52 protein-coding genes (1 of these 52 cut by a window edge) are annotated in these 57,448 nt (G+C 69.0%); 20 read left to right on the forward strand and 32 right to left on the reverse strand.

Features of this window, described 5'->3' with window-relative positions; all coding sequences use genetic code 11:
- Positions 1-91: 91 nt before the first annotated feature.
- Complete coding sequence (locus MVA01S_RS02490) at positions 92-904, reverse strand: ComEA family DNA-binding protein (protein WP_040539758.1); 813 nt, start codon at positions 902-904, stop codon at positions 92-94.
- 110 nt (positions 905-1,014) lie between these two features.
- Here MVA01S_RS02490 and MVA01S_RS02495 point away from each other — a divergent pair, with 110 nt between their 5' ends.
- From MVA01S_RS02495 to MVA01S_RS02505, 3 genes are read left to right on the forward strand one after another with little or no spacing between them, the layout of a single operon-like run.
- Complete coding sequence (locus tag MVA01S_RS02495; protein WP_003928453.1) at positions 1,015-1,668, forward strand: hypothetical protein; 654 nt, start codon at positions 1,015-1,017, stop codon at positions 1,666-1,668.
- A complete protein-coding gene (locus MVA01S_RS02500) occupies positions 1,668-2,813 on the forward strand; it encodes an acyl-CoA dehydrogenase family protein (protein WP_003928452.1) in 1,146 nt (381 codons plus the stop codon). Before MVA01S_RS02495 ends, MVA01S_RS02500 begins: the two co-directional genes overlap by 1 nt.
- Positions 2,810-3,802 carry an acyl-CoA dehydrogenase family protein gene (locus MVA01S_RS02505; RefSeq protein ID WP_003928451.1) on the forward strand — a complete coding sequence of 331 codons (993 nt, stop codon included), beginning with the start codon at positions 2,810-2,812 and terminating at the stop codon, positions 3,800-3,802. Before MVA01S_RS02500 ends, MVA01S_RS02505 begins: the two co-directional genes overlap by 4 nt.
- 4 nt (positions 3,803-3,806) lie before the next feature.
- Here the strand turns inward: MVA01S_RS02505 and MVA01S_RS02510 are convergent, their stop codons facing one another.
- Positions 3,807-4,613, reverse strand: a complete 807-nt coding sequence (locus MVA01S_RS02510; RefSeq protein ID WP_003928450.1) for an SDR family NAD(P)-dependent oxidoreductase — start codon at positions 4,611-4,613, stop codon at positions 3,807-3,809.
- A gap of 43 nt (positions 4,614-4,656) precedes the next feature.
- Here MVA01S_RS02510 and MVA01S_RS02515 point away from each other — a divergent pair, with 43 nt between their 5' ends.
- A complete protein-coding gene (locus tag MVA01S_RS02515; protein ID WP_003928449.1) occupies positions 4,657-5,712 on the forward strand; it encodes an NAD(P)H-dependent amine dehydrogenase family protein in 1,056 nt (351 codons plus the stop codon).
- 90 nt (positions 5,713-5,802) lie between these two features.
- Here MVA01S_RS02515 and MVA01S_RS02520 read toward each other — a convergent pair whose 3' ends face one another.
- The 6 genes from MVA01S_RS02520 to MVA01S_RS02545 are packed head-to-tail and all read right to left on the reverse strand — an operon-like array spanning position 5,803 to position 9,851.
- Entirely contained in the window at positions 5,803-6,636 is an 834-nt protein-coding gene (locus MVA01S_RS02520) for a DegV family protein (RefSeq protein WP_040539754.1), read from the reverse strand.
- A 6-nt stretch (positions 6,637-6,642) separates the two neighbouring features.
- Entirely contained in the window at positions 6,643-7,389 is a 747-nt protein-coding gene (gene octT / locus MVA01S_RS02525) for a diglucosylglycerate octanoyltransferase (protein ID WP_003928447.1), read from the reverse strand.
- Entirely contained in the window at positions 7,379-8,056 is a 678-nt protein-coding gene (gene gpgP, locus MVA01S_RS02530) for a glucosyl-3-phosphoglycerate phosphatase (protein WP_003928446.1), read from the reverse strand. Before gpgP ends, octT begins: the two co-directional genes overlap by 11 nt.
- The gene (gene rsfS / locus MVA01S_RS02535; protein ID WP_040539752.1) at positions 8,053-8,445 is read right to left on the reverse strand and encodes a ribosome silencing factor; all 393 of its coding nucleotides are present in this window, start codon (positions 8,443-8,445) and stop codon (positions 8,053-8,055) included. Before rsfS ends, gpgP begins: the two co-directional genes overlap by 4 nt.
- Positions 8,442-9,095, reverse strand: a complete 654-nt coding sequence (nadD, locus tag MVA01S_RS02540) for a nicotinate-nucleotide adenylyltransferase (RefSeq protein ID WP_081528947.1) — start codon at positions 9,093-9,095, stop codon at positions 8,442-8,444. Before nadD ends, rsfS begins: the two co-directional genes overlap by 4 nt.
- 27 nt (positions 9,096-9,122) lie before the next feature.
- Positions 9,123-9,851 (reverse strand): GntR family transcriptional regulator, encoded by a 729-nt coding sequence (locus tag MVA01S_RS02545; RefSeq protein WP_040539750.1) that lies wholly within the window; start codon positions 9,849-9,851, stop codon positions 9,123-9,125.
- 145 nt (positions 9,852-9,996) lie between these two features.
- On the opposite strand from MVA01S_RS02545, the gene MVA01S_RS02550 reads away from it, so the two are divergent.
- From MVA01S_RS02550 to MVA01S_RS02565, 4 genes are read left to right on the forward strand one after another with little or no spacing between them, the layout of a single operon-like run.
- Positions 9,997-11,478 carry an amino acid permease gene (locus MVA01S_RS02550; RefSeq protein WP_003928442.1) on the forward strand — a complete coding sequence of 494 codons (1,482 nt, stop codon included), beginning with the start codon at positions 9,997-9,999 and terminating at the stop codon, positions 11,476-11,478.
- An 11-nt stretch (positions 11,479-11,489) separates the two neighbouring features.
- Entirely contained in the window at positions 11,490-12,950 is a 1,461-nt protein-coding gene (locus tag MVA01S_RS02555; protein WP_003928441.1) for an FGGY family carbohydrate kinase, read from the forward strand.
- Positions 12,947-14,332, forward strand: coding sequence for an NAD(P)/FAD-dependent oxidoreductase (locus MVA01S_RS02560; RefSeq protein ID WP_003928440.1), 1,386 nt, complete (start codon positions 12,947-12,949; stop codon positions 14,330-14,332). The genes MVA01S_RS02555 and MVA01S_RS02560 overlap by 4 nt, the downstream gene beginning before the upstream one ends.
- Complete coding sequence (locus MVA01S_RS02565) at positions 14,329-15,573, forward strand: NAD(P)/FAD-dependent oxidoreductase (RefSeq protein WP_003928439.1); 1,245 nt, start codon at positions 14,329-14,331, stop codon at positions 15,571-15,573. Before MVA01S_RS02560 ends, MVA01S_RS02565 begins: the two co-directional genes overlap by 4 nt.
- A 66-nt stretch (positions 15,574-15,639) precedes the next feature.
- On the opposite strand, the gene MVA01S_RS02570 is transcribed toward MVA01S_RS02565, so the two are convergent.
- From MVA01S_RS02570 to MVA01S_RS02580, 3 genes are read right to left on the reverse strand one after another with little or no spacing between them, the layout of a single operon-like run.
- A complete protein-coding gene (locus MVA01S_RS02570) occupies positions 15,640-17,094 on the reverse strand; it encodes a vWA domain-containing protein (protein ID WP_003928438.1) in 1,455 nt (484 codons plus the stop codon).
- A complete protein-coding gene (locus MVA01S_RS02575) occupies positions 17,094-17,990 on the reverse strand; it encodes an AAA family ATPase (protein WP_003928437.1) in 897 nt (298 codons plus the stop codon). The genes MVA01S_RS02570 and MVA01S_RS02575 overlap by 1 nt, the downstream gene beginning before the upstream one ends.
- A gap of 21 nt (positions 17,991-18,011) precedes the next feature.
- Positions 18,012-19,259 carry a glutamate-5-semialdehyde dehydrogenase gene (locus MVA01S_RS02580; RefSeq protein ID WP_003928436.1) on the reverse strand — a complete coding sequence of 416 codons (1,248 nt, stop codon included), beginning with the start codon at positions 19,257-19,259 and terminating at the stop codon, positions 18,012-18,014.
- Positions 19,260-19,330: 71 nt separating this feature from the next.
- Here MVA01S_RS02580 and MVA01S_RS02585 point away from each other — a divergent pair, with 71 nt between their 5' ends.
- Positions 19,331-20,191, forward strand: a complete 861-nt coding sequence (locus MVA01S_RS02585; RefSeq protein WP_040539749.1) for a PfkB family carbohydrate kinase — start codon at positions 19,331-19,333, stop codon at positions 20,189-20,191.
- Between the two features lie 23 nt (positions 20,192-20,214).
- On the forward strand, positions 20,215-21,030 hold the full coding sequence (locus MVA01S_RS02590) for an enoyl-CoA hydratase/isomerase family protein (protein WP_003928434.1): 816 nt from the start codon (positions 20,215-20,217) through the stop codon (positions 21,028-21,030).
- An 18-nt stretch (positions 21,031-21,048) separates the two neighbouring features.
- Here the strand turns inward: MVA01S_RS02590 and MVA01S_RS02595 are convergent, their stop codons facing one another.
- Entirely contained in the window at positions 21,049-23,091 is a 2,043-nt protein-coding gene (locus tag MVA01S_RS02595) for an NAD(+) synthase (RefSeq protein WP_003928433.1), read from the reverse strand.
- 102 nt (positions 23,092-23,193) lie between these two features.
- Here MVA01S_RS02595 and MVA01S_RS02600 point away from each other — a divergent pair, with 102 nt between their 5' ends.
- Positions 23,194-24,033 (forward strand): NAD-dependent protein deacetylase, encoded by an 840-nt coding sequence (locus MVA01S_RS02600; protein WP_040539904.1) that lies wholly within the window; start codon positions 23,194-23,196, stop codon positions 24,031-24,033.
- On the opposite strand, the gene MVA01S_RS02605 is transcribed toward MVA01S_RS02600, so the two are convergent.
- Positions 24,023-25,300: a cytochrome P450 gene (locus MVA01S_RS02605; RefSeq protein WP_003928431.1), complete on the reverse strand. Its 1,278-nt coding sequence runs from the start codon at positions 25,298-25,300 to the stop codon at positions 24,023-24,025. The genes MVA01S_RS02600 and MVA01S_RS02605 overlap by 11 nt on opposite strands.
- A 66-nt stretch (positions 25,301-25,366) precedes the next feature.
- Between MVA01S_RS02605 and MVA01S_RS02610 the strand changes: the two genes are divergently transcribed.
- Positions 25,367-26,002 carry a TetR/AcrR family transcriptional regulator gene (locus MVA01S_RS02610; RefSeq protein WP_003928430.1) on the forward strand — a complete coding sequence of 212 codons (636 nt, stop codon included), beginning with the start codon at positions 25,367-25,369 and terminating at the stop codon, positions 26,000-26,002.
- Here MVA01S_RS02610 and proB read toward each other — a convergent pair.
- The 11 genes from proB to MVA01S_RS02665 form a co-directional block, all read right to left on the reverse strand.
- The gene (gene proB, locus MVA01S_RS02615) at positions 25,999-27,111 is read right to left on the reverse strand and encodes a glutamate 5-kinase (RefSeq protein ID WP_003928429.1); all 1,113 of its coding nucleotides are present in this window, start codon (positions 27,109-27,111) and stop codon (positions 25,999-26,001) included. The two genes, MVA01S_RS02610 and proB, sit on opposite strands and share 4 nt — an antisense overlap.
- A complete protein-coding gene (gene obgE, locus MVA01S_RS02620) occupies positions 27,108-28,553 on the reverse strand; it encodes a GTPase ObgE (RefSeq protein ID WP_003928428.1) in 1,446 nt (481 codons plus the stop codon). The genes proB and obgE overlap by 4 nt, the downstream gene beginning before the upstream one ends.
- 80 nt (positions 28,554-28,633) lie before the next feature.
- Positions 28,634-28,930, reverse strand: coding sequence for a 50S ribosomal protein L27 (gene rpmA / locus MVA01S_RS02625; protein ID WP_003928427.1), 297 nt, complete (start codon positions 28,928-28,930; stop codon positions 28,634-28,636).
- A gap of 17 nt (positions 28,931-28,947) precedes the next feature.
- Complete coding sequence (rplU, locus tag MVA01S_RS02630) at positions 28,948-29,271, reverse strand: 50S ribosomal protein L21 (RefSeq protein ID WP_003928426.1); 324 nt, start codon at positions 29,269-29,271, stop codon at positions 28,948-28,950.
- Between the two features lie 154 nt (positions 29,272-29,425).
- A complete protein-coding gene (gene rne, locus MVA01S_RS02635) occupies positions 29,426-32,488 on the reverse strand; it encodes a ribonuclease E (protein ID WP_040539747.1) in 3,063 nt (1,020 codons plus the stop codon).
- Between the two features lie 310 nt (positions 32,489-32,798).
- The gene (gene ndk / locus MVA01S_RS02640; RefSeq protein ID WP_003928424.1) at positions 32,799-33,209 is read right to left on the reverse strand and encodes a nucleoside-diphosphate kinase; all 411 of its coding nucleotides are present in this window, start codon (positions 33,207-33,209) and stop codon (positions 32,799-32,801) included.
- A gap of 10 nt (positions 33,210-33,219) precedes the next feature.
- Positions 33,220-33,603, reverse strand: coding sequence for a DUF4233 domain-containing protein (locus MVA01S_RS02645; protein ID WP_003928423.1), 384 nt, complete (start codon positions 33,601-33,603; stop codon positions 33,220-33,222).
- Complete coding sequence (folC, locus tag MVA01S_RS02650) at positions 33,600-35,030, reverse strand: bifunctional tetrahydrofolate synthase/dihydrofolate synthase (protein WP_003928422.1); 1,431 nt, start codon at positions 35,028-35,030, stop codon at positions 33,600-33,602. Before folC ends, MVA01S_RS02645 begins: the two co-directional genes overlap by 4 nt.
- 25 nt (positions 35,031-35,055) lie before the next feature.
- On the reverse strand, positions 35,056-37,773 hold the full coding sequence (locus MVA01S_RS02655; RefSeq protein WP_003928421.1) for a valine--tRNA ligase: 2,718 nt from the start codon (positions 37,771-37,773) through the stop codon (positions 35,056-35,058).
- A gap of 80 nt (positions 37,774-37,853) precedes the next feature.
- Positions 37,854-39,116: a saccharopine dehydrogenase family protein gene (locus MVA01S_RS02660; RefSeq protein WP_003928420.1), complete on the reverse strand. Its 1,263-nt coding sequence runs from the start codon at positions 39,114-39,116 to the stop codon at positions 37,854-37,856.
- A 95-nt stretch (positions 39,117-39,211) separates the two neighbouring features.
- Entirely contained in the window at positions 39,212-40,450 is a 1,239-nt protein-coding gene (locus tag MVA01S_RS02665; RefSeq protein WP_003928419.1) for a cytochrome P450 family protein, read from the reverse strand.
- Between the two features lie 272 nt (positions 40,451-40,722).
- Here MVA01S_RS02665 and MVA01S_RS02670 point away from each other — a divergent pair, with 272 nt between their 5' ends.
- Positions 40,723-42,051, forward strand: coding sequence for an ammonium transporter (locus tag MVA01S_RS02670; RefSeq protein WP_040539745.1), 1,329 nt, complete (start codon positions 40,723-40,725; stop codon positions 42,049-42,051).
- The gene (locus MVA01S_RS02675; protein ID WP_003928417.1) at positions 42,052-42,270 is read left to right on the forward strand and encodes a hypothetical protein; all 219 of its coding nucleotides are present in this window, start codon (positions 42,052-42,054) and stop codon (positions 42,268-42,270) included.
- A gap of 56 nt (positions 42,271-42,326) precedes the next feature.
- Here MVA01S_RS02675 and MVA01S_RS02680 read toward each other — a convergent pair whose 3' ends face one another.
- The 3 genes from MVA01S_RS02680 to MVA01S_RS02690 are packed head-to-tail and all read right to left on the reverse strand — an operon-like array spanning position 42,327 to position 44,793.
- The gene (locus MVA01S_RS02680) at positions 42,327-43,304 is read right to left on the reverse strand and encodes a heme-dependent oxidative N-demethylase family protein (RefSeq protein WP_003928416.1); all 978 of its coding nucleotides are present in this window, start codon (positions 43,302-43,304) and stop codon (positions 42,327-42,329) included.
- Positions 43,301-44,251 (reverse strand): PDR/VanB family oxidoreductase, encoded by a 951-nt coding sequence (locus MVA01S_RS02685; protein ID WP_003928415.1) that lies wholly within the window; start codon positions 44,249-44,251, stop codon positions 43,301-43,303. The genes MVA01S_RS02680 and MVA01S_RS02685 overlap by 4 nt, the downstream gene beginning before the upstream one ends.
- Positions 44,251-44,793 carry a dimethylamine monooxygenase subunit DmmA family protein gene (locus MVA01S_RS02690; RefSeq protein ID WP_003928414.1) on the reverse strand — a complete coding sequence of 181 codons (543 nt, stop codon included), beginning with the start codon at positions 44,791-44,793 and terminating at the stop codon, positions 44,251-44,253. Before MVA01S_RS02690 ends, MVA01S_RS02685 begins: the two co-directional genes overlap by 1 nt.
- Positions 44,794-44,910: 117 nt before the next feature.
- On the opposite strand from MVA01S_RS02690, the gene MVA01S_RS02695 reads away from it, so the two are divergent.
- A complete protein-coding gene (locus MVA01S_RS02695; RefSeq protein WP_003928413.1) occupies positions 44,911-46,077 on the forward strand; it encodes an FAD-dependent oxidoreductase in 1,167 nt (388 codons plus the stop codon).
- A gap of 6 nt (positions 46,078-46,083) precedes the next feature.
- Here the strand turns inward: MVA01S_RS02695 and MVA01S_RS02700 are convergent, their stop codons facing one another.
- The 5 genes from MVA01S_RS02700 to MVA01S_RS02720 form a co-directional block, all read right to left on the reverse strand.
- Positions 46,084-46,590: a transglycosylase family protein gene (locus tag MVA01S_RS02700; RefSeq protein ID WP_003928412.1), complete on the reverse strand. Its 507-nt coding sequence runs from the start codon at positions 46,588-46,590 to the stop codon at positions 46,084-46,086.
- A 254-nt stretch (positions 46,591-46,844) separates the two neighbouring features.
- Positions 46,845-47,168, reverse strand: coding sequence for a transglycosylase family protein (locus MVA01S_RS02705; protein ID WP_040539897.1), 324 nt, complete (start codon positions 47,166-47,168; stop codon positions 46,845-46,847).
- Between the two features lie 1,000 nt (positions 47,169-48,168).
- A complete protein-coding gene (gene mobA / locus MVA01S_RS02710; RefSeq protein WP_003928410.1) occupies positions 48,169-48,771 on the reverse strand; it encodes a molybdenum cofactor guanylyltransferase in 603 nt (200 codons plus the stop codon).
- A 55-nt stretch (positions 48,772-48,826) separates the two neighbouring features.
- Complete coding sequence (locus MVA01S_RS02715; RefSeq protein ID WP_040539740.1) at positions 48,827-49,909, reverse strand: 2-oxoacid:ferredoxin oxidoreductase subunit beta; 1,083 nt, start codon at positions 49,907-49,909, stop codon at positions 48,827-48,829.
- Complete coding sequence (locus MVA01S_RS02720) at positions 49,906-51,837, reverse strand: 2-oxoacid:acceptor oxidoreductase subunit alpha (RefSeq protein WP_003928408.1); 1,932 nt, start codon at positions 51,835-51,837, stop codon at positions 49,906-49,908. Before MVA01S_RS02720 ends, MVA01S_RS02715 begins: the two co-directional genes overlap by 4 nt.
- 476 nt (positions 51,838-52,313) lie before the next feature.
- On the opposite strand from MVA01S_RS02720, the gene MVA01S_RS02725 reads away from it, so the two are divergent.
- The 5 genes from MVA01S_RS02725 to MVA01S_RS02745 all read left to right on the forward strand — a co-directional run.
- Entirely contained in the window at positions 52,314-53,327 is a 1,014-nt protein-coding gene (locus MVA01S_RS02725; RefSeq protein ID WP_003928407.1) for a LacI family DNA-binding transcriptional regulator, read from the forward strand.
- Between the two features lie 250 nt (positions 53,328-53,577).
- Positions 53,578-54,519 (forward strand): carbon-nitrogen hydrolase family protein, encoded by a 942-nt coding sequence (locus MVA01S_RS02730; RefSeq protein WP_159426299.1) that lies wholly within the window; start codon positions 53,578-53,580, stop codon positions 54,517-54,519.
- Between the two features lie 11 nt (positions 54,520-54,530).
- Complete coding sequence (locus tag MVA01S_RS02735) at positions 54,531-55,580, forward strand: 2,5-dihydroxypyridine 5,6-dioxygenase NicX family protein (RefSeq protein ID WP_003928405.1); 1,050 nt, start codon at positions 54,531-54,533, stop codon at positions 55,578-55,580.
- Positions 55,577-56,857 (forward strand): FAD-dependent monooxygenase, encoded by a 1,281-nt coding sequence (locus tag MVA01S_RS02740; protein ID WP_003928404.1) that lies wholly within the window; start codon positions 55,577-55,579, stop codon positions 56,855-56,857. Before MVA01S_RS02735 ends, MVA01S_RS02740 begins: the two co-directional genes overlap by 4 nt.
- Positions 56,854-57,448, forward strand: partial view of an ABC transporter ATP-binding protein gene (locus MVA01S_RS02745; RefSeq protein WP_051015188.1) — the 5' portion only. Its footprint extends 236 nt past the window's final position; 595 of the gene's 831 nt are visible here — the first part of the coding sequence; it begins with the start codon at positions 56,854-56,856; its stop codon lies beyond the right edge, outside the window. Before MVA01S_RS02740 ends, MVA01S_RS02745 begins: the two co-directional genes overlap by 4 nt.

A 57,448-nucleotide genomic window follows, 5' to 3' on the forward strand; every position in this document is an offset into this window, starting at 1 on the left:
GGCCACCGCGCCCCCTGCCTGCCACACGACCCCCGCGGCGGTGACCAGCCAGCTGGTCAGCGCGGCGGGCACCAGGCGCAGGTCCACGGCCTCACACCCGGACCAGCGGGCGCAACTTGTCCAACCGGGCCGGCCCGATCCCGTCGACGTCGCCGAGCTGGTCCACGCTGTCGAACCGGCCATTGGCGTCCCGCCACGCGACGATCGCCGCGGCGGTGACCGGCCCGACACCGGGCAGCGTGTCCAACTGCGCCTCCGTGGCCGTGTTCAGGTCGACCAGGCCGCCAGGGCCCGGAGACGGGTCGCCCGGCGCGGTCCCACCGGCCCCGGACGGCTCGGACACCACCGAGCTGCCCAGCTCGGCGGGCTGCCCGGGGGCGGCGGCGATCCCGACCACGATCTGTTCGCCGTCGGTGACCCTGCGCGCCATGTTCAGCCCCAGTACGTCGGCGCCGTCGAGCGCGCCGCCGGCCGCCTGTAGCGCATCGGCGATCCTGGCCCCGGGCGTGAGGGTGACCAGCCCCGGGGTGTGCACCAGCCCGACCACACTGACCACCACGGGTTCCGCCGGACCCGGGGGCGCCGGACCAGCCGTCGGAGCCGCCGAGGACACCATCTCCACCGGTGGGAGTTTGGCCGCCACCACCGCCGGCGGGCTGTCCCGGATCAGGCTGATGACCGTGACCAACACCGCGACGACGCCGACGGCGCCGAGCGCGACCACTCCGGCGCGTCCCGGGTCGGCCCGGATCCGGGCCAGCAGCGGCGACGAACCGTCCGGCGGCGCCGTGGGCAACCAGCGCGACAGCAGCGTGTCGGGCGGATCGTCGTCGTCTTCGGCGACCACGTCACCGGCCGGCCCCAGCCGGCGATGCAGCCGCTCGGTGGACATTTCGGTGGACATGTCGCGACGGTATGCCGGCCCGGCGACGGCGCCGCGGCGATGCGGGGACCGCGTGCCGAACCTGGGGATGAACTCCGCTCTGGGGACAACGGTGGCTAGCATGCTCACTGATGAACCGCCGAGCCCCGTTGATCGCAGGTGTGGCGTTCGCGGTGCTCTACGCGACAGCTGTGCTGCTGCTTCCCGCCCTTCCCGGCCCGGACTCCGGGATCTCCCGCGTCCAGGCACTGCTGTTGGCGTCCGCGGCGCTCGCGCTGGTCGTGGTCCTCGCGTTCGCACGGGACCGGCTGACCGGGCCGCCGGCGCATCTGTTCACGATCGGCTCGGCCCTGTTGGCCACGCAGCTGTGTGTGGCGGCCTGGTTCGCCGCAGGCACCGAGCTGCGTCCCGGTCAGGTCACCGCCGGCACCGAGCGCGCCCTCGACGACATCGCCGCGATGTGGCTGCCCGTCGGCACCATCGCCAATGTGCTGGTGGCCGTCCCGATCCTGTTGACCGCCAACGAGGATCGGCTGCCGCGCTGGCTGGGCACGGCCGCGGCGGTGTTCACGGTGGAGCAGCTGATCGAGACCATCACGATCATCGGTCCGCCGGGCAGCTTCATCTCCCCTGGCGGCCCGATGAACCAGTACCTCGGCGGGACCCTGACGGCGGCGTTCTTCCTCGCGCTCGGTGTCGCGCTGGTGCTGCCCGACCGGCCCGCCGCCCCAGATGACGACCCGGCGCGGGAGTCCGCACCCGCCGACGAATCGCCGGTGGACTGATGGCCCCGCCGCGGCTGGTGCCGCCGTGCACCGCGCCGATCTCCGGGGCGGACAGTCTGCGCGCCGAGGTCCGCCGATTCCTGAGCGAACAACGCGCCGCAGGCGCGTACACGCCCACGCCGGACGCGTGGTTGTGCGCGTGGGACGAGGAGTTCACCGCCGCGCTGGCCGAACGCGGATGGCTCGGGATGACGGTCCCGGTCGCCTACGGCGGACACGGCCGCTCCTTCCTGGAACGGTTCGTCGTCACCGAGGAACTGCTCGCCGCGGGCGCGCCGGTGGCCGCGCACTGGATCGCCGACCGGCAGATCGTACCGTCGCTGCTCAAGTACGGAACCGAGGAGCAGAAGACCGAGTTCCTGCCCAGGATCGCGCGCGGGCAGTGCTTCTTCGGCATCGGGATGAGCGAACCGGACGCCGGCTCCGATCTTGCCGCCGTGCGCACCCGCGCCGACCGGGTCGACGGTGGCTGGCAGTTGACGGGCACGAAGGTCTGGACCTCGGGCGCGCATCTGGCGCACGCGTTCATCGCGCTGGCGCGCACCGCACCGCTGGACCCGCAGCACCGGCACGCGGGCCTGAGCCAATTCATCGTGAACCTGCGCGGTCCCGGGGTGGAGGTCCGCCCGATCGTGTCGATGAACGGGTCCCACCACTTCAACGAGGTGATCCTCGACGGCGCGTTCGTGCCTGACGACATGGTGTTCGGCACCCTCGGCGAGGGCTGGACCCAGGTGACGTCGGAGCTGGCTTTCGAACGCAGCGGGCCCGAGCGGTTCCTGTCGACCTTCGTACTGCTCGACGCGTGCGCTGAAGCCGCTGCGGCGCAATCCGATTCGCGCAGTGGAGAATTGGGTCGGCTGGTGGCCCGGGTCGCGGGGCTGCACCAGATGTCCTCGGCGGTGGCCGGTGCGTTGGAACGCCACGAGCCCGCGGATGTGGCGGCGGCCGTGGTGAAGGTGCTGGGCACCACCACCGAGGGCGACATCGCCGAGTTCGCCCATCTGTCGGTCGGCCCCGAGGCGCCGCAGCGCTTTACGGCGATGGCGGACCTGTCCGTCGATCAGCGCCCCGGCTTCACGCTGCGCGGCGGCACGAACGAGGTTCTGCGCGGGGTCATCGCGCGCGGATTGGGGATCCGATGACGATGCCGGGGGTCGACCCGGCGCTGGCCGACATGATGGACGCGGTGTTCGCCGAGCACGGCAGCGACGACGACCTGTGGGATCGCCTGGACGCGCTGGGTCTGGTGCGGCTCACCGGTCCCGAGGAGACGGGCGGCAGCGGGGCGGGCTGGGTCGAGGCCGCCGAGCTGATGTCGGCCGCGGTGCGCCACGGGGTGCGGACGCCGTTGGCCGAGAACGATCTTCTGGCCGGCTGGTTCCTCGACGCGGCCGCGATGCGGTACGACGCCGCGGTGCGCACCGTGTGCCTGCTGGACGCCGACGGGGCCGCCGAGGCGGTGCCGTGGGCGTCGCGTGCCGAGCGGATCGTCGCGATCTGGCCGCACGACACCGGCTACCTCGCCGCCGACGTGGCCGCCGGCGCGGTGGCGATCACTGCCGGCGCGAACATGATCGGCGAGCCCAGAGACCGGGTACAGGTGGATGTCGCATCCGTGCCGGGCGTCTCCGTCGGCGCCGACCTGGTCGCCCGGCTGGCACTGAAATCCGCACTGGTCCGGGCGATTCAGGTGTGCGCGGCTCTGGACGGGGCGTTGGCGCTGTCGATCGAGCACGCCGCCTCCCGGGTTCAGTTCGGCCGTCCGCTGGCGAAATTCCAAGCTGTGCAACACCTGATCTCCGGCATCGCGGCCGAGGCCGCACTGGCCCGGTCGGCCACCGAGGCGGCGCTGTCGGCTGCCGTGGACAGCGACTGGACCTCCCCCGGACTGGAATTCCTCGTCGCCGCGGCGCGGTCGTGCGCCGGTCACGCCACCTCGGTGGTGGTGCGCGACGCACATCAGGTGCTCGGCGCGATCGGCACGACCAGGGAACACTCGCTGCACCTGTTCACCCGCGCGGCGCTGGCATGGCGGTCGGAGTTCGGATCGGTGCGCCACTGGGACACCCTGCTCACCGACATGGCCACCGGGGCCGGGGCACACCGGTTGTGGGACTTGATCTGCCCGTAAGTGGTCAGCGCACCACCACCGTGCTGGGCTCCCTTGGCGCCCCGAGCATCTCGCGGTGCGACGGGGGCCGCCTACCGTCCTGGTCGGTGATGCCGTAACCGGCGGCGACTTCCGCGGCGATCAGGGTGCGGCCGCTGAGCGCGGCCAGTTCCGGATCGCGGTACAGCGCGTCGATCACCTGCCCGGTGAACTCGGGTGTCTCGGCCTGCTCGGCGAACCCCGCCAGAGCCTCGACATCGCCACCGAACGCCGACCGCAGCTTCTCGGTCAGCAGGATCCCCATCCACACCGACACCGTCGCGACCCCGGTGTCGCCGAAATCCACCGCCATGTCGGCGGCCATCTTGTCGATCCCCGCCTTCTGCGCGCCGTAGGCCGGGCCGTGCATGTAGCAGACCGACCCCGGTGAGGACGTGAAGGCGATCAGCGCGCGCTGTTGCGCGGTCAGCAGCGGCGCGGCGTACCAGGACGCGATGTAAGCCGAACGCAGACCGACATCGAGCACGTCGGCCAGCTCGAGCGGTCGCTGCCAGAACGGCCGGCGGCCGATCAGGTCGTCGGAGACCGCGGCGGCGTTGTTGACCAGCAAGTCCAGCCGCCCGGCTTCGGCGCCGACCCTGTCGAAGAGCGCCCCGACGGCATCGTCGTCGCGGTGGTCCAGCCGAACCCCGGTGCCCCACGGCTGCTCGTCGCCGACGCTGCGTCCGGTGCCGTAGACCTGCCAGCCCCGATCGGCCAGCGCCGTCGCGATGCCCAGTCCCGCTCCTCTGCTGGCGCCCGTCACCACGGCCACCCGCGCGATGTCACCCATGCGGCCACCCTAGAGCCATTACCTTGAGGCGATGATCACCCCCATGACCACCGACACCACGCGCCCGCTTCGCGTCATCCAATGGACCACCGGCAACATCGGACGGCGGTCGCTGCACGCGATCTTCGGCCGTGACGACATGGAACTGGTCGGGGTGTACGCCCACGGCGCGGACAAGGTCGGGGTGGACGCCGCCGAACTCGCCGGATGGCCCGAACCGACCGGGATCAAAGCCACCGGCGACATCGAGGAGCTGCTGGCCCTCAAGCCGGACGCCTGTTGCTACAACCCGTTGTGGCCCGATATCGATGAGCTGGTCCGGCTGTTGGAATCCGGTGTCAACGTCTGCTCGAGCGCCGCGTGGATCACCGGGGGCAAGCAGTCACCCGAGGATCTGGACCGCATCCGGAAAGCCTGCGCGACAGGCAATTCCACGATCTTCGGCAGCGGTGCGCATCCCGGGATGAGCAACCTGGTCGGGATGGTGCTGTCCGGTGCGTGCGAGCGGGTCGACGAGATCCGCATCACCGAGTCGGTCGACTGCTCCACCTACGAGTCGGCGGGCACGCAGACCGCGATGGGCTTCTCCCAGGATCCCGACACCCCGGGCCTGGCCGAGAGCGTGCGCCGTGAGAGCGAGGTCTTCGCCGAGGCCGCCGCGATGATGGCCGACGCGATCGGCGCCACCCTGGACCGGATCACGTTCGACGTCACGTTCACCGCGGCCACCGGGGACAGCGACCTGGGATTCATGAAGATCCCGGCCGGGACGGTGGCCGGCGTGCACGGTTATCACCGCGGCTGGGTCGGCGACCACAACATCGTCAGCGTCGGATTCAACTGGACGATGGGCGAGCACGTCACCCCGCCCAAGCCCCTCGAACACGGCCACGTGGTTCAGGTGTTCGGACTGCCCAACATGCGCACAGTGCTGCACTGCCTGCCGCCGAAGGACTGGACAGAACCGGGTTTCATGGGTCTGGGGATGATCTACACGGCGATGCCGGTCACCAACGCGGTGCCCGCGGTGGTGGCCGCCCCGCCCGGGATCGTCACGCTGGCCGATCTGCCGCCGATCACCGGCCGCTCCTCCGTCTGAGGGCCCCGCCGAGATTGCATTCCGGTCGCCCTGCACTCGAAAAACCCCGCATGGAATGCGGTTTCGGCGAAGGATCCGGGCGGGAAGAGCTCAGGCCACCTGAACGGCCACGCCCACCGCGCCGCCGCCGACGTGGATCGACAGCAACGGGCCCATGTCGGCGACCGTCAGCGACGAGATCTGCGGAAGTCGTTGCGTCAGTGCGGCACCGAGCTCGTCGGCGGCGTCGTGGTTGTCGACGTGATGCACGACGACCGCAGCGCTTCGCTCACCCATCACCTGCGCCACGCGGTCCACCATCGCGGCGTGCGCCTTGGTCACCGTCCGGATCCGCTGGTCGAGCACCAGCCTGCCGTCGACATCCAGGCACAGCAGCGGTTTGAGTGCCAGCGCGGTGCCCAGCCACGACGCGGCGGTGCGGATCCGTCCGCTGCGGCGCAGGTTGTCCAGCCGGTGCACGACGAGGAACACGTGCGACCGGGTCAGCGCCGAACGTGCGGCGGCTTCGACGGCGTCGAGGTCACCGCCGGCGCGCGCACACTCGGCGGCGGCCAGGGCGACGAATCCGACGCCCATCGCCGCCGACCGCGAGTTCACCACCCGCACCGCCGGACCGAACTCCCGGGCCGCCGTGGCCGCCGCGCTGTAGGTACTCGACAGGGCGGCCGAAAGATGCACGGCCACCACGCCGTCCCCGCCGCTGTCGTCGAGCGCGCGGCGGTAGGTCTCGACCAGTTCGGCCGGGGTCGCCCCTGCGGTGGTGACCTTCGGCCGGTCGTGGATGTCGTACGGGATGTCGTCGATCCCGTCGCGCAGGTCCACCCCGTCGACCAGCACGTGCAACGGCACCTGACGAATGTCCCACCGCGCGCGCTCGTCGGGCTGCAGGCGCGACGACGAGTCGCTGACGACCACTACCGGCATCGACTCTCAGCCGCCTGCCGACGGGACGTGGACGCCGGCCTCGGCCAGGCCCTTGAGCATCAGTTCGGCGACCGCCTGATGGGCTTCGAAGTTCCAGTGGATGCCGTCGGGATTGCCGCGGCCGCTGAGCACTTCCTCCCCCACGGCAGCCTTCAGGTCGACCAGCGGCACCCGGTGTTCGGCGGCCCACCCGGTGATCGCCGTGACGGTGCCCGCCCGGCCGTGATGGGCCATGCCGTAGGTCGGTGCGATGTGCACCGACGGCAGCGACGCCACCACCGGAATCCCGGGACGGTTGAAGTCGATTGCCGCCCTTGTCATTTCCAGATACTCCACGGTCAGGTGCGGGGGCAGGGCGGGCCGCGCGACCGGCGACAGTCGCGGCTGCACCCAGCCGTAGCCGTCGCGGACCCAGCGCCGCAACCGAGGTGGGCGGACGTAGCGGATCAGCTCACGCAGTGCGGTCGGCAGCGGCGAAGGCAACGAATCCATGCCCGACGTCGCGAAAACGACCGCGCCCGCCTTCGGCAGCGCAGCCCATGACCGTGGGTCCTGCGTCGCCGCCCACCACACGTCACGGCTGGTCCACCCGATCCGGCCGATCAGCTCCACATCCCAGTCCAGTTGCCCGGCAACGATGTTCGGCCAGATCCGGGGATCGTCGGACGGCAATCCGCCGGTCGGCCCGTAGTAGGACAGCGAGTCACAGAAGACCAGCAGCGTCCTGCGACCGGCCCCGGACTCAGAGGACATCGTTGGCGACCTGCGCCGAGGCGTTCCACACGTCGAGGCGCCACCGGATGTCGGCGAACGCGGCGGGGTCGCCGTCGGCGCGCGTGTGGCCGGCCAGCTGAACCCAGCTGGCGTTGCCCATGCCGCCGAGCACCGGCCAGTTCTCCGGCGGCAGCCCCAGCAGCTCGGCGGTGAGCGCGGCGATCAACCCGCCGTGCGCGACGAGCACGACCGGCCGCTCGGACCCGGCAGCTCCCCATTCGGTCTGCTGAGTCACCAACTCCTGCACCAGCGGCAGCGAACGTTCGGCGACATCGATCCGGCTCTCGCCGCCGTGCGGAGCCCAGCGTGCGTCGTCGCGCCAGGCCAGCCGTGCCCCCGGCGCCGCCGCGTCGACCTCGAGATGGGTCATCCCCTGCCAGTCACCGAGATGGGTCTCCCGTAGCCGGGTGTCGATGCTGACCGGTTGGCCGCTGCGCTCACCGAGCGCGACGGCGGTGTCCAGCGCGCGCCGCAGATCCGAGGAGACGATCAGCAGCGGTTGCCGTTTGGCGAGCACCTCGGCCGCGGCGACGGCCTGCTCGCGGCCCAGATCGCTGAGGTCGGTGTCCAGTTGGCCCTGCATGCGACTGCTCGCGTTGTACTCCGTCTGCCCGTGCCGCAGCATGACCAGGCGGCGGATCCTCATGCACCGTCTCCGGAAACGTCCTTCTGCACGTCCTCGAGGTCCACGGCGATGATCGGGCAGTCCCGCCAGAGGCGGTCGAGCGCATAGAAATTGCGCTCGTCCTCGTGCTGGACGTGCACCACGATGTCGATGTAGTCGAGCAGGGTCCAGCGTCCCTCGCGGGTGCCCTCCCGTCGCGCCGGTTTGTAGCCGGCGCGGCGCATCTTCTCCTCGACCTCGTCGACGATCGCGTTGACCTGCCGGTCGTTGGCACCGGATGCGATGACGAAGCAGTCGGTGATGACGAGTTGTCCGGAGACGTCGATCACCACGACGTCCTCGGCCAGTTTGGCCGCCGCCGCTTTCGCGGCGATGGTGGCCATTTCGATGGCTTCTGCTGAGGCGGTCAGGGCAGCTCTCCTTCACCTGCAAGGACGTGAGTCCGATAGAGATTTCGTTTGGCGACGTACTGCACCACGCCGTCGGGCACGAGGTACCAGATCGGCCGCGACTGTTCGGCACGGCGCCGGCAGTCGGTCGACGAGATGGCCAGTGCGGGCACCTCGATCAGGTTCAGCGCATCGTCGGGCAGTTCGGCCATGGCCGCCGAGATGTGTTTGCCGTCAAGTTCATAACCGGGTCTGCTCACCCCGACGAAGCGGGCGATCGCGAACATCTGCTCCCAGTTCTGCCACGACAGGATCGACGCCAGCGCATCGGCGCCGGTGATGAAGTACAGATCCGCATCCGGGTTCTGTGCGCGCAGATCCCGCAGTGTGTCCTTGGTGTAGGTGGGACCCCCACGGTCGATGTCCACCCGGCTGACGGTGAACCTCGGATTGGCCGCCGTGGCGATCACCGTCATCAGGTAACGGTCCTCGGCGGCGGTCACCTGACGTGCGCGCTTCTGCCACGGTTGACCGGTCGGCACGAACACGACCTCGTCGAGCTCGAACCGGTCGGCGACCTCGCTGGCCGCGACAAGGTGGCCGTTGTGGATGGGATCGAAGGTCCCGCCCATCACGCCCAGCCTTCTTCGTCGACGGCTGCCTGCTTGCACGAATGACGAGCTTACGGGAGTGCGCGCTCAGACCGCCGAGAGGCGATGGGAGTGCAACGCCTCGGACACCTCGAAGGCGACGCGGTCCGCGCGGTAGACGTCGCGGGCGTACTCCACGCACCGCCCGTCGCTGTCCACGGTGTTGCGGGTCAGCAGGGTACCCGCCGAGCCGGCGCGGACGCCCAACTGCGCGCTGGTGGCGTCGTCGAGGACGATCGACTCCAGCACCGCCGTCGAACGGGCCAGGTCCACGCCGTAGCGCGAGCGCAGCATCGCCCACAGCGAGCCGTCATCGGTGACGTCCAGGATGCCGGGGGTGAGCTCGGCGGGCAGATAGGTCGTCTCGATCGCGAACGGGACGCCGTCGACGCTGCGCAAGCGGTGGAAGACGTGCACCGCGGCGCCGTCGTCGAGGTCCAGGGCGCGGCGCACCGCGGGGCTGGCGATCTGGTGCGCGGCCCACAGCAGCCGGGCGGCGGGCCTGCGGCCCATCCGTGCGACCTCCTCGGAGAAGCTGCCGACGTGGAACCGGACCCGCGGCTCGGCGACGAACGTGCCGCGCGGCGGCTTCCGGTAGACCGCGCCCTCGCTCTCCAGCAGGGACAACGCCTGGCGCGCGGTCATCCGGCTGACGCCGTGTTGCTCGGCGAGCTCGCGTTCGGACGGCAGCAGCGTGTGCGGCCCCAGCTGTTCGGTGGCGATCAGGTCGCGGACGTCGGCGGCGATCGACATGTACAGAGGTGTGCCAGAGGGCATCTACGCAGCGTAGCGACGTAAGTCGACTTCGGTCGTCAGCATGTCCTTGTAAACACTTCGTGACGCCGTTGACGGGAGAGGCACCGCACCCGATACTTTGGTTCAACCATTTGGTCTATACCAAGTCCGAGACGAGGGAGCACGGATGTCAGAAGCGTCTCCGGAACGCGATTCCGCCGACCTCGCCCAGTTCGGCTACAAGCAGTCGTTGGAGCGCCGGACCGGGAAGTTCGCGTCGTTCGCGGTCGCGTTCGCGTTCGTCTCGATCGCCACCGGCATCTTCACCACCTACGGGTCGGTGCTCAACAGCTCGGGCCCGGTCGGCATCTGGACCTGGCCGATCGCGGTCATCGGCCAGCTGGCCGTCGCGTTCGTGCTCGGGGCGCTGGCCTCCCGGATCCCGGTGACCGGCTACCACTATCAGTGGATGTCGCGGCTGGCCAACCCGGTGCTGGGCTGGATCATCGGCTGGATCTCGTTCACGTTCCTGGCCGTCGTGGTCTGCGCGGTGGACTACACGATCGCCTCGACGATCCTGCCCGTGCTGCTGAACTACGAGAGCACACCCACGATCGCCTGGGTGATGACCGCGGTGGTGCTGCTGCTGCAGGCCCTGCTGGTCGCGTTCTCCACGCCGTGGGCCGAACGGGTCAACAACGGCCTGGTGACGCTGGAGTTGATCGGCATGGTCGCACTGACCGCACTGCTGCTCGTCGTGGCCGCGGTCCGCGGCGACATGGATTTCTCGAATTTGTTCAGCAAGGGCGCCGTGTCGACCGAGGGGTTCTGGAGCTTCGGTGACTGGACGTCGGCCGGGCCCTGGATGATGGGCTTCCTGCTCGGCGCGTTCACCATCGTCGGGTTCGAGTCCGCGGCCAACCTCGCCGAGGAGACCCACGACCCGGAGCGGGTCGTTCCCCGCGCGATGTGGCAGGCCGTCCTGGCCTCCGGCGTGCTCGGCTTCGTGTTCCTGGTCGCGGTGACGCTGGCCGCCGGTGACCCGGTCGCACTCGCCGACTCCGGCACCCCGATCGCCGACGTCATCGACAAGACCCTGGGTTCGGTGGTCGCCACGCTGTTGCTGCTGATGGTGGTGCTGGCCATCTTCGCGTGCGGGCTGGTCATCATGATCACCGGAGTGCGGATCACCTGGGCAATGTCGCGCGACCGGCGGTTCCCGGGCTGGCAGCAGTGGAATCAGATCTCGCCCCGGTTCCACACCCCACTCAAGGCCACCCTGCTCTACTTCTGCCTCGCTCAGCTGATCCTGGCGATCTTCGCCCACTCGGAGACGGCGCTGTTCACCCTGTTCGGCGCCGCGACCCTGCTGCCGGCGGTGATGTACGCATCCACGGTGGTGCTGTACCTGGTCAAGCGCAAGCAACTGCCGAGCAACGGCAAGTTCGACCTCGGCGTCTGGGAGGTGCCCATCCTGGTCGTCGCGGTGGCGTGGCTGGTGTTCGAGCTGGCGCTGTTCCGCGACGCGTCTTTCAAGGAGGCGTGGTCCTACGTCATCGTGATGGTGGCGGTCGGCGCGGCCTACCTGGCCTACCTGCTGATCCGTCACGGCAGCAAGAGCCTGTCGATGCCGGACATGCACTCGATCGACGCTGAACTCAGGGAGTGACGAACCAACCGATGCACCACATCCTGGCCATCGATCAGGGCACGTCGGGCACCAAGGCCGTCGTCGTCGACCTTCGGGACGGCGCGACGGCCCGCGTGCTGGCCATCGCCGAGGTGCCGCTGCGTCCCCGGTACCTGCCCGGCGGCGGCGTCGAACAAGATCCCGAGGCGCTGTTCGACTCCGTCGTCACCGCCGGACGCCGCGCGCTCGAGCAGGCCGCGGTCCCCGTGGCCGCGGTCGCGCTGGCCAACCAGGGCGAGACGGTGCTGGCCTGGGACCGTGCGACGGGCCGGCCCCTGACCCCCGCGATCGTGTGGCAGGACCGGCGCGCCGAACCGCTGTGCGCCGCACGGTCCGAGCATGCCGCGGAGGTGGCGCGCCGGACCGGGCTGGTGCTCGACCCGTACTTCTCCGCCCCGAAGATGGCCTGGGTGCGCGAGCACCTGACCCGCGACGGTGTGGTGACCACGACCGACACCTGGCTGCTGCATCGGTTGTGCGGCGCGTTCGTCACCGACGCGTCCACCGCCAGCCGGTCGCTGCTGACGTCGCTGGACGGCGTGAAGTGGGACGACGACCTCGTCGCACTGTTCGGCCTGGACGGCGAGGCACTGCCCGAGATCGTCGGCTGCGACGAGATCCTCGGCGACACCGACGTGTTCGGCGGCAGTCTGCCCGTCGCAGGCTTGATCGTCGACCAGCAGGCGGCACTACTGGCCGAGAGCTGCCTGGAGGCCGGGTCGGCCAAATGCACTTACGGCACAGGCGCTTTCCTGCTCGCACAGTTGGGTCCCGACCCGGTGCGGTCGACATCGGGACTGACGACGTCGGTGGCGTGGCGGCTGCGCGACCAGACTCGCTACTGCACCGACGGCCAGGTCTACACCGCGGCGTCGGCGATCCGGTGGGCCGTGGACCTGGGCCTCGTTCCAGCGGCCGATCAGATCGATTCCGCCGCAGCCGAATCCAGTGACGGCGTGCTGTGCGTTCCGGCGTTGGCCGGCCTGGCCGCGCCGTGGTGGGATTCCGCGGCCACCGCGTCGTTCTCGGGGATGACCCTGTCCAGCGGCCGCGGCCAGCTGGTGCGCGCCCTGGTCGAGGGCATCGCCGCCCAGGTGACGGCGCTGACCGACCTGGTGGGCGCCGATCTCGGGCGGCCGTTGACGCGGCTGCGGGTGGACGGCGGCCTGACCCGCTCTGCGGCACTGATGCAGGCCCAGGCCGACCTCGCCCGGATGCCGGTCGACGTGTACCCGTCCCTGCACGCCACCGCGCTCGGCGCTGCGGCGTGCGCGCGCCTGGCGCTGGAACCGGCGACCTCCGTCGCCGACGCGGTCGGCACCTGGACCCCGGCGCACACCTACGAACCGCAATGGTCCGCCGACCGCGCCGAGGACTACCTGCACCGATGGCGCCGAGCTGCCGAGATGGCTGCAGCCCAACACTATTCATCTGAGGAGAACCCATCATGAGCGGCGAAGCCGTGTCCGACGTCGTCGTGGTCGGCGCCGGGATAGTCGGCTCGGCGATCGCGCGGGCGCTGGCGGGGACACAGTTGTCCGTGACGCTGGTGGAGGCGCGCGACGACGTCGGCGACGGCACCAGCAAGGCCAACACCGCGTTGTTGCACACCGGATTCGACGCCACCCCGGGAACGCTGGAGTCACGCCTGGTCGCCCGCGGCTACCAGCTGCTCGGCGACTACGCCGAGCAAACCGGCATCCCGGTGGAACGCACCGGCGCCATGCTGGTGGCCTGGACCGAGGAGGAGTCGGCCGCCCTCGCCGGTCTGGTCGTCAAGGCCGAACGCAACGGCTACCGCGAGTGCGGCGTGGTGGGGGCCGACGAGGTGTACCGGCGCGTGCCCGACCTCGGGCCGGGTGCACTGGCCGGGCTGACCGTGCCCGGCGAGGCGATCATCTGCACCTGGACCACCAATCTGGCGCTGGCCACCGACGCCGTCGCGCGCGGTGCGCGGCTGCTGCGCGGCGCACGGGTCACCGGCGTCGAGGTCGGCCCCGAGCACACCACGCTGCACACCACCGCGGGCGAGGTCCGCGGTCGGTGGATCGTCAACGCCGCCGGACTGGGCGCCGACACCCTCGACGCCGAGTTCGGATATGAGCGTTTCACCGTGGTGCCGCGCCGCGGCGAACTGCTGGTGTTCGACAAGCTGACCAGGCCGATGGTGCCGCTGATCGTGCTCGCGGTGCCGTCGTCACGAGGCAAGGGCGTCCTGGTCAGCCCCACCATCTACGGCAACGTGATGGTCGGCCCGACCTCGGAGAACCTGCAGGACCGCACGGCCACCGGCACCTCCGAGAAGGGCTTCGACTTCCTGGTGTCGAAGGGCAGGGCGCTGATGCCGTCGCTGTTCGACGAGGAGGTCACCGCCAGTTACGCCGGTCTGCGGGCCGCGACCGAGCACGACGACTACCTCATCGACCTCGACGCCGCGCAGCGCTACGTGCTGGTCGGCGGGATCCGGTCCACCGGGCTCACGTCGGGGATGGCGGTCGCCGAACACGTCGCCGGGCTGCTCGACCGCGCCGGGGTGGACGTGACCGAACGTGACGGCCTGCCACCGCCACCGCGGATGCCCAATATCGGGGAGGCCGGGTTGCGGCCCTACCAGGACCGCGAGCGCGTCGCCGCCGACCCCGAGTACGGCAGGATCGTCTGCTTCTGCGAACGGGTGAGTGCCGGAGAGATTCGCGACACCTTCGACTCCCCCATCCCGCCTGCGGATCTCGACGGACTGCGCCGCCGCACCCGCGTGATGAACGGCCGCTGCCAGGGCTTCTACTGCGGCGCGCACACCGCGTCGCTGCTTCAGGCGGGAGTGGCGCGATGAACCACGTCGCAGTAGCCGTCATCGGCGGCGGTCCGTCCGGCCTGACCGCCGCAGCCACCCTGGCACCGCTGGTCGACGGCGAGGTGCTGGTCCTCGAACGCGAGGCGCAGACCGGCGGAATCCCCCGCCACAGCGACCATCTCGGGTACGGCATACGCGATCTGCACCGCTTCATCTCCGGGCCGGCCTACGCGCGGCGGCTCACGCAGACGGCCGCGGAGGCCGGCGCGGTCCTGGAGACCGAGGCGATGGTCACCGGCTGGTCGGGCGAGCGCACCCTGCAGGTCACCTCGCCGCGCGGGGTGCGCACCGTCACCGCCGACGCGGTGATCCTCGCCACCGGCGCGCGTGAAAGGCCCCGGCCTGCCCGGCTGGTGCCCGGCGACCGGCCCGACGGCGTGTACACCACCGGTCAGCTGCAGAACCTGGTGCACGTGCAGCACGCGCCGGTCGGTCGGCGCGCGGTGATCGTCGGCGCCGAGCTGGTCAGCTGGTCGGCGGTGCTGACCCTGCGCGAAGCCGGATGCGCCACCGCGGCGATGGTCAGCTCCTACCCGCGGGCCGAGGCGTACACGGCGTTCCGCTCCGCCGGCCGGTTGCTGCTCGACGGGCCGGTGCTGACCGGCAGCCGGGTGGTCGGCATCCACGGCAAGAACCGCGTCCGCTCGGTCACCGTCGAGCACACGGCCACCGGTAGGCGCCGCGAGATCGACTGCGACACCGTGGTGTTCACCGGTGACTGGATTCCGGATCACGAACTGGCCCGTACCGCCGGGCTGGACATGGACCGCGGGACCCGCGGCCCTGTGGTGGACCCGTCGCTGCGGACCAGCAGGCCCGGGGTGTTCGCTGTCGGCAACCTGCTGCACCCGGTGGACACCGCCGACGGCGCCGCGCTCGACGGGCGTCACGTCGCCGCCGCGGTGCAGGCCTGGTTGCGCCACGGGCCAGACGCCGCCCCGGCGCCCGCGGCGACACCCATCCGGGTCGAGGCCCCGTTCCGGTGGGTCGCGCCGCAACTGGTCACGGCCGACGGTGGCGTGCCGTCGCGGGGTGACCTACTGCTGTGGACCGACGAATACCGACGCCTGCCGAGGCTGCGCGCCATGCAGGACGGCCGGCTGCTGGGCAGCGGACGCACGCCGTGGCCGGCCGCTCCCGGTCGCGTCTACCGGGCGCCGTGGTCCCTGGTGGCCGGCGCGGACCCCAAGGGCGGGCCGGTCACCCTCTCGCTCGCCTGATCGCCGAAATCGCATTCCAGCGGCCCTTTTCGTCGGGAGACCGCGTGGAATGCGATTTCGGCGGGGTCAGACGGGCAGCAGCGCGTCGATGACCGAGGCGAGCTGCTTGGCCGAGCGGCACTCGTGCATCGTGATGATGTCCTGGTAGCGCGGCACGGCCGAATCGCCGCTGCCCCACAGGTGCTTCGGCTCGGGGTTGAGCCAGTGGGCATGTCTGCTGGCGTTGACCATGTGCGCGAGCAGATCGGTCTCGGGGTTGCGGTAGTTGTTCCGGCCGTCGCCGAGCACCAGCAGCGAACTGCGCGGCGACAGCACGTTCGGGAACTTGTCGAGGAACGACACGAACGCGTGGCCGTAGTCGGAGTGCCCGTCCCGGGTGTAGACCGCGGCTTCGCGGGTGATCCGCTGCACGGCCACCGCGAGATCGGCGTCGGGGCCGAACAACTCGGTGACCTCGTCGGTGGTGTCGATGAACGCGAAGACGCGGACCCGGCTGAACTGCTGGCGCAGCGCGTGCACCAGTAGCAACGTGAAGTGACTGAATCCGGCCACCGACCCGGATACGTCGCAGAGCACCACCAGCTCGGGACGCGCGGGATGCGGCTTCTTGAGCACCACGTCGATCGGCACCCCACCGGTGGACATCGACTTGCGCAGCGTCTTGCGCAGATCGATCTCGCCGGCGCGGGAACGTCGCCGCCGCGCCGCCAGCCGGGTGGCCAGTTGACGCGCCAACGGGCCGACCACACGGCGCATCTGGCGCAGCTGCTCCCCCGACGCCCGCAGGAACTCGACGTTCTCCGCCAGCTGCGGGACGCCGTACATCTGCACGTGGTCACGGCCCAGCTGTTCGGCGGTGCGCCGCTTGGTCTCGGACTCCACCATCTTGCGCAGCTGGGTGATCCGTTGGGCGGCAAGCGCTTTGGCGATCTGCTCCTGGGTCGGGGTGGGCTCCTCGCCGTACGGGGCGAGCAGACCTGCCAGCAACCGGCCCTCCAGATCGTCCAGGTTCATCGCCTTGAGCGCCTGATACGACGAGTACGACGGCCCGCGGCTGGAGTTGTAGCGGCCGTAGGCCTCCACGATCTGGGCGATCATCGCCGCCAGGCGCTCGTCGAGGCTGGTCGGTTCCTCGCCGTCGTTGTTGTTGCGCCAGTCGGTGAGCATGTCGAGCAGGGCCTGGCGCATCGCCTCGATGTCCTCGGGCGGCAGACCCGCCTCGCCGTCGGACTCGTCGTCGAGCACGGTCCTGGCGCCCAGCGCCGCCGGGAAGTACAGGTCGAACAGCGCGTCGTAGGTCTCGCGGTGATCGGGGCGGCGCAGCACCGCACACGCCAGCCCTTCGCGCAGCACGGCACGGTCGGCCAGCCCAAGGGTCGCCATCACCCGACCGGCGTCCACCGTCTCCGACGGACCCACCGAGATACCCTGCGCGCGAAGCGCTTCCACGAACTCGACCAGATGGCCGGGAATTCCGTGCGGCGCCAGCGGCTGAGGCGGACGGGTGCGTCGGGGTGGCATCAGTTGAGCCTCAGCTCCCCGGCGGCCTTGATCTGGTCGGACTGGTGTTTGAGCACCACACCCAGCGTCGCGGCGATCACCTCGTCGTCGATGGTGTCCAGCCCCAGTGCCAGCAGGGTGCGGCCCCAGTCGATGGTCTCGGCGACCGAGGGCAGCTTCTTGAGCGCCATCCCCCGCATCACGCCGATGATCCGGACCAGTTCCTCGGCGAGGCGTTCGGGCAGCTCGGGCACCCGCGACAGCAGGATGCGCCGCTCCAGTTCGGGGTCCGGGAAGTCGATGTGCAGGAACAGGCAGCGACGCTTGAGCGCTTCGGAGAGCTCGCGGGTGGCATTCGAGGTCAGCACCACCAGCGGACGCCGCTCGGCGGTGATGGTGCCCAGTTCCGGCACCGTCACCGCGAAGTCGCTGAGCACCTCCAGTAGCAGACCTTCGATCTCGATGTCGGCCTTGTCGGTCTCGTCGATCAACAGCACCGTGGGTTCGGTGCGCCGGATCGCGGTCAGCAGCGGGCGGGTCAGCAGGAACTCTTCGGAGAACACGTCGTCGCGGGTCTTGTCCCAGGCGCCGCCGTCGGAGCCGGCGGCGGCATTGCCGGCCTGGATGCGCAGGATCTGCTTGGCGTGGTTCCACTCGTAGAGCGCGCGGGCCTCGTCGACGCCCTCATAGCACTGCAGGCGCACCAGCCCGGAGCCGGTGGACTGTGCGATCGCGCGGGCCAGTTCGGTCTTGCCGACGCCGGCGGGCCCCTCCACCAGCAGCGGCTTGCCGAGGCGGTCGGCCAGGAACACCGCGGTGGCGGTGGCGGTGTCGGGCAGGTAGCCGGTTTCGGCCAGCCGCTTGGCGACATCGTCGATGTCGGCGAACATCGGCACGATCTGTGCGGGAACGGTCACGGGCGCTTCTCTCCTCGGGGCTCAGGCCGGACGGGTGTGGCCGTCGCCCCACACGATCCATTTGGTCGACGTCAGCTCGGGCAGCCCCATCGGTCCCCGCGCGTGCAGTTTCTGGGTGGAGATGCCGATCTCGGCGCCGAAGCCGAACTGCTCGCCGTCGGTGAACGACGTCGAGGCGTTCACCATCACCGCAGCGGCATCCACCCGTTCGCTGAAGCGCTGGGCCGCAGCCAGATCCGAGGTGACGATGGCCTCGGTGTGACCGGTGCCGTACTCGTTGATGTGGTCGATCGCGGCGTCGAGGCCGTCGACGACGGCCAGCGCGATGTCCATCGACAGGAACTCGGCGCGCAGGTCGTCCTCGGACGGGTCGGCGTGCACCGTGACACCCGCCGCGGTCAGCGCGTCGGTCAGTCGCGGCACCGCGACGTCGGCGATCGCGGCGTCGATCAGCAGCGACTCGGCGGCGTTGCAGACGCTGGGCCGCCGCGTCTTGGCGTTCAGCACGATGGTCTCGGCCATGTCCAGATCGGCCGACTCGTGCACGTAGACATGGCAGTTGCCGACGCCGGTCTCGATCGTGGGCACCTGCGCATCGCGCACGACCGCGTCGATCAGGCCGGCGCCGCCGCGCGGGATCACCACGTCGACCAGGCCTCGGGCCTGGATCAGGTGGGTGACGCTGGCGCGGTCCTCGCTGGGCAACAGTTGCACGGCGTCGACGTCGAGCCCTTCGGTGGCCAGCGCCGCGCGTAGTGCGTTCACCAACGCGGCGTTGGACTGCGCGGCCGACGAACTTCCGCGCAGCAGAACGGCGTTGCCGGATTTCAGGGTGAGACCGAAGGCGTCGACGGTGACATTGGGCCTGCCCTCGTAGACGATGCCGACCACACCGAGCGGGACCCGCTGCTGGCGCAGCTGCAGACCGTTGGGCAGGGTGCGCCCGCGCAGTACCTCGCCGATCGGGTCGGGCAGGCCCGCCACCTGACGCAGACCGTCGGCGATGCCCTCGACCCGCGCGGGATCCAGCGCCAGCCGGTCGAGCATGGCCGCCGGGGTGCCGGCCGCCCGCGCCGTCTGCAGATCGGCCTCGTTGGCCTCCAGGATCGTGCGGGTGTTCATCAGCACATGGTCGGCAGCGACGCGCAGCGCCCGGTTCTTGGTGTCGGTGCTCAGCGTCGCCAGCGTCCTGGCCGCCGCGCGGGCCCGGCGGGCGGCGTCGTGCACCTGCTGCCGCAGGTCGGGGACCGAGGGGGCCTGCACACTCATCTGGCCAGGGTATCGGACGTGTCTGCGGCTTTCGACACGCGTCGACCCCGTCGGCGGCTAGCTTGGCGCTCATGGCGACGCGGGTCTGTGTGGTGGGCAGTGTCAACGCCGACCTCACGTTCGGTGTCGACGCGCTTCCCGGGGCCGGGCAGACCGTCCTGGCGTCCGCGCTGTCGGTCACGCCCGGCGGCAAGGGCGGTAATCAGGCGGTTGCGGCGGCGCGCGCCGGCGCGGTGGTGCAACTCGTCGCGGCGCTGGGCACCGATGCCGCCGCCGAGGACCTGCGGGCGCACCTTCGCGCCAACTCCGTCGGCACCGACGGCGTGACGGCGGTGCCGGGACCGAGCGGCACGGCCGCGATCGTGGTCGACGGGACCGCCGAGAACTTCATCGTGGTCGCGCCGGGAGCCAACGCACATCTGAGCCTGAGCTCACCGGCCGTGCGGGACGTCGTCGCCGCCGCCGAGGTGGTGCTGATCTCTTTGGAGATCCCGGTAGACACCGCGCTGACGGCGGCCCGGGTCGGGCGCGCAGCCGGGGCGACCGTGGTGCTCAACGCGTCGCCGACCCCGGACGACGTCGCCGCGCTGGCCGAGGTGGTCGACGTGGTCGTGGTCAACGAGACCGAGGCCGAGGGCTGGTTCGACGGCGACCGGCCGCGGGTGCCGCAGGTGATCGTCACCCGCGGTGGGCGCGGCGCCACCTACTTCGGGCCGGACCGCCTGGACGTCCCGGCGCCCGCCGTCGAGGCCGTGGACACCACCGGCGCGGGCGACGTGTTCGCCGGCGTCCTCGCCGCGCACTGGCCGCGCGGCGTCGAGTTCGCGCTGCCGCGCGCCTGTGCCGCCGGGGCGTTGGCGACGCTGGTGCACGGTGCCGGGGACTGTGCCCCTTACAGTGAGGCTGTCGAGGACGTCCTGGAGGCGTCCTGACCCGACGGAAGGACCTCACCACGATGACCACCGGACCCCGCCCCCCAGAAGGCGACTGGCTCGGCACGCCGTTCCTTCACTTCACCCGGGAAGGGGCGTTCGGCGTCTGCAGGCTGGACCGTCCGGAGGCGCGCAACGCGATGACGCCGGCGATGTACTTCGGCATCAAGTACGCGGTCAAGCACGTCGAGAAGGACCCGGACCTGGCCGGCCTGCTACTGACCGGCACCGGCGACGTGTTCGCCCCCGGCGGCGACATGGGCGGCGGCGGGGCCGACAACTGGATGACCTTCGGCGCCACCCTCGGGATGGACGCGCTGCCGTTCGACACGCTGCGCCAGTCGGCCAAGCCGGTGGTGGCCGCGGTGAACGGGCTGTGCCAGGGCGGCGGGATGCAGATCGCGCTGTGTGCCGACATCGCCGTGGTCAGTGACCGGGCCACGTTCCGGGTTCCCGAGCTGTACCGGGGCATCGCCGACACCTACTACAGCCACATGCTGGCCCGGCTGATCGGGCCGGTGCGCACCCGGGACCTGATGTTCACCGGACGGACGTTGACGGCCGCGGAGGCGCACGACTGGGGGTTGGTCGCCCGCGTGGTGCCGCACGACGACCTCGCCGACGCCGCGCGGGAGGTCCTGGCGCAGTGCTGCCGGACCGCGCCCGCGGCCAGGACGGTGATCAAGTCCAGCCTGGACAACTACATCGGGCTCTACGACCGCATCGGCATGCAGGCCAGCCTCGGCGCCCCGGAGTCGATCGAGGGCTTCATGGCCTTCAAGGAGCGCCGGTCACCGGAGTGGGTGCACCCCGAGCTGCGCGTCGACGGCAGGCTCTAGTCAGTCCGGTCACGGGCACTACTCGGGAGGGATCGAGCGTTCGATCTCGTCGAGCCAGATCCGCGCCGACATGTCCGAGGGCGCCCGCCAGTCGCCCCGCGGCGACAGCGATCCGCCGTGGGAGACCTTGGGGCCGTTCGGCAATGCCGACCGCTTGAACTGTGAGAACGAGTAGAACCGCTGCGCGAAGACCTGCAGCCAGTGCCGAATCTCCTTCAGCGAGTACTCCGGTCGCTTGTCGTCCGGGTAGCCGGGCGGCCAGTCGCCGCGGGACGCGTCGCTCCACGCGTGCCAGGCCAGGAAGGCCACCTTCGACGGGCGGAACCCGAACCGCAACACCTGGAACAGCGAGAAGTCCTGCAGCACATAGGGACCCACCTTGCCCTCGGTGGACTGGATCTCCTCGTCCTCCCCGGCCGGGACCAGCTCGGGGCTGATCTCGGTGTCGAGCACGTCGAGCAGCACCTCGTTGACCGCGTCGTCGAACTGGCCGGACGTCGCGACCCACCGGATCAGGTGCTGGATCAGGGTTTTCGGCACCCCGCCGTTGACGTTGTAGTGCGACATCTGATCGCCGACACCGTAGGTGGACCAGCCCAGCGCGAGCTCGGAGAGGTCACCGGTACCCAGCACGATGCCGCCGCGCTGGTTGGCCAGCCGGAACAGATAGTCGGTGCGCAGACCGGCCTGCACGTTCTCGAACGTGACGTCGTAGACCTTCTCCCCGCGGGCGAACGGGTGGTCGATCTCGGTCAGCATCAACTCGGCCGTCTTGCGGATGTCGATCTCCGAGAACGTGACCCCGAGCGCTTTCCCGAGCCGCACCGCGTTGCTCTTGGTGCGGTCGCCGGTCGCGAAGCCCGGCAGGGTGAACGCCAAGATGTCGCTGCGCGGCCGGCCCAGCCGGTCCATCGCGCGGGCGGCCACGATCAGCGCGTGCGTGGAGTCCAGACCGCCGGACACCCCGATGACCACCTTCGGCGACCCGATCGCCCGCAGCCGCTGCTCCAGGCCCGACACCTGGATGTTGTAGGCCTCGTAGCAGTCCTGTTCCAGGCGAGCCGCATTCGAGGGCACGAACGGGAAGCGTTCGATCTTGCGCCGCAGGCCGATGTCGCCGGGCGGCGGGTCCAGCCGGAACGGGATGCGGCGGTACTCGTCGACGCTGATCCCGTGGTGCACACGGTTGTCGTCGAAGGTGCCCATCCGCATGCGTTCGGCGCGCAACAGTTCCAGATCCACGTCGGCCACCGAGCGGCGGACCCCTGCCGGGAAGCGTTCGGACTCGGCCAGGCAGTTGCCGTTCTCCCACACCATCGTCTGGCCGTCCCACGCCAGATCGGTGGTGGACTCGCCCTCCCCCGCGGCCGCGTACACGTAGGCGGCCAGGCAGCGCGCCGACGCCGAGCGGGCCAGCAGGGTGCGGTCCTCGGCCCGGCCGATCGTGATCGGACTGCCGGAAAGGTTGGCCAGCACCGTCGCTCCGGCCAGCGCGGCCTCGGCGCTCGGCGGGATCGGCACGAACATGTCCTCGCAGATCTCGACGTGCAGCACGAGATTCGGTACGTCCTCGGCGGCGAACAGCAGGTCGGGGCCGAACGGGACGTCGTCGTCGCCGATGCGGATGGTTCCGCGCACGTCGTCGCCTGCGGCCATCTGACGACTCTCGTAGAACTCCCGGTACGTCGGCAGATACGACTTCGGCACGACACCGAGCACCCGGCCGCGGTGGATGACGACCGCGGTGTTGTAAATCCGGTGCCCGAAGCGCAGCGGAGCGCCGATCACCAGCACCGGCATCAGCGCAGCCGACCCGGCGGCCACCTCCAGCACCGCTTCGTGCACGGCCTCCAGCAGCGCGTCCTGGAGCAGGATGTCCTCGATCGAGTAGCCCGACAGCGTCAGCTCGGGATAGACGGCCACCGCCACGCTGTCGGCGTCGCACTCGCGGGCCACCGCCAACACCTGCTCCGCGTTCGCGGCCGGGTCGGCGATGGCCACCGGTTGGGTGCATGCCGCGACACGGACGAAGCCCTGCTGGTAGGCCGAGTAGAAATCCATGCCTCATTGTTGCCCGTGACCGTCACGGATATGCATCGCCCCGCCCACAGGGCTGAGCAGCGCGAACATCGCAGCCGGGCCCGATCGCCTACATTCGGTGTGGTGGAAGCACCCGAACTCGTCGCGCTGCTGCAGGGCAGACGCGTCGCGGTGCTCACCGGGGCCGGCATGTCGACCGATTCGGGGATCCCCGACTATCGCGGCCCGGATTCCCCGCCGAGCAATCCGATGACGATCCGCCAGTTCACCTCCGACCCCGACTTCCGGCAGCGCTACTGGGCGCGCAACCACCTCGGGTGGCGGCACATGGATCGGACGCTGCCCAACGCCGGGCACCGCGCGCTGGCCGCGCTCGAACGCGCCGGTGTGGTGACCGGCGTGATCACCCAGAACGTGGACCTGTTGCACTCGAAGGCGGGCAGCAGCCACGTCATCGATCTGCACGGCTCCTACGCCCGGGTGATCTGCCTGGACTGCGGGCACTCGATGTCGCGCGCGGCACTGGCCGACCTGTTGGAGGACGCCAATCCGGGTTTCGCGGCGAAGGCCGCCGTCGGCGGCATCGCGGTGGCCCCGGACGCCGACGCGGTGGTGTCCGACACCGCGTCCTTCACGGTGGTGGACTGCCCCCGGTGTGCGGGCATGCTCAAGCCGGACATCGTCTACTTCGGCGAGAATGTGCCGAAAGACCGGGTGGAGCAGGCGTATTCGCTCGTCGACGAGGCCGATGCGTTACTGGTCGCCGGGTCCTCGCTGACCGTCTACTCCGGCTACCGGTTCGTCCGGCACGCGGCCGCGGCGGGAATGCCGATCGCGATCGTCAACCGGGGCCGCACCCGCGGTGACGATCTGGCTGACGTCAAGATCGACAACGGATGCTCGCCGATGCTGGCCCTGCTCGCCGATGAACTGCCGACCGCCGGGGCGGTCCTCACCAGGTGACGGGCATCCTGCGGACGGCGTGGATGAAATTCCCTGCCACGTAGGACGGTTCACCGGCCTGAAGGCCCGGGATCTGGGTGAGCAGCTCCCCGAGGATGGCCCGGAGTTGGGCCCGCGCCACATGGGCCCCGAGGCAGAAGTGTCGCCCGCCGCCCCCGAACCCGAGGTGAGGATTGGGGTCGCGGCTCAGATCCAATCGGTCCGGGCGATCGAACACACTCGTGTCCCGGTTGCCGGACGAGTAGAACATCACCACCTTCTCACCGGCCGAGATGTGCTGCCCGCCCAGCTCGTAATCGCTTGCCGCCGTGCGGCGGAAGGTCATCACGGGGCTTGCCCACCGAATGAACTCCTCGACGGCGCCGCCGATCCGGTGCTCGAAGTCCTCGACCAGCCACGCTCGTTGGTCGGGGCAGTCGGTGAGCGCCTTCATCGCGTGGCTGGTGGTCTGGCGGGTGGTGTCGTTGCCGGCCACCGCGAGCAGGACGAAAAACGCGGCGATCTCCGAGTCGGTGAGCCGGGCTCCTTCCACCTCGGCGTGCACCAGCGAGCTGAGCAGGTCGTCGCCGGGGTTCTGACGCCGTTGCGCGGTCAGCGCCAACGCCACCTGGTGGAGATACATCTGGCTCGCGAACAACACCTCCAACGGATTTCGGCCGTCGAGAAACTCCGGGTCCCCCCAACTCACCAGTGCGTCGGCGGCGTCGGCCACCTGATTACGCTCGCTATCGGGGATGCCGACCATGTCCGACAGCGTGCGCACCGGCAATTCCTTGGCGCAGTGTCCGACGAAATCGACCCCGCTTCCCGCCTCCCGCAGTTCGGTGACGATCTCGCGGGCGTTCGCTTTGATCGAGTCCTCGATCCGGCGTACCTGCCGGGGAGTGAACGCCGCATGCACGACCTTGCGGATCAGCGTGTGCCGGGGTGGATCCATCGCCAGAAACGACTGGGAGGCTTCCAGCAACTCTTCGGGGACGTTCTCGAAGAGCACTCCCTTGCCGGACAGGAAGACCTCACTGTTGCGGCTCACCTCCACGATGTCGGCGTGGCGGGTGACCGCCCAGTAGCCGGGGTCGGTGGGGTCCGGCATGAGCGAATCCTCGACCGGCGGATGCCAGCTCACCGGACGCGCCGCCCTGAGCTGGGCGAACGCGCCTTCCCGCTGATCGGCGGTGGTGGCCCAGAATGCCCGCGAGGACAGGTCGATGGGGTCGTGGGTCCGCGCCGACGGGTCGGCGGGAAGTGTGTGCGGGGTCACAGCCATGATCGGACGATACGACTAGACGCTATGTCTAGTCAATATGCCCAGGACCTCGGTTAAGCTCGATTCGTGCCGTCGGTGACCAGAAAGCCGCAGGCCGGTCGACAGGAGCGGCGCGAGCAGATCGAGCGTCGGCTACTCGAAGCGACCGACCGGCTGATGGCCGACGGCGCGAGCTTCACCGAACTCAGCGTCGACCGACTCGCCACCGAAGCAGGAATTTCGCGAGCGAGCTTCTACATCTATTTCGAGGACAAGGGTCACCTGCTGCGCCGGCTGGCATCACAGGTGTTCGGCGATCTCGCCGCAGCCGCACAGCGCTGGTGGTCGGTGACCGCCCGCCGCGACCCTTCCGACCTCCATGCCGCGATGACGGGAATCGTCGCCGCTTACCGGCGGCACCAACCGGTACTCGTGGCACTCAACGAGATGGCCCCCTACGATGCGGCGGTCGGCGAGACCTATAGCGAACTGCTCGCGGAGGTGAGCGAAAGCTTCAGAGCCGTGATCGTGGATGGCCAGAACGCGGGAACCATCCGGACGCAGCTTCCCCCGGAGACGACCGCCCACACGCTCGTGTTGATGGTCGAGCGGACGTGTCAGCAGAATCTGCCGTCCAAACCCTCGTCGTTCGACGCCGAGCTTGCGGATGTTCTTACCGAGATCGTTTGGGGCGCATTGTATCTCGCGCCAGCATCGCCCTAGACGGCGACGAGGTCGTCGGCGTGCACGGCCGGCCTGCGCATCTCGGCGGGCAGATCCGAGGTGGAACGGCCGAGCATGGTCGCCAACTCCGCGGCGTCGTAGGCCACCACGCCGCGGGCGATCATCGTGCCGTCCTGGTTGCGAAGCTCGACGACGTCTCCCCCGTAGAACCTGCCGGACACCGACGTGATACCGGCAGGAAGGAGCGAACGGCGCTGGCGTACCACGGCTCTCACCGCTCCGTCATCAAGGATCAACGCGCCGGAGGCTTCCGCGGCATAACGCACCCAGAACCGCCGGGCCGACATCCGCTCCTGACGCGGCGCGAACACCGTGCCCACCGAGGCGTCGTCGAGTGCGACAGCGGCATCTGAGGCCGCGGCCAGCAGCACCGGCACCCCGGCGTCGGCGGCCAACAGCGCCGAGGACAGCTTCGACACCATGCCGCCCGTGCCCAGATTGCTGCCCCGGCCGGCCGTCACGCCTTCGAGGTCATCGGGCCCGGCCACCTCGGGGATGAACCGCGCAGGGTTGTCCCGGTCCGCCTTGCGGGGATCACCGTCGTAGAGACCGTCGATGTCGGACAGCAGGATCAGCGCGTCGGCACCGACGAGTTGCGCCACCAGCGCGGAGAGCCGGTCATTGTCGCCGAACCGGATCTCGTTGGTGGCCACGGTGTCGTTCTCATTGACGATGGCCACCGCGTGCAACGCACGCAACCTGTCCAGGGTGCGCTGGGCGTTGTTGTGCTGCACCCGCATCGAGATGTCGTGAGCGGTCAGGAGCACCTGCCCCACGGTGCGCTGATACCTGCCGAACGCCGCGCTCCACGAATTCACCAGGGCGACCTGCCCGACGCTGGCCGCGGCCTGCTTGGTGGCCAGATCAGTCGGCCGCCGGGACAGGCCGAGTGGTTCGATGCCGGCCGCGATCGCCCCCGAGGACACGATCACCACATCCGAACCGGCCCGCATGCGGGCCTCGATGGCATCGGCCAGCGACTGCAGCCGGTTGTTGTCGAACACCCCCGACGGTGTCGTCAGCCCAGTGGTGCCGATCTTGACGACCACCGAGCGCGCCGTGCGGATCGCCTCCCGGTGGGCGCTCATTCTTCGGGTTCGCTCTGCCTGCGCGCCTTCCGTGCCGCCTTACGCTCGTCCGCCCCGACGCGGTCGGTCTGCTCCAGACGGATGTCGGTGCCGCGTCCCGACAGGTACACGTCGACGCCGGCGGGAGTCTGCGGCTCCCAGTCGAAGGTCATGTCGCCGATGGTCACCGCACATCCCGGTTTGGCGCCCAGTTTGATCAGCTCGTCCTCGACGCCGAGTCGAGCCAACCTGTCCCCGAGGTAGCCGACGGCTTCGTCGTTGTCGAAGTTGGTCTGGGCGACCCAGCGTTGCGGCCGGGTGCCCTTGACCACGAAACCGCCCTGGCCGTCGGGCTCGACGGAGAACGCGGTCTCGTCGACCGGGATCGGCCGGATCACCGGTCGGCGCGGCACCACCGCGGGCTGGCTGGCCCGGTAGGCGGCCACCATGTCCCACAGCGCGAACGTCAACGGCCGCAACCCTTCCCGGGTCACAGTCGAGATCTCGAACACCGGCCAGCCGAACTTCGTGGCGATGTCCTCGCGCAGGAAGTCGGCCAATTCGCGGGCGTCGGGGACATCGATCTTGTTCAGCACCACCGCGCGTGGGCGTTCGGCGAGGTCGCCCAGGATCGAATCGCCCTGCAGCGTCGGCGTGTACGCCGCGATCTCGGCTTCCAGCGCGTCGATGTCGGAGATGGGGTCGCGGCCGGGCTCCAGAGTCGCGCAGTCGACGACGTGCACGAGCACCGCGCAACGTTCGATGTGACGCAGGAAGTCCAGTCCCAGTCCACGGCCTTCCGACGCGCCCGGGATCAGCCCCGGGACGTCGGCGACGGTGTAGGTGTGTTCGCCGGCGGAGACGACACCGAGATTGGGCGCCAGCGTGGTGAACGGGTAGTCGGCGATCTTGGGCTTGGCGGCCGAGATCGCCGACACCAGTGAGGACTTGCCCGCCGACGGGAAACCCACCAGGCCCACATCGGCGACGGTCTTGAGCTCCAGGGTGAGATCACGGGCCTCGCCCTTCTCGCCGAGAAGGGCGAATCCGGGCGCCTTGCGCGCCCGCGAGGCCAGCGCTGCGTTTCCGAGCCCACCCCGGCCGCCTGCGGCGGCTTCGAAGCGGGTGCCGACACCAACCAGGTCCGCGAGGATCTGGCCCTGCTCGTCGAGCACGACGGTGCCGTCGGGGACCTTCACTTCCAGATCGGCGCCTGCGGCACCGTCCCGGTTGCTGCCTGCGCCCTGCTTACCGCTGGGCGCGACCACGTGCGGGTGGAAGTGGAAATCGAGCAGTGTGTGCACCTGGGGGTCCACGACGAACACGACGCTGCCGCCGCGCCCGCCGTTACCACCGTCGGGTCCACCGAGCGGCTTGAACTTCTCGCGGTGAACCGAGGCGCAGCCGTTGCCGCCGTTACCGGCCCGCGCGTGGATGACGACGCGGTCGATGAACCGAGGCATCGGAGGTCCTTTCCATAGCGAAATCTACGTTCTGTCGGCCTGACGCGAAGCCCGCCGCGAACGTGGATCTCGCGTGAAGGTCAGGCCTCGGAAGCCGCTCCGGCGGCGGCGTCGACCGACGGGCGGGTGACGCGCACGACGTTGACGGTCTTGCGGCCGCGCTTGCTGCCGAACTCGACCGCGCCGGGAGCCGTCGCGAACAACGTGTCGTCGCCGCCGCGGCCGACGTTCACGCCGGGGTGAAAGTGGGTGCCGCGCTGCCGCACCAGAATCTCGCCGGCCTTGACGACCTGGCCGCCGAACCGCTTGACGCCGAGCCGCTGCGCGTTCGAGTCACGACCGTTGCGTGAGCTGGAGGCGCCCTTCTTGTGTGCCATGTCTGTCGCTCCCGTCGTTACTTAATGCCGGTGACTTTGAGGACCGTCAGCTGCTGACGGTGACCCTGCCGCTTGTGGTAGCCGGTCTTGTTCTTGAACTTGTGGATGCGGATCTTGGGGCCCTTGGTGTGCTCAAGCACCTCACCGGTGACCGCGACCTTCTCCAGCGCCTTCGCGTCGGTGGTCACGTTCGCACCGTCGACGACCAGCGCGACCGGCAGCGAGACCGAGGCGCCGGGCTCGACGTCGAGCTTCTCCACCTTGACGATGTCGCCGGCCGCGACCTTGTACTGCTTGCCACCGGTCTTGACGATCGCGTACGTGGCTGTTTTGGCTGCCATCGCTAGGTATCTCCTGCTTTGCGTGCGGGCGCGCATCACCCGGGGTGTGCGTGCGGGTCTGGGTGGGATCTGATCCCGTCTCCGGCCCGCCGTGGCAGGCCCTGGAGACAACTGGTCAAGGGTACGTGACCAGCGGGTAGAGAATCAAACCGCGTCAGTCGTTACTGGGCGGACCAGCGGGTCGGGCCGCGGCGCGACGCCGATGCCTGCCCGCCGGACGAGCTGCGACGACCGGTTCCGGGTCCTCGTCCTCGTCCTCGTCCTCGTCAGAGTCCTCCTCGTCGTCGTCCTCATCGTCCGAATCATCGTCGTCGTCCGAATCGTCGTCGTCGGAGTCCTCGTCTGAGTCGTCGTCGGAATCGTCGTCGTCCTCGTCGAGCGGGTCGAGCGGGTCGATTTCGTCGTCGTCATCATCGTCGTCATCGTCGTCGACGAGGTCGATCTCGTCCTCGTCGTCCGAGTCCTCGTCGTCCGAGTCCTCGTCGTCCGATTCTTCGTCGTCCGATTCTTCGTCGTCTGATTCTTCGTCGTCGAAGTCGTCGTCGAGCTCGTCGTCGGTGCCGCGGCCGGTCGCCGTTACGGCGGCGTCGGCGTCGATCTCGGCGACCTCCTCCGGCGCCACGCCGGTGTCGTCGTCCTCGTCCTCGTCCTTGCCGTTGGCCGCGGCCATCGCCTTGAACATCGGATGTTCACCGGGCGAATGCGCCGGCACCTTGGGCACCTGGACTTCCTGCTCGGGCCGCGCGCCGCGCTTGCCCCGCTTGCTGCGGCGTCCGCCCCCGGAGGGTTCGGTCTTACGGTTGCCGGCGGAGCCCGACGAGGAGTCCACCGGGTCACCGTGCAGCACGATGCCGCGCCCTGCGCAGTGGCTGCACGTCGTCGAGAACGCCTCGATCAGGCCGGTGCCGAGCTTCTTGCGGGTCAGCTGCACCAGGCCCAGCGAGGTGACCTCTGAAACCTGGTGACGCGTGCGGTCGCGGGCCAGCGCCTCGGTGAGGCGGCGCAGCACCAGGTCGCGGTTGGACTCGAGCACCATGTCGATGAAGTCGATGACGATGATGCCGCCGATGTCGCGCAACCGCAGCTGCCGGACGATCTCCTCGGCAGCCTCGAGGTTGTTGCGCGTGACGGTCTGTTCGAGGTTGCCGCCGGAACCGGTGAACTTCCCGGTGTTGACGTCGACGACCGTCATGGCCTCGGTGCGGTCGATCACCAGGGTGCCGCCCGAGGGCAGCCACACCTTGCGGTCCATCGCCTTCGCGAGCTGCTCGTCGATGCGGTGCACGGCGAACACATCCGGCCCGTCGGATGAGGCGGGCTCGTACTTCGTCATCCGCGGGAGCAGCTCGGGGGCGACGGCGTTCACGTAGTCGGTGATCGTCTTCCAGGCGTCCTCGCCGGAGACGGTCAGACCGGTGAAGTCCTCGTTGAACAGGTCGCGGATCACCTTGACCAGCACGTCGGGCTCTTCGTAGAGCGCGACCGCGGCGCCGGCTTTCTTCTTGGTGATCTCCGCGGCCTTGGCTTCGATCTCGGTCCAGCGCTGCTGCAGGCGCTCCACGTCGGAGCGGATGTCCTCTTCCTTGACGCCTTCGGAGGCCGTCCGGATGATCACCCCGGCGTCGGACGGGACGACCTCGCGCAGGATCTCCTTGAGGCGCTGGCGCTCGGTGTCGGGAAGCTTGCGGCTGATGCCGGTCGACGAGGCGCCCGGCACGTAGACGAGGTAGCGGCCCGCCAGCGACACCTGGGTGGTCAGCCGGGCGCCCTTGTGCCCGACCGGGTCTTTGCTGACCTGGACCACGACATAGTCGCCTGGTTTGAGGGCCTGCTCGATCTTGCGCTGCGCACCGCCGAGGCCCGCGGCCTCCCAGTTGACCTCACCGGCGTAGAGCACACCGTTGCGGCCACGGCCGATGTCGACGAACGCCGCCTCCATCGACGGCAGCACGTTCTGCACGATGCCGAGGTAGATGTTGCCGACCAGCGACGCCGAGGCCGCCGAGGTGACGAAGTGTTCGACGACGACACCGTCTTCGAGCACCGCGATCTGCGTGTAGCGCGCACCCTCGTGCGGCGGTTCGGTGCGGACCTTGTCGCGGACCACCATCATCCGCTCCACCGCTTCCCGGCGGGCCAGGAACTCGGCCTCGCTCAGGATCGGGGGCCGACGCCGGCCGGCGTCACGGCCGTCCCTGCGCCGCTGCCGTTTGGCTTCCAGCCGGGTCGAGCCGCTGATCCCCTGGATCTCGTTGTCCGACGACGGCTTGTCGCCGCCCCGGTTCGACTTCCGCGGTTCACGTTCGTGGACGACGGTGTTCGGCGGATCGTCGGGCGATCCGCTGCTGTCGCCGTCATCGTCGGAGCCGGACTTGCGGCGGCGGCGACGGCGACGCCTGCGGGTGGTGCCGTCACCCCCGGAACCGTCGTCGTCGCTGCTGTCGTCGTCGGAGTCCTCGTCGGTCTCGGACTTGTCGGTGTCGGCGTCACCGTCGGTGTCGGCGTCCGCCGGTTCGTCGCCGTTCTGCTCGCCGCGACCGCGTCCACGTCCACGCCGACCACGCCTGCGGCGTTTGGCGGCAGGCCGGCCGGCCTGCTCGTCGTCGCCGTCGGAATCCGCACCGGAGTCGTCGTCAGAGTCGTCGTCGGAGTCCTCGGACTCGTCGTCACCGTCGTCGAAGTGGTCGTCGAAGCGCACCGGCTTGGGCGCGACGAACAGCGGCAGATAATCGGCCGGTTCGCCGGCCGGGGCGGCCGGGATCTCCAGGATCAGCCGGGACTCGGGCTCTTCTTCGACGGGCGGTGCAGTCTCGGGCTCGGGCGTTACCGCCTCGGGGGTCTCGGGAGCCTCGACCTGGGCAACCTCGGCAGCCTCGGGTTCGGCGACCTGGGGAACCTCGGGTTCGACCTGCGGGGCCTCGGGAATCTCAGGCTGCGAGGCCTCGGGAGCGTCCGGTTCGGGGGCGGCGAGCACCTCGCGCACCCGGTCGGCCTCCTCGCGACCGATCGTCGAGTGCGCGCTGCGGGCGCGGCCGTCGAGCTCGATCAGCGCGTCGATGATCCGCCTGCTGGTGGTGCCGAGCACCCGGGCCAGCGAATGGACCCTCAAGCGCTCAGGCGTCGGCGCGTCCTTGGGGGGCCCAGACGATTCTGCGGCGAGCCGGGGCTCTTCCGCGGGGTCGTGGGTCGGTGCCTGAAGATTTTCATTGTCGGCCACGTATTCTCCTCAAGCCCCCGGGCGCGTCATGGGCTGACGCGGCCACGCGAGGGCTTTTTGCGTTTGTATCCGGGCTAGCTGCTCCCGGACGTCCTATGGTCTTGCTCCGAGCGATCCCGGAGGAACGAACTCGGTGCCGGTCTGAATGATGGCTGGACGCTCCGCGCCCTCCCGCGGGTAAGCGGTGGTCGCGCTGTCGAAGTCTTCATTCGGATGGTCAGCCCGGGTTGTAAGGCCGATCACCCGCGACCAGTATCCCACACGCCGGAGAGTGCCCCGCGAACGCGGGGCCGCTCGGGTCGGGAGACTGTCAGAGGCCGGGGAACCAGAGGTCGATTTCGCGGGCGGCCGAATCCGCCGAATCCGACCCGTGCACCAGGTTGAACTGGGTCTCCAGGCCGAGGTCCCCGCGGATGGTGCCGGGGGTTGCCTTCTCGACGGGATCGGTCCCGCCGGCCAGCTGACGGAACGCCGCGATGGCCCGCGGGCCTTCCAGGACGGCCGCGACCACGGGCCCCGAAGTGATGAACTCCAGCAGCGACGGGAAGAACGGCTTCCCCTCGTGTTCGGCGTAGTGGGCGCGGGCGAGGTCGTCGCTGACGTTCTTCAGCTCCAGCGCAGCAATGGTCAGGCCTTTGGCTTCGATCCGGCCGATGATCTCGCCGATGAGGTGGCGCTGCACGCCGTCGGGCTTGATCAGGACGAGAGTTCGCTCAGTCACGACGCACAGACTAGTCGTCGCCCCGCTGCTGCCCGGGAAGCAGCCCTCGCTTCTGCCGGCGCAGCACCTCCGCACGCAGGTAGGCGATCAGCAGCCAGACCACCAGGAACAGCACACCGATGAAACCCACGCCCGGATAGAGCAGCCAGCCGGCGACGAGGATGAGCTGCACGCCCAGGTTGGCCCAGATCGCCCACGGACGTCCCTGCAGGCCCGCCATGAGCACGAGCAGCAGCGCGAAACCGACCACATAACCAGTGGAAACGGGGGTGAGCCCGGGCCCGACCGCGCCGACGACCGGCAGTGCGAGCAGCACGACGATGGCCTCCAGGATCAGAGTCCCCGCCATCACCCCCCGGAAGCTCTTCCACGGATCGGGCGGCTGCTGCGTCATGCGGGGTCCTTTCCGAACAGGGTCCGCGCGGCGCCCGCGGTGACGACAGAGCCGGTGATGACGATGCCGGCACCGCTGAGGCCCGCGCCGTCACCGTCGCTACCGGAATCCTCGACCAGCGCGGTGGCGGTCTCGATCGCGTCGGGCAGCGTGGACGCGGTGATCACGCGTTCGGGACCGAAGATCTCCTCGGCCTTGACCGCCAGCGCGGCCACCTCCAGCGCCCGCGGTGACCCGTTGTGGGTCACCACGATCTGGTCGAGCACAGGTTCGAGCGCGGCCAGGATCCCGTCCACGTCCTTGTCCCCCATCACCGAGACGACGCCGACGAGATACCGGAAGTCGAACTCGTCGCGCAGCGCCTCGGCAAGCGCCAGCGCCCCACCGGGGTTGTGTGCGGCATCGATGAAAACCGTTGGCGCACTGCGCATGCGTTCCAACCGGCCGGGTGAGGTGACGGCCGCGAAGCCGGCCCGCACCGCGTCCACGTCGAGTTGGCGGTCGGCTCCGGCGCCGAAGAACGCCTCGACGGCGGCAAGCGCCAGCACCGCGTTGTGCGCCTGATGTTCACCGTGCAACGGCAGGAAGATCTCTTCGTAGACGCCACCGAGCCCCTGCAACCGGAGCAGCTGCCCGCCGATGGCGACCTGACGGCCCAGCACCGCGAACTCCGAATCCTCGCGCGCCACAGCCGCATCCGAGCGCACCGCCTGGGCCAGCAGCACCTCCATGGCCTCGGGAACCTGCCGCGCCAGCACGGCGACGGTGTCGGTCGGCACCAGGTCGTCGGCCTGGCGGGTGATGATTCCGGCCTTCTCCCCGGCGATCTCGGCGATCGTGTCACCGAGGTAGTCGGTGTGGTCCACCCCGATCGGGGTGATGACCGCGACCGGTGCGTTCACCACGTTCGTCGCGTCCCAGCGACCACCGAGCCCGACCTCGACGACGGCGACGTCGATGGGCGCGTCGGCGAAAGCCGCGAACGCCATCGCGGTGACGACTTCGAACTTGCTCATCCTCGGGCCCGGCCCGTCACCGAGCACCCCTGCCTCGGACTGCTGGTCGACAAGCTCGACGAACGGCTCGATCTCCCGGTAGGTCTCGACATAGGCGGCCGGGCTGATCGGCTTGCCGTCGATGGAGATGCGCTCGACGGCGGACTGCAGATGCGGGCTGGTCGTGCGTCCGGTGCGCCGGTGCAGCGCGGTCAGCAACGAGTCGACCATCCTGGCGACCGAGGTCTTGCCGTTGGTCCCGGCGATGTGGATCGAGGGATACCCCCGCTGGGGTGACCCGAGCAGTTCCAGCAGCGCCGAGATCCGCGCCGTGCTGGGCTCGATCTTGGTCTCCGGCCACCGCTGGTCGAGCAGATGTTCGACCTGCAGCAGCGCGGCGACCTCGTCGGGCGTGGGTTCGGCCGGGCTCATCGTCGCCGCCCCGGCACGAGGGCGCTCATCGGGGCAGTCCGGCCAGGCGGGCGGTGATCCGGTCGACTTCCTCGCGCGCCACCTGCTGGCGTCCCCGGATCTTGTCGACCACCTCCGCGGGCGCCTTGCCCAGGAACGCGTCGTTGCCCAGCTTGGCGGTGGTGCCCGCCAACTCCTTCTCCGCGGCCGCCAGATCCTTCTCCAGACGGCGACGTTCGGCGGCCACATCGACGGTGCCCGAGGTGTCCACCTCGACCACCACCGTGCCACCCGACAGTCGCACCTCGACCGATGCGGACGCGGTGAAGCCCTCATCACCCTCGGTCAGCCAGGCCAGCGCGCGCACCGCCGGGACATGGGCGTCCAGACCCGCGGTGTCGATGCCGGACAACCGGGCAGGCACCCGCTGGCGGTCGGCCAGACCCTGATCGCTGCGGAACCGGCGCACCTCGGTGATCAACTTCTGGGTGTCGGCGATCCGTTGTGCGGCAGCCTGATCCAGCGCGTATCCGGTGGGCGTGGGCCAGTCCGCGACGACCAGTGACTCCACATTTCCCGTCGCTTCGCTCGCGCCGGCCCGCCCGGTCAGGGCCTTCCACAGCACCTCGGTGACGAACGGCATGACCGGGTGCAGAAGCTTGAGCAGCACATCGAGCACGGTGGCCAACACGGCCGTGGTGTGCGAGAAACCTTCACCCAGTTGCACTTTGGCAAGCTCGACATACCAGTCGCAGAACTCGTCCCAGGCGAAGTGGTACAGCGCCTCGCAGGCCCGACTGAACTCGTAGCCGTCCAGCGTCACATCCACCTCGGCGCGGACCTCTTCGAGCCGGCCGAGGATCCACCGGTCGGCGTCGGTCAGTTCGGCCACCGGCGGCAATGGCGCGGGGCTGGCGCCGTTGAGCAGCGCGAAGCGGGTCGCGTTGAACAGCTTGGTCGCGAAGTTGCGCGACGCGCGTGCGTGGTCTTCGCCGATGGCCAGGTCGCCGCCGGGGCTCGCGCCGCGGGCCAGCGTGAAGCGCAGCGCATCGGCGCCGAACTTCTCCACCCAGTCCAGCGGGTCGATGCCGTTGCCGCGGGACTTGCTCATCTTGCGGCCGAACTCGTCGCGGATCAGACCGTGCAGGAACACGTTCTCGAACGGCACCTGAGGGCGCGCGCTCTTCGTCGCCGCGTCACCGGTGATGGCGGGGTCGTCGCCGACGAAGGTGCCGAACATCATCATCCGGGCCACCCAGAAGAACAGGATGTCGTAGCCGGTGACCAGCACGGACGTCGGGTAGAACTTCGCCAGGTCGGCGGTGCGGTCGGGCCAGCCCATCGTCGAGAAGGGCCACAGCGCCGAGCTGAACCAGGTGTCCAGCACGTCCGGGTCCTGCTCCCAGCCCTCCGGCGGTGTCTCGTCGGGTCCGACGCAGACCGTCTCGCCGTTGGGGCCGTGCCAGATCGGGATGCGGTGACCCCACCACAGCTGGCGCGAGATGCACCAGTCGTGCATGTTGTCGACCCAGGAGAACCACCGCGGCTCCAGGCTCGCCGGATGAATCACGGTGTCGCCGTGACGAACCGCATCGCCTGCGGCCTTGGCCAGCGACTCCACCTTCACCCACCACTGCAGGCTGAGCCTGGGCTCGATCGGTTCGCCGCTGCGCTCGGAGTGCCCGACGCTGTGCAGATAGGGCCGCTTCTCGGCGACGATGCGGCCCTGCTCGGCCAGCGCCTCGCGGACCGCGACCCGCGCGGCGAAGCGGTCCATCCCGTCGAACTGGGTTCCGGTGTCGCAGATCCGGCCCTTGGTGTCGAGGATGGACGGCATCGGCAGCTGGTGACGCAGACCGATCTCGAAGTCGTTGGGATCGTGTGCAGGCGTGACTTTCACGGCGCCGGTGCCGAATTCGGGATCGACATGGGAGTCGGCGACGACGACGATGTCGCGGTCCAGGAACGGGTGCGGCAGCGTCGTGCCGACCAGCGATCGGTACCGGTCGTCGTCGGGGTGCACCGCGATAGCGGTGTCGCCGAGCATCGTCTCCAAGCGGGTGGTGGCCACCACGATGTGTGGTTGCGCGTCGTCCATCGAGCCGTATCGGAAGCTCACCAGCTCGCCCTCGACGTCCTCGTACTTCACCTCGAGGTCCGAGATCGCGGTCTCCAGCACTGGTGACCAGTTCACCAGCCGCTCCGCCTGGTAGATCAGGCCGGCGTCGTAGAGCCGTTTGAAGATGGTGCGTACGGCGCGGGACAGGCCCTCGTCCATCGTGAAGCGGTCGCGGCTCCAGTCCACGCCGTCGCCGAGCCTGCGCATCTGGGCGCCGATGGTGCCGCCCGACTCGCGCTTCCAGTCCCAGACCTTCTCGATGAACTGTTCGCGACCGAGGTCCTCCTTGGTCGTCCCGGCCGCCGCCAGTTGCTTCTCGACCAGGGTCTGGGTGGCGATGCCTGCGTGGTCCATGCCGGGCAACCAGAGCACCTCGTAGCCCTGCATGCGTTTGCGCCGGGTCAGCGCGTCCATCAGTGTGTGGTCCAGCGCGTGACCCATGTGCAGGCTGCCGGTGACGTTCGGCGGCGGCAGCACGATCGAGTACGGCGGCTTGTCGCTGGCGGGATCGGCGGTGAAGTAGCCCGCCTCGACCCAGCCGTCGTAGAGGTCTGCCTCGACCGCCCCCGGATCCCAGGACTTGGGCAGGGCGTCGAGCTCGGGGAGGCGCCGGGCGTCGTCGGCGGCATCGGGCTGGGAGGTCACCGAGCCATTCTAGGAAGCGTCCGCGGGCGGCTTCGTCCCGCCCGACGGGCGCAGGCCCGAATCGTGGCGGCCCGGTGGGGTCAGGTCAGCCGCGACACGTCCAGCGTCACCCCTGCGACGGGCAGCCGGTCGAGCAGTGCGTCGCCGATGGCCGCCGCCGGGGTGAGCACCCCGTGCAGGTCGGAGAGCTTGTCGCGGTCCAGGGCGAGGGCCAGGCCGCTCTCCCCGAGCAGCACCGACGTCGCCTTGTAGCCGGGATCGCCCTGTTGCGACATCCGCGCGACGTAGCGGGCGCCGGTGGACGTGGTGGCGTAGGTCTCGACGGTGTAGTGACCGCGTTCACGGGTCTGCTCGCTGGGGCCGGTACCGGGTTTGGGCAGCACCCGCTCCAGCGCCCCGCGGGGCACCCGGTTGAGGAATCGGCTGCCCAGGCCCATGGTCGCGACGTTGCCCGCGGTGGCCATCGCGGCGATCAGCGGCGCCCCGATCGAGCGGCCGGTGCTCATCTGCTCGGCGTACTCGAACCGCCGGCCGTAGGCGTAGTCGAGCAGCGCGTTGCTGCGCCGGACGATGCGGGTGTTGGGCAGCGCCATCGCGAAGGCACCGACCCAGTAGCCGTCGAGTTCGGGGGCGATCTCCCGGCCGCGCCGCCACCGCGCGTCGGGCTGGGCACCGAGTTCGGGCTCCGCGGCCCGGTCCGGGCTCAGCGTGTACGGGTCGTTGAGCAGCCGCCGCGCCTCGGGGTCCAAGGACGCCTCGCGGGCGAGTTCGGTCATCGATGCCACGGTGCCACCGGACACCCCGCCGGCGAACGCGCGCACGACGAAGTTGGTGTCCCCGAGATCGCCGGCGTCGTCACGCTGCGCCTGGCGGTGCAGCGCGAACACCGTGAGGTCCGAAGGAATCGAGTCGAAGCCGCAGGCGTGCACGATCCGGGCGCCGTTGTCGGCGGCCTGCGCGTGGTACTGGTCGATGCACCGGCGCACGAACAACGTCTCGCCGGTCAGGTCGGCGTAGTCGGTGCCCGCCGCGGCGCACGCAGCGACCAGTGGCAGGCCGTACCGCAGGTAGGGACCCACTGTCGTGACCACGACCCGGGTGCTGGCCGCCACCTCGTTCAGCGTGGACGGCTGCGAGGCGTCGGCGACGATCAACGGCCAGTCCTGCGCGGGCTCCCCCAGCGAGTCACGCACCGCCATCAGCCGGTCAGCAGACCGGCCCGCCAGCGCGATGCGGGCGCCCGTGCCTGCCGCGGCGAGGTACTTCGCGGTCAGCTTCCCGACGAATCCGGTGGCTCCGTAGACCACGAGGTCGTGTTCGCGGTCGCGGGCTTCTTCGCTCATGGCAACCGACGCTACCCGAGGATTTTCGGGCGGCTCACGTCCCGCCGAGCACCCCGGGGTGCCGTCGTCGGCGAGGTGAGTGGAGCTCGCGGGCGTCAGCGGACGCGGTAGGGCCCCCGCTTCGCTGCGACGCGGACCGGAAGGTGCACCAGACCACGCATCAGCGTGCTCGGCCGGTATGTCAGCGGTTCGTCCTGCACCAGTTCGATGTGGTTGAACCGCGACAGCAGCCGGTCGAGTGCGATCTGGGCTTCCATCCGGGCCAGCGGCGCCCCGATGCAGTGGTGGATGCCGTGACCGAAGGCCAGATTCCGGTTGTCGGTACGGAAGATGTCGAACAGGTCGGCATTGCGGAACTGCCGTTCGTCGTGATTGGCCCCCAACAACGCGATCATCACCAGCTCACCTGCCGGTATCTGGGTGCCGCCGACGGTCACCGGCGCACTGGTGTAGCGCACGGTCGCGGTGTTGAGCGGACTCTCGTACCGCAGTGTCTCTTCCACCGCGGCGGGCAGCAGGGACCTGTCCTCACGCAGAGCCGCCAACTGTGCCGGATGACGCAGCAGTGCCAGCACGGCGTTGGCGATCAGGTTCACCGTCGTCTCGTAGCCGGCGGTGATCAACAGGAACGCCGTGCCCAGCAGCTCCTGCTCACTGAGCTGATCGCCGTGGTCGCGCAGGTGGACGAGATGGCCGAGCACATCGTCGGACTGCTGTTCCCGCTTGGCTGCGATGATCGTCTGCAGCAGCTCCGTCAGTTCCGTTTGCGCACGGGCCATCTCCTCCGGACTGCTGGTGCTGAAGACGGGCATGACCAGTGAGGAGAACCGCGTGTCCGCCGGGACGCCGAGCAGTTCACCGATCACCCGAATCGGCAACGGCAGCGCCAGAGATTGCATCAGATCGACTCGGCCCGGGGACCTTTCGGCCATCGCGTCGAGCAGTTCGTCGGCGATGCCCGCGATGGTCGGACGCAACCGGCGCACCGAACGCGCGGTGAACGCCGCACTGACGAACCGGCGCAACCGCGTGTGGTCGGGCGGGTCCCGGAACAGCATGTTGTCGCCCAGCACTGAGCCGATGGTGGTGGATCCCGGCGGGAACAGACCGCTCGCGGTGACATTGTTCTTCTTCAGCCGCGGATCATTGAGCAGACTGCGAGCCTCGGCGTAGGAAGTGACCAACCAGGCCTCGGCGCCATTCAACAGGCGTACCCGATGCACCGGCCCCTGTCGGCGCAGCCGGGCATAGGTCGCGTGCGGGTTCTGGATGAACGACTCCCCCAGTGTCAGCACGGCCCGGTCGTATTGCTCGTCTTCACGCTGCACGCTCACGGTGTCGATCCTGGCGACGGCACACCCGCCTGCCCAGGCAGACTTCTTCCTAGCACCGCCACGGCTACCCTTCGCTGATCCCGTCACCTGCGGTCGAACGGACGCGGAATGGCATTGCCGGACATGACTTCACGCCGAATTAACACACCTTGACCGAGGGGACACATTTGCCAGATTAGCGTCAAGGCGTCGTACACCCTCAGTACCTCGAGAACACTGAGATTAAACAGTGTTCCCGGGAGCCCACCCCAACAAGCTCGGCGGAGGTCCCTTTGACACCTGAAGTCGAGGACGCATTGTCGTCCATGGCCGCAGTCAACAACGAGTTCTTCTATTGGATGTCGATCGCGTTGATGATGCTCATCCACGCAGGCTTCCTCGCCTACGAGATCGGTGCTTCGCGGTCGAAAAACGTCCTGGCCACGGCGATGAAGAATCTGCTGGCGCTGGCGACCATCATCGCGTCGTTCTACTTCGTCGGCTGGTTCCTCTACAACGCGATGCCCAGTGGCTTCATCGAGATGACCGATGCCGCAAGGGCCGCGTTGCCGTGGAGCGACAACATGGGCCCCAACGTGCAGGATCCCGCCAGCGGCATCTTCTGGGGCGCCTTCGCGTTGTTCGCCGCGACCACCGGTTCGATCATGTCCGGTGCGGTGCTGGAACGGATTCGGACCAGCGGATTCCTGGTGCTGACGGTGTTCGTGGGTTCGGTGACATGGATCATCGGTGCCGCCTGGGGCTGGCACGGCGCCGGCTGGATGCTCACCCAGCTGGGCTTCCACGACGTCGGGGCCGCCGGCTGCGTGCACATGATCGCCGGCTTCGGCGCCCTGGGCATCCTGATCAACCTCGGGCCGCGCATCGGGCGTTTCCTGCCGGACGGCACCGCCGTGACCATCCGGCCGCACAACCTCCCGCTGACCATGCTCGGCCTGATGCTGATCTTCACCGGGTTCTTCGGCTTCCTGATGGGGTGTGTGATTTACGGCGCCAATGGCTTCGCCACCATCTACGCGAGCCCGACCACGTTGTCGGCGTTTGCCTTCAACACGTTGATGGGTCTGGCAGGCGGCATCATCGGCGCGTACATGACGTCGCGGGGTGAACCGTTCTGGACCATCTCCGGCGGCCTGGCCGGGGTCATCGGCGTGGCGTCCGGCATGGACCTCTACCACCCGGCGCTGGCGTTCGTCATCGCCCTCGGCGCCGGTGCGCTGATCCCCTACATCGGCAAGCTTCTCGAGAAGTTCAGGATCGACGACGTGGTCGGCGCGGTCGCCGTGCACGGCGGGGTGGGCCTCTACTCGATTCTGATGGTGGGCATCTTCCTGCACGGCTACCCCAACACCGACGGCAACCCGTCGGTCTCCTTCTGGGGCCAGGCCGTCGGGGCGTTGACCTTTGCGGCTTTGGGCTTCATCCCCACTTTCCTGCTGTCGATGGGGCTCAAGAAGGTTGGGCTGCTACGGATTCCGCCCGAGGTCGAGGAGCAGGGTCTCGACCTCAGCGAGGTCCCGGCCACGCCGTACCCCGAAGGCACACCGGTGACGGTGATGGCCACCAACGGCAAGATTCTCGTCGTCGAGGAGGCGAAGTAGATGTTCAGTCCCATCGATAGCTATGACGACGCCGGCGTGGTGTTCACCTTCGGCGGCTATTCGCTCGGCGTGTGGATCGTGTTCCTGCTCGCTGTGGTGTTGTTCATCGGGTTCTTCGTCCGGATGATCCAGCACGAGAACAGCGCGTACAAGGCGATCATCGAGCACAAGCCGGTCGAACCGGGGCCCGCGGCCGAAGGCGAGCCGACGGCCTACTGACGTCAACCCACGAAATCGCCCGGATCCGAAAAGGATCCGGGCGATTTTGTGTCTGCTCAGCCGGCGTCGCGCAGCCAGGACACCGCGCGGTCCCGGTAGGCGATGATGCCCTTGTAGTCGGCGATGTCGTCCGGCAGGTCGGCCAGCACCGCGGCGGTACGCTGCCGCCACGGCGCATAGGCAGCCAGGTCGGCCAACGGCAGCAGGTAGGTCCGGATCAGGAAACAGATCGACCCCGACTCGGGCAGCCGGATCAGGTGCTGCACCTCGACACGCAGATGCACCAGGCGGCCGAACTGTTCTTCCGGGACGGCCTGGATCGTCGTCCGGTCCGGCCCCCACTCGGGATAGCGCTCGGTCGAAACATCAAGGCGGCGGCCGACTGTCAGCGTCCAGTTGGTACGCCGGTAGGTCTCCCCCGGCTGCAGCCGCATCAGGAACTCACGGGCCCGGGTGATCACCCCCGTCTCACGCAGCCGCGGGACCGGACCGTGAATCTCCAGGAACGTCATGCCCACGTCGAAGCCGAACGACCAGTCGGCGGCGAACGTCACCACACCGGCATCGCCGAACAGATCGCCGTCGCGCTGATCGAGCAGCACGATGTCCTCCTGCACCTGGCTTGCGATGTAGGCCAGCGGCTCGGCGGGCAGGGACGCGTCGTCACCGAGGACGAAGTCCTGGCGCACACCGAGCCGGTCGTTGCGCCAGCGCCAGCCCGCGCCGTGCCGCTGCAACGACATGGTGTCGGGATAGCTGGTGGCCATCTCGCGCATCAACGTCAGCATCGCGTCCCAGCACGCGGGCCTCATGTGCGGCAGCACGGCGTACCGGCTCGGGTCTTCGGCCAGAATCGTTGCGCGCTCGCCGAGTTCATCCTCGTACTGGCTGTCGATGTCGATGACCCGTTCGCCCCAGCGCCCGGCCGGGGTCGGCACGGCCGCTCCGGCCGGTTCCACGTTCGTGCTGTACCGGTACTCGTCGGCGGCGAAGGGAAACGGAAACGTCTTGATCAGATCGGGTGCCGAAATCACAGTGCCAACTCCAGAGTCTCGCCGTGGGCCCGCGACACACACGGCATGATCGAATCGCCCGCGCGTTTCTCGTCGTCGGTGAGGTACAGGTCGCGGTGGGCGATCACACCGCGCGACACCGGGATCCGGCACTCCCCGCACACGCCCCGCCGGCACAGGTTGGGCACGTCGACCCCGCGGCTTTCCAGCGCATCGAGCAACGAGACGCCGGCGTCGACGGTGAACTCCTCGGTATCGGTGGACAGCCGCACCGTGAACGGTTCACCCGGGTCGAGCGCGTCGGCCCCGAAGTGTTCGACGTGCACCCGGCTCGCCGGCCAGCCGAGCTCGGCCGCGCCCGCGGTGACGAACTCGATGAACGAGCGCGGGCCGCAGATGTAGAGGTGGGTTCCCATCGGCTGATCGGCCAGCGCAGAGAACAATTCGGTGACGAAATCCGCACGCACGGTGTGGATCGAGGCGTGCGCGGTGAGTTCCCGGACGGTGTCGACGTAGGCGTGCCGCCCCGGCCGATGGAGGTAGAGCAGCCGGGTGTCGCGTCCCCACCGCCTGGAACTGCGCAGATGCGACACCATCGGGGTGATGCCGATCCCGGCCGCCACCAACAGATGTCGATGCGCGCGCAGCACCGGGGCGAATGCGCTGCGCGGCGGGCGCGCCGCCACGGTGTCACCGACCGCGAGCTCCTCGTGGATCCACCGGGATCCGCTCGGTGCGCCGTCGGCCCCCGCGCGCAGCACCGAGATCACATAGGTGTCCGGGCTGATCCCGTCACCGGTCAGCGAGTACGCGTTGGCCGGCGCGCCCCGTCCGCCGCACTCGATCACGAGGTGGCTGCCGGGGGTGAACGACGGCAGCGGCGCGTCGTCCGGGTGGCGCAGCGTCAGGGTCCGGATGTCGGCGATCGTGTCGTCGATCGCCGCCACCACGAGCTTCAGCGTGGTCATCACACCGCCTGCTTCTCGGCGTCTACCATGTACCCCAGGTGGGCGCCCTGACGTCGCGAAACGTGGTAGTGCACAAGCAGGTTCCGCTGGCAGCCGGAGCAGACCACAACGTCTTCCAGCTCCACGGCCGCGACGGTGACGGCTCGGCAGTGCACGCACTGCACCGCGCGCCGGGTCACGTCGGTGGAGGCCACGGTCAGCTCGTCGTCGGCGACACCGGCCGCGACGGCCGCGGCCCGCAGCCGCAGACAGGACACCGCCGGCCCGGCCATCATCAGCCGCCAGCCGACCCGGGCCGTGGCGAGATCGGCGCGCAACGCCTCGCCGGCCGGACCGTCGGCGGGGCCGTCGGGGAACTCGTGCAGCCGGACGTTGGATTCGGCTCCGGCGGAGGCGATCTCCTCGCACCACCGCTGCGCGGCCTGCTCTCCCGCGGCGCCGAACGCGATGATTGTCCAGGAGCGTCCGGTGAGATCGGCGCCTGGACGGGTCTCGCCGGTCGCCCAGACGGGAACGCTGGTCAGTTCCAGCGCAGGTCTCATGCCACCTCCAGTAAACCGACAGTCGACAGTGTTACCTTTCAGGAAACCAGCTGTGCGTTTCGCGGATGTGACCGTGCTGTCTCGTCCACTTGACGGCCGCGTGGTTAAGGTCGGTGCATGCCGGCGCACACCCTCGTGATCGGCGCGGGCATCGCCGGGCTCGCCACGGCGGTGGCGCTGCGCGGCTGCGGGCACGACGTCACCGTGATCGAACAACGCACCGACATCCGTTCGGGTGCGGGGATCAGCATCTGGCCGAACGCGCTGGCCGCACTCGACCGGATCGGGCTGGGCGACAGCGTGCGGCAGGCCGGCGGGCAGGTCGCCGCCGGGGCGATCCGATGGCGGGACGGCTCGTGGTTGCGCCGCCCCTACGCGGAACGGATGGTGCACGCACTCGGCGAACCTCTGGTCGTCGTGCGCCGGTCGGCACTGACCGACATCCTCGTGGGCGCCCTCCCGCCGGGTGCGGTGCGGACCGGGACGGCGGCCGCCGCACTGTCGATCCGCGAGGCGTCCGTGCGCGTCACGCTGTCCGACGGGACCACCCGCGATGCCGATGCCGTGGTCGGTGCCGACGGCGTGAACTCGGTGGTCGCCCGCACTCTCAACGGGCCACTGCCCAGCCGCTATGTCGGATACACCGCCTGGCGCGGCGTCGCGGCCTTCCCATTGGATCCGGAGCTGGCCGGAGAGACCATCGCTGCGGGCACGCAGGTCGGCCATGTTCCGCTGGGCCCGGAGCACACCTACTGGTTCGCCACCGAACGCACGGCCGAGGGCGGTAGGGCGCCCGGCGGCGAACACGCCTATCTGACCTCGAAGTTCTCCGGGTGGGCCGAGCCGATCCCCGCGTTACTGGCCGCGACGGACCCCGCCCAGGTGCTGCGCAACGATCTGTACGACCGCGCCCAACCCCGGCGCTGGTCGACCGGACCCGCGGTGATCGTCGGCGACGCCGCACATCCGATGCGCCCGCACCTGGGCCAGGGCGGGTGTCAGGCGCTGGAGGACGCACCGATTCTGGCGAGGTTCGTCGAGCTGTGCCCGGATCTCGCGACCGCCTTCGACAGGTTCGGGGCGTTCCGCCGACGACGGGTGCGCCCGCTGGTGCGCGAGGCCGCCGCGATCGGCCGGGTCGTCAACATGCGGCCGACGGTGCTCAGCGGCGTGGCCGGCCGGGCGACCGCGGTGATCCCGGAGAAAGTCATGACCCGTCACCTGGCTTCGATCGCAGCCGGCTCCGCGTTCGTCCTGCCGACCGCCGCGAACGCCGCCGGCTGACACCGCTCAGCGCGCTGAGCGCGGGGTGAACAAGGCGGTGCACATCTTGCGGAGGTCCAGGACGCCGCCGAAGACCGAGGTGGGCATCGTGGCGCAGCCGTTGGCCCGGCCGGTCGTCGAGGCGGGCACCGTGGCCGGTGCCGCAGGCGCCTGATTGCCCCACACCTGCGCGGCCAGGCCCTTGGCGCCGCACTTCGGCCATGCCTTCAGGCCCTGGGTGCGCAGCACGTTCTCGGCCACGCGGATCTGCTCGTGCCGAGGCGCGCGGGCCGGGTCGCCGACTCCACCGTTGGCCGACCAGGTGGCCGGCTTGAACTGCAGCCCGCCGAAGTGCCCGTTGCCGGTGTTGATCGCCCAGTTGCCGCCCGATTCACACTGCGCGATCGCGTCCCAGTTGACGGTGTCGGCGTGCGCGGTGGCTGTGGTGCCCTCCAGCGCCATCGGCACGACGGCCAGGGCTCCGGAGATCGCGGCGGCCAGGAGGCCCTTGTTGACTGCGGTACGAACGTTCATCTCTGCGGTCCTTCCCCGACCGTTGCGACTCAAGGCCCGCGGTGAACGCCGTGCTCTTCACGATGCGGTTACCTGCACTGTCGAGTGACGCGGATCACCTGTTACCGATGAGGGGAAAGTTTTAACAGTTGCTTATCTGACGTAAGAGGCCTCTGAGAAGAACGTGGCCCTTGGGGACGGAACCCCGACAGACACCGACAAACGACAAGGGCGGCGCCGATAGTCTCGGCACCGCCCCTGTAGGTCGTCTGCGATCAGCCGCGCTTGCCGCAGGTCGGCCACGCGCCGATGCCCTGCGACTGCAGGACATTGTTGGCAACCCGGATCTGCTCCTCACGGCTGGCGTGGTGCGGAGAGCCCGAACCGCCGTTGGAGCGCCAGGTGCCCATCGTGAACTGCAGGCCGCCGTAGTAACCGTTGCCGGTGTTGATCGCCCAGTTGCCGCCCGATTCACACGCAGCCACAGCGTCCCAGTTGACGCCGTCCGCATTCGCGGTGCCGGTCGCCAGAGCCATGGGTGCGAGCGCGAGCGCCCCGGCGAAGGTGGCCAGCCCAAACGTCTTGCGGATCTTCTTCAACTTCTGTCCTTTCGCCGAGCGCGCGCCGAAGACACCCACGGGCACGTCGTGCCGTAGGGATGCGGTGCCTGCAGTACAGGCGGTGGATGGGTTGTGCCGTCTCGGTCAGGCACAACAGGGGAGGCCACCTCAGACCTCGCCGGATCAGAACCCGGCGGCTCGACGACCGGATCGGCCGCCGCTGCCCCACTCACACGCTGGTTCGTGGTTTTGAGTTATTTGCTCTTCAAGAGCTGATTGGGACCGTACAAACCGATTCGCTCAAAGTCATATCGGTGAAAATCGGATCGCGATCAGATCACGGAATGATCACGACCCCGGATCGGCCATGGTCGGCGCAGGTCAGGCCGATAATCGACGCGGTCGACGATTCACACCGAACCGAAACCGAAAGTGACCCATCTCACCGTCGTTTTGTGACCTGGGCCACCGTGCAGGACTGCCGCGCAGGCCGTTGCGTGCGGCAAAACCGGTCGCGGGCCCGGCAATTGAGGTTCAGCGTGATGCCAGTTGGTGCCATGGGTTCGCTGAGCGAGGACGTACAGAAATGTCCGCAGCCGTACGAAATCCGTTGTGTCACAAAGCTTTAACAATACCTGCAGCGGTTGCCGTCGTTGCGGATGCTCGCCGCCAGGCGCGTGAACGGTCCAGCGGTCAACGGTTTTTCGACAGGTGTCGACGCGCGATCGCCCCGCGGCGGACACACCCTCCGGCGCCGGACCCCCCACTCTGGAATGAATTTGCGTCAGGTCTCCAATTCCACACCGGGCGACTTGCCGGCTGATCAGGGGCCGAAAGTGCGCGAATTGCGCTCCTTTCGGTGACCTAATCTGCGAAAATTACTGGGGCGCAGCGACATACGCAGACGAATAACACGTGCCCCCTTGCGCGAGATTCGGCTGACAGGTGTCAAGTATTACGGCCACACAATGGCCGATAGAGACGCAATTAATGGGTGTAGCCAACGCGGATTGCGCGATGCAGTTTTCGGAGGAGTTTGCTAGACCAATCGCGGCGGTTGGATCGCGGCGAGGTCGTCGGTGGTGTTGACGTTCGCGAGCGCAGGCTGCTCGGGCAGCACGATCCGCTGGGTGTCGACCGCGTTCACCAGAGCACGCATGCTGCGCTCCCCTGCGCTGAGCAGTTCGGCGACGACGGTGTGCAGCGAGGTGCGGTAGATACCTGCGAGGTAGTGGTCGCGCCCGTCCCACGGCAGCACGACCTCGGCACCCGAACGCTGGGCGGGGCCTGCGAGGGTGTCGATGACCTCGGTGGTGAGGGCGGGCATGTCCACAGCGCTGACGAAGGCGTGGGTGCGGCCGGCCTCGGCCGCCGCGCGCAGCCCTCGACCGGTGGCCAGCAGCGGCCCGACGCCGAGGATCTCGTCGCGAAGCACGATCGCGTCCAGGCTGGGTAACGCCTGACCCGGCGCAGCGACGACGAAGACGGGGTCACACCGCAGGCGGACCACGGACACCACGAGTTCGACGAGCGTGAGAGGGCCCGAGGGGCCGTCGACGGGCAGCGTGGCCTTGTCACGGCCCATCCGCCGTGACGCGCCACCGGCGAGGACAACGGCGGCAAGCGACAGCGAGGACGTCACCCCGGTGACGTTAGCGCAGCTACCTACGCCGAGTCAGGCAGTCGAGCCAGTCGACTCAGTCGACGGTCCAGGTGTCCTTGCCGCGCAGCAACGACTGCAGGGCTGCGGTGTCGTGAGCCTTGGCCTCTTGTGCGGCGGCCAGCTGGGCGCGGGCGGCATCGTCGTAGGTCGGCTTGCTGACCTGGCGGAAAATGCCCATCACCATGTGGTCGAGGTTCTGCTCGCTCAACCGCGACAACGCGAACGCGTACGCCGGATCGTCGATGGTGGCGTCGTGCACCACGATCTGATCGGCGGACACGTCGGCGGTCTTGGCGATCTCCAGGCCGAACCCGGACTTGACCACGGCGTACTCGCCGTCGGCGCCGAAGGTGATCGGCTCACCGTGGGTGATGTTGATCAGCCGGTCCTCGGCGCCTTCTTTACGCAGCGCGTCGAACGAGCCGTCGTTGAAGATCGGGCAGTCCTGCATGATCTCCACCAGCGCGGCACCGCGGTGCTGTGCGGCCCCGCGCAACACCTCGGTCAGGCCCTTGCGGTCGGAGTCCAGCGCACGCCCGACGAAGGTCGCCTCGGCGCCCAGCGCCAGGGAGACCGGGTTGAACGGGTAGTCCAGCGAGCCCATCGGGGTCGACTTGGTGACCTTGCCGGTCTCCGACGTCGGCGAGTACTGCCCCTTGGTGAGACCGTAGATCCGGTTGTTGAACAGCAGGATCGTGATGTTGATGTTGCGGCGCAGCGCGTGGATCAGGTGGTTGCCGCCGATCGACAGCGCGTCGCCGTCACCGGTGACAACCCACACCGACAGGTCTTCGCGAGCCAGCGCAAGACCGGTGGCGATGGTCGGCGCGCGACCGTGGATCGAGTGGAACCCGTAGGTCTCCAGGTAGTACGGGAACCGGCTGGAGCAGCCGATGCCGCTGACGAACGCGATGTTCTCGCGCCGCAGACCCAGCTCGGGCAGGAAGTTGCGGATGGTGTTGAGGATGACGTAGTCACCGCAGCCGGGGCACCAGCGGACCTCCTGGTCGCTGGTGAAGTCCTTGCCCTTCTGGGGCGCGTCGGCCTTGGGCACCCGGCTGGTCTTTGTCAGCCCCCCCGGTGTCAATCCGAGATCGCTACCGACAAGATCCGTCATGCGCTCACTCCCACATTCTCGACGGTGGCCGCGGCCAGCCGCGCGAACTTGGCCTTCTCAAGTTCCTTCTCGGCCAGCGTCCCATCCAGGGCCGAGTCGATGATGCCTTCGACCTCGTCGGCCAGGAACGCCATGCCTTCCACCTTGGTCACCGACTGTACGTCCACGAGGTAGCGCCCCCGCAGCAACAGCGCCAGCTGACCGAGGTTCATCTCTGGGACGACCACCTTGGGGTACTTGCGTAGCACCTCGCCGAGGTTGGCCGGGAACGGGTTGAGGTGCTGCAGTTGTGCGTGCGCGACCTTGATGCCGTTGCGGCGCGCACGCCGGCAGGCCTCACCGATCGGCCCGTAGCTGCTGCCCCATCCGAGCATCAGCAGGTCGGCATCCCCGCTGGGGTCGTCGACCTCCAGGTCAGGCACCGCGATGCCGGCGATCTTCTCGTTGCGCAGCCGGACCATCAGGTCGTGGTTCTTGGGCTCGTAGGAGATGTTGCCCGAACCGTTGGCCGACTCCAGACCGCCGATGCGGTGCGCGAGACCCGGGGTGCCCGGGACCGCGAACTGGCGGGCCAGCGTCTCGGGATCACGCGCGTACGGCTGGAACGGCTCACCTTCCTTGGCGAAGGTGTGCTCGATCGGCTCGTAGGTGGAGATGTCCGGGATTGCCCACGGCTCCGAGCCGTTGGCGATCGCGCCGTCGGACAGGATCATCACCGGCGTGTGGTAGTTGATGGCGATCCGGACAGCTTCGACGGCGATGTCGAAGCAGTCGGACGGGGACCGCGGCGCCAGCACCGCCACCGGCGATTCACCGTTGCGGCCGAACATCGCCTGCAGCAGATCGGCCTGCTCGGTCTTGGTGGGCAGACCGGTCGAGGGCCCGCCGCGCTGCACGTCGATGACGATCAGCGGCAGCTCGGTCATCACGGCCAGGCCGATGGCCTCTGATTTCAGCGAGACACCGGGCCCGGAGGTGCTGGTCACGCCGAGCGCGCCGCCATAGGACGCGCCGATGGCGGCACCGATGCCGGCGATCTCGTCCTCGGCCTGGAACGTCAGCACATTGAAGTTCTTGTGCTTGGACAGCTCGTGGAGGATGTCGGAGGCCGGCGTGATCGGGTAGGTGCCGAGCACCACCTGCAGGTCTGACAGGTGGCCGGCGGCCACGAGGCCGTAGGCCAGTGCGGTGTTGCCCGAGATCTGGCGGTACTCGCCCGTCTTGAGCTTCGCGGGCGCGACCTCGTAGGTGGTCGCGAACGCCTCGGTCGTCTCACCGAAGTTCCATCCGGCCTTGAGCGCGAGGACGTTGGCCTCGGCGACGTCGGGCTTACGGGCGAACTTCTCGCGGATGAACGCCTCGCTGTGCTCGAGCTCGCGTCCGTACATCCAGGACAGCAGCCCGAGGGCGAACATGTTCTTGGCGCGCTGGCCGTCCTTCTTGGTCGCGCCGATCTCCTCGACCGCTCCGAGCGTCAGCGTGGTCATGGGGACCGCCTGCACGACGTAGTCCGACAGTTCGTCGCTCTCCAGCGGGTTGCTGTCGTAGCCCACCTTGGCGAGGTTGCGCTTGGTGAACTCGTCGGAGTTCGCGATGATCAGGCCGCCGCGCGGCAGATCGGAGACGTTGGCCTTGAGCGCGGCGGGGTTCATCGCCACCAGCACGTCGGGGCGGTCACCGGCGGTGAGGATGTCGTAGTCGGCGATCTGGATCTGGAACGACGACACACCGGGCAGGGTGCCCTGTGGCGCACGGATCTCGGCCGGGTAGTTCGGTTGGGTGGCGAGGTCATTGCCGAACAGCGCCGCCTCAGAGGTGAAGCGGTCGCCGGTGAGCTGCATGCCGTCGCCGGAGTCGCCGGCGAACCGGATGACGACCTTCTCGAGCTTCTGTCGAGGCGTTGCGGCCGCGTTGCCGTTCTCTCCCACTCGCCTGCCTTCCATGAGTTGCCCGGTGCTGCAGGGCCGCATCAGGCGAACCCCCACCGAGTCGCAGTCGACGCGACGCGCCGTCAGTGGGTGCCCACCACAGTTTGGTGTCACTGTCGGTACCGATTATTGCACTTCTCTTAGGCGTGCCTATACCAGGCAGGTCGGCCGTGTCCCGGTGACGTCGCAACGAACGCACTGTTCAACGCTTCAGCCGGAGTCACGGTGAGACAAAATTGTGGTGTTCGTCACGTCTACGAGACACCACAGGCCGGCCGGAAATTCTTAGAAAAGGTTACCGATCGGTAGCCGACAGCTAGCACCGCGGGCACGGCCCGCCCAGGCCGCGGCGACCACCCGCCGAGGGGTCGAAGGAGTGGTGTGACGCAGCACACCCACTTCGGTGCGCACACGATTGCACGGGGTGCTACTTTGACCGTTGAGCAGCAGTACGGCAGCAGCTGGGGAGGGCGTACATGCAGGCCGATCGCGTGACGCTGAAGGTGGTCGCCGAGGCCGCCGGGGTTCACCCGTCGACGGTGTCGCGAGCCCTGAGGAGAACGACCGGCAAAGGCGCCGACGACCCCAACAGCGTGCGGATCCGTGAGATCGCCAAGAGCCTCGGATACGTGCCGAATGCCAACGCCGCAAGCCTGAAGACCCACCGCTCCACCGCATTCGGGGTGATCGTGCCCCGTCTCACCGACGTCGTCCTGTCCGGTACCTACGATGCGATCGAACACACGGCCAATGCAGCCGGCTTCGACACGTTCGTGGCCAACTCGCACGACGATCCCGCCGAGCAGCTGCGCCGGATCGAACTGCTGCTCGGCCGTAACGTCGACGGCCTGATCATCGGCGACGCCCGCCTCGACAACGACAACGTGGCCGGACTCGACCGGCGCGGGGTGAAGTTCGTGCTGGTCAACCGCCGCAAGCCCGGACAACTGTCGGTGACCTGCGACGATTACCGCGGCGGCTGGCTCATCGGCGAACATCTCGCCGACCTCGGGCACCAGCGCGTGGGGATCATCACCGGCCCCCGGTGGGCGAGCACCGCCACGGACCGACTCAGCGGATGCGTGGACGCGCTGGAGAGCCGGGGCGTGGTGGTCCATCCCGACATGCGGCTCCACCAGGGCTTCGACGCCGCCGACGGAGCCGCGGGCGCCCGCACCCTGCTGACGGCCGAGCAACGTCCGACCGCGATTTTCGCCGCTAACGACGCCAGCGCGATCGGGGTGATGGGGGTTCTCCGCGACTTCGGCATGCGGGTCCGCGACGATGTGGCCGTCGTCGGCTACAACGACATCGACCTCTGCGCGTCGTTGCCCGTGCCCCTCACCACGGTGCGCAGTCCGTTCCGGGAGATGGGGACGATCGCCAGCCAGACCCTGTTGTCGCTGGTGGAGGGCCGATCCGTGTCCTCGGCGATGCTGCAGCCCCAGTTGGTCGTGCGGGAGTCCACGAGCTCCGCCCCGGCGCAGTAAGTCTTCGGCGCCGTCCTGAAATCGATTGCGCCATTTCGCTGAGAAGTGACCAGATCTCCGTTACCGTTCTCCCACACCTGAGTTGACACCACCGTCGCCCAGACCCGAAGCGGACTGAGCGCGGCACTTGGGCGTGCGTCCGTCGGCGTGTGCTCTTCAGGCGTTATCACGTTGCGCCAGAGAGCTATTGGGTTTCATGTTACGAACATGTGGCCGCGCGTTACCTCGGCGCTAAAGCCTCGGTTACCTGTTGACGTACGCGTCGACGGATGGCAACCTCACACACCAAGCACGTGCAAACGATTGCACCAACTGCAGAGGACACGGACACTTGCACCCTTCGAGGCCACACCTGGTGAAAATCGGGGCGGTTCAGCTCACTGCCGTACCCGGACGTCGGGACCTCAACCTCGCCCGAGCCGAGCGCGCAATACGGGAACTCGCGGCGCAGGGTGCGGGGCTGGTGGTGCTTCCTGAACTTTTCAGTAACGGCTACGCCTTCGAACCTGAGTTTGCCGAGCCGGTTTCCGGCACCACGGTGCAGACCTTGGTCCAGCTCGCCCGGTCGTGCCGCACCACCATCGTCACTGCGCTGCACATTCGTGACGAGGCAGGCATTTATCGCGATCGGGCGCTGATCATCGGTCCCGACGGACCGCTCGCCGAAGCCGACAAATCCTATCTGTGGGGCCAGGAAGTCGGTTCGCTGGTTCCGGGTGACTGGAAGGGTGCCATCGCCGACACGCCTGCCGGGGTGGTGGGTGTGGCGGTCTGCTACGAGGCGGGCTTTCCCGAGATGGTGCGCGATCTGGCCGTGCGCGGCGCACAGATCATCGCGGTGCCTGCGGCGTTCGGCCGACCGAGACTGCACGCATGGGAGCTGATGACCCGGTCCAGGGCCCTGGAAAACGGTTGCATCCTGGTCGCCGCCGGGCTCACCGGCGACAACGGGCGCGGCAACGAGTTCGCCGGACACAGCAGGGTCGTGGGTCCGCGCGGCGAAGTGCTGTCGGGGATCGACCGTGGGGAGGGCACCGTGCTCTGCGAGGTGGACCTCGACGACATCGAGCAGGCACGCACCGAGATCCCCTACCTGCGATCACTGGAGTTGCGCAGCACCCACGACGGCGGCGCACGGGTTCCGCGCCCGCCTATCGACCGCACCGATGCACACGAACCGACGAGGAGCTGAGGAACACCCGCATGATCGACTTTGAAGGTGTCGACCTGATCGAGCCGTTCCGCAAGGAACTGGAGCTGTGCAAGGTGAGGGCCGGCGAGCACGTCGTGATCCTCTCCGAGCCCAGCAGCCGGTCCGACTACGTCGCGGCGTCGTTCGCGGCGGCCAGATCCCTGGGTGCGCATGTGATCTCCGCGGTCGTTCCCGGCGGCTCCGCGGCACCGACACCGTCCACCCACACCGGCGCAGGACCGGGCCTGGTGTCGGTGTTGGAAGACACCGTCGCCCAGGAACTGTTGAAGAACGCCGACCTGGTTGTCGACCTCACCCGGGAGGGCTTCATCCACGCCCCTGCCCAGCAGTCGATCCTCGACTGCGGCACGCGCATCATCTTCATCTGCGACGCGCCCGAGGTGCTCATCCGCAACCTGCCGGCCGAGGGCGACAAGGCCAGGGCGCTCGCGGCCGTCGACGCGGCCCGGGCGGCCACGACAATGCTCGTCACCTCTGCGGCGGGCACGAACCTCACCGTCGACATGGCCGACTGCCATCCCGGCTTCCAGACCGGATTCGCCGACGACCCCGGACGCTGGGACCACTGGCCCTCGACCATGATGCTGTGCTGGCCGCAGATCAGCGAGGGCACCATCGTGCTCTCCCCCGGCGACATTCTGCTGCCGTTCAAGGAGTACATCCGTACCGACATCCATCTGACCGTCGTGGCCGGCCACATCGAAAAGGTCTCCGGCGCAGGGGACGCCGCCATGCTCGAGCAGTACTTCGTCGACTCGAACGACAAGTGGGCCCGCTACCTCAGCCACATGGGCTGGGGGCTGATGAAATCCGCCGACTGGTTCGCCACCGCCATGTACTCCAAGCACGAGATCATGGGGATGGACGCCCGCGCCTACGCCGGCAACTTCCTCTGGTCCACCGGCCCGCATCCCTTCCTCGGCCGGGATTCCTACGCCCACCTCGACATCGCGATGCGCGGGTGCACGATCGAGCTCGACGGCCACGCCGTCGTGGTCGACGGCCACCTGGTCGACGGCGACATCGAGGTCTCCGCGTGACCCGCGCAACGGACCACCCGACGCAGGCACTGGTCGTCGGCGCCGGTATCGGCGGCCTGAGCGCCGCCTGCACGCTGCGCGCGGCGGGGCTGCAGGTGACCGTGCTGGAGCAGGCACCGGAGCTCGGCGAGGTGGGAACCGGCCTCCAGATCGGACCGAACGCGTCACGGATCATCCTGCGGCTCGGCCTTGCCGATGCGATCAACCCGCATGTGCTGGTCACCCAGGAGTCCATCCGGCGCCGGTGGGAGGACGGCAGTCTGCTCGCCCGCACCGAACTCGGCGACTCCGCGATCGCAGACTTCGGCGCGCCCTACTGGCATCTGCACCGGGCCGACCTGCACGCCGTACTCCACCGCGCCGCCACCGACCCGGACCGCCCCGGCAGCCCCGCCACCGTGCACACCGACTCCCGGGTGACCGAGGTCGACGACTCCGATCCCGCACGCCCCGCGGTGATCACCGCCGACGGCAGGCGATTCGACGCCGACGTGGTGATCGGGGCCGACGGCATCAAGTCGTGTGTCCGCGACGCCGTCGATGCGCCCACCGAGATACTCTCCAGCGGAGACATGGCGTACCGGACGCTGATCCGGGGCGACCGCGCCGGTGCCGATCCGCGGACGGCCTGGCTGCTCGACCGGCCCGCCGCGAACTTCTGGCTCGGCCACGACCATCACCTCGTCGTCTACCCGATCCGCGATTTCACGGCGCTCAACGTCGTCGCCGTCGTGCCGGTGACACCCGAGGTCGATGCGGCCGGCCGGACCGAGGAGCCGGCCGAATCGATGCGAAGCGCCTACACCGGCTGGGACGAGACCGTCGGCGCGTTGCTCGCCAAGTCCGAGGACACTGTCATCGGCTGGGCGCTGAATTACCAGACACCCCATACCAACTGGGTGAAAGGATCGATCGCGCTGCTGGGCGACGCCTGCCACGCGATGCTCCCCTACTTCTCGCAGGGCGCCTCGCAGGCCATCGAGGACGCTGCCGTGCTGGCTGAGGAACTCGGAGGCACCGACCGGCACGCGATACCCGCGGCACTGCAGCGCTATCAGGATCGCCGCGCCGAGCACGCGGGCGTGGTGCAGAAGGGCGCGCTGGGCAACCGCGACCTGTTCCACCTGCCCGACGGGCCCGACCAACAGGCCAGGGACGAACGCTTCAAGGCCAAACATGCCGAGTCCGATGTGACCTTCGACTGGATCTACCGAGGGACCCCGTTGGCCGGAGATCCGCAACCGACCGCCGACACCCTTGCGAAAGGCCGTTCATGACAACGCAACTCGATTCATCATTGTCCGGGGGTACCGTGAACCAGGCCGCCCGCGTCGACATCGAAAACGTCAGCCTGGCGTTCGAGACCAAACGCTCGGGACGGGTGCAGGCGCTCGAAGACTTCAGTCTGACCATCGAACCCGGAACGTTCTGCTGCATCGTCGGGCCGAGCGGCTGCGGCAAGTCGACGCTGCTGAGGATCATCGACGGCCTGCAGAAGCCCGACGCCGGCCGGGTTCTGATCAACGACAAGGTCGTCGAAAAGCCCACCCTGGACGTCGGATTCGTGTTCCAGAAGTACAACCTGCTGCCTTGGCGATCGGTGCTGGCCAACGTCGAGTTCGGTCTGGAGAACCTCGGTGTGCCCAAGGACAAGCGCAGGCAGACCGCCCAGCGATGGATGAAGATCGTGGGCCTGGAAGGTTTCGAGGAGCACTACCCGGCCCAGCTGTCCGGGGGGATGCAGCAGCGGGTGGGGCTGATCCGGGCCCTCGCCATCGACCCCAAGATCCTGTTGATGGACGAGCCCTTCGGCGCCGTCGACGACCTGACCCGGATGAAGCTGCAGGAAGAGTTGCTCAACCTCTGGG

It is taken from the genome of Mycolicibacterium vaccae NBRC 14118 = CIP 105934, assembly GCF_001552715.1.
GTDB lineage: Bacteria > Actinomycetota > Actinomycetes > Mycobacteriales > Mycobacteriaceae > Mycobacterium > Mycobacterium vaccae.

Bases quoted from the DNA above. Each gene is read 5' to 3' on its own strand.
- MVA01S_RS02495 (WP_003928453.1), top strand. From the start codon at position 1,015: ATGAACCGCCGAGCCCCGTTGATCGCAGGTGTGGCGTTCGCGGTGCTC.
- MVA01S_RS02585 (WP_040539749.1), top strand. From the start codon at position 19,331: ATGGCGACGCGGGTCTGTGTGGTGGGCAGTGTCAACGCCGACCTCACG.
- MVA01S_RS02700 (WP_003928412.1), bottom strand. From the start codon at position 46,590: ATGAACGTTCGTACCGCAGTCAACAAGGGCCTCCTGGCCGCCGCGATC.
- MVA01S_RS02695 (WP_003928413.1), top strand. From the start codon at position 44,911: ATGCCGGCGCACACCCTCGTGATCGGCGCGGGCATCGCCGGGCTCGCC.
- MVA01S_RS02505 (WP_003928451.1), top strand. From the start codon at position 2,810: ATGACGATGCCGGGGGTCGACCCGGCGCTGGCCGACATGATGGACGCG.
- octT (WP_003928447.1), bottom strand. From the start codon at position 7,389: ATGTCCTCTGAGTCCGGGGCCGGTCGCAGGACGCTGCTGGTCTTCTGT.
- MVA01S_RS02510 (WP_003928450.1), bottom strand. From the start codon at position 4,613: ATGGGTGACATCGCGCGGGTGGCCGTGGTGACGGGCGCCAGCAGAGGA.
- rpmA (WP_003928427.1), bottom strand. From the start codon at position 28,930: ATGGCACACAAGAAGGGCGCCTCCAGCTCACGCAACGGTCGTGACTCG.
- MVA01S_RS02735 (WP_003928405.1), top strand. From the start codon at position 54,531: ATGATCGACTTTGAAGGTGTCGACCTGATCGAGCCGTTCCGCAAGGAA.
- MVA01S_RS02715 (WP_040539740.1), bottom strand. From the start codon at position 49,909: ATGACGGATCTTGTCGGTAGCGATCTCGGATTGACACCGGGGGGGCTG.
- MVA01S_RS02675 (WP_003928417.1), top strand. From the start codon at position 42,052: ATGTTCAGTCCCATCGATAGCTATGACGACGCCGGCGTGGTGTTCACC.
- gpgP (WP_003928446.1), bottom strand. From the start codon at position 8,056: ATGAGGATCCGCCGCCTGGTCATGCTGCGGCACGGGCAGACGGAGTAC.
- MVA01S_RS02520 (WP_040539754.1), bottom strand. From the start codon at position 6,636: ATGCCGGTAGTGGTCGTCAGCGACTCGTCGTCGCGCCTGCAGCCCGAC.
- MVA01S_RS02595 (WP_003928433.1), bottom strand. From the start codon at position 23,091: ATGGATTTCTACTCGGCCTACCAGCAGGGCTTCGTCCGTGTCGCGGCA.
- rplU (WP_003928426.1), bottom strand. From the start codon at position 29,271: ATGGCAGCCAAAACAGCCACGTACGCGATCGTCAAGACCGGTGGCAAG.
- MVA01S_RS02645 (WP_003928423.1), bottom strand. From the start codon at position 33,603: ATGACGCAGCAGCCGCCCGATCCGTGGAAGAGCTTCCGGGGGGTGATG.
- MVA01S_RS02560 (WP_003928440.1), top strand. From the start codon at position 12,947: ATGAGCGGCGAAGCCGTGTCCGACGTCGTCGTGGTCGGCGCCGGGATA.
- MVA01S_RS02500 (WP_003928452.1), top strand. From the start codon at position 1,668: ATGGCCCCGCCGCGGCTGGTGCCGCCGTGCACCGCGCCGATCTCCGGG.
- MVA01S_RS02580 (WP_003928436.1), bottom strand. From the start codon at position 19,259: ATGAGTGTGCAGGCCCCCTCGGTCCCCGACCTGCGGCAGCAGGTGCAC.
- MVA01S_RS02690 (WP_003928414.1), bottom strand. From the start codon at position 44,793: ATGAGACCTGCGCTGGAACTGACCAGCGTTCCCGTCTGGGCGACCGGC.
- MVA01S_RS02725 (WP_003928407.1), top strand. From the start codon at position 52,314: ATGCAGGCCGATCGCGTGACGCTGAAGGTGGTCGCCGAGGCCGCCGGG.
- MVA01S_RS02590 (WP_003928434.1), top strand. From the start codon at position 20,215: ATGACCACCGGACCCCGCCCCCCAGAAGGCGACTGGCTCGGCACGCCG.
- MVA01S_RS02555 (WP_003928441.1), top strand. From the start codon at position 11,490: ATGCACCACATCCTGGCCATCGATCAGGGCACGTCGGGCACCAAGGCC.
- MVA01S_RS02660 (WP_003928420.1), bottom strand. From the start codon at position 39,116: ATGAGCGAAGAAGCCCGCGACCGCGAACACGACCTCGTGGTCTACGGA.
- MVA01S_RS02570 (WP_003928438.1), bottom strand. From the start codon at position 17,094: ATGCCACCCCGACGCACCCGTCCGCCTCAGCCGCTGGCGCCGCACGGA.
- MVA01S_RS02490 (WP_040539758.1), bottom strand. From the start codon at position 904: ATGTCCACCGAAATGTCCACCGAGCGGCTGCATCGCCGGCTGGGGCCG.
- MVA01S_RS02605 (WP_003928431.1), bottom strand. From the start codon at position 25,300: ATGGCTGTGACCCCGCACACACTTCCCGCCGACCCGTCGGCGCGGACC.
- obgE (WP_003928428.1), bottom strand. From the start codon at position 28,553: ATGCCTCGGTTCATCGACCGCGTCGTCATCCACGCGCGGGCCGGTAAC.
- MVA01S_RS02550 (WP_003928442.1), top strand. From the start codon at position 9,997: ATGTCAGAAGCGTCTCCGGAACGCGATTCCGCCGACCTCGCCCAGTTC.
- MVA01S_RS02545 (WP_040539750.1), bottom strand. From the start codon at position 9,851: ATGCCCTCTGGCACACCTCTGTACATGTCGATCGCCGCCGACGTCCGC.
- MVA01S_RS02565 (WP_003928439.1), top strand. From the start codon at position 14,329: ATGAACCACGTCGCAGTAGCCGTCATCGGCGGCGGTCCGTCCGGCCTG.
- MVA01S_RS02685 (WP_003928415.1), bottom strand. From the start codon at position 44,251: ATGACCACGCTGAAGCTCGTGGTGGCGGCGATCGACGACACGATCGCC.
- proB (WP_003928429.1), bottom strand. From the start codon at position 27,111: ATGAGCGCCCACCGGGAGGCGATCCGCACGGCGCGCTCGGTGGTCGTC.
- MVA01S_RS02515 (WP_003928449.1), top strand. From the start codon at position 4,657: ATGACCACCGACACCACGCGCCCGCTTCGCGTCATCCAATGGACCACC.
- folC (WP_003928422.1), bottom strand. From the start codon at position 35,030: ATGAGCCCGGCCGAACCCACGCCCGACGAGGTCGCCGCGCTGCTGCAG.